We start from the raw sequence: 56,152 nt of genomic DNA, 5'->3' as shown, positions 1-56,152 counted from the left end.
GGTACACGCGGTTGGTACAGCACCCGCGTCTACCAACTCGCGCCGCGTCTACCAACTCGCGCCGCGTCTACCAACTCGCCCCGTTGACGTCGGAACGGGCCGTCGGCTACATCCCGGCCGGCGGATGGCCCAGGCTGATCGCCGCGCCAAACGGATCGACGATCGTTGCCAGCGTTCCGTACGGAGTGTCGGTGGGCGGCATCATCACCGAACCGCCGAGTCTCTCCGCCGTCACTGTGGAAGCCGCGACGTCGTCGACACAGATGTAGACCTGCCAGAACGACGGCATTTCGGCCGGGAACAGGTTGGTGGCATCCATGATGCCGCCGTACGCGGTGTCGCCGAAGAACAGTTGCGAGTAACGCAGCGGATTGCCCGGCTCGACCACCTCGACCGAACTGTTGTCGAAAACCATGTCGGCGCGGGCACCGACCACCTCGGTGTAGAAGGCCACCGACGCCGGGAAGTCCTGGCTCGAACACTCGAACCAATACGGAGCCCCGTGCACGCCCCATTCGGCGAATCCCTTGTGCTTGTCCGACTTCCAGAACCCGACGACGGCCCCCGCGCTGTCGAAGGCGACCATCATCGTGCCCTCCTCTCCGACGTCCATCGGCGGCACCATGATCGATCCGCCCGCCGCCTCGACCGCCTTGACGGTGGCGTCGGGATCGTCGGTGCGCAGATAGATCGTCCACACGTCGGAGGCGCCCTCCGGCGACATCACCGGACCCATTCCCGCGACGCGGTTGCCGTTCAGCCGGAAGTTGCGATAGCCGCCGAAGTCCGGGTTGGGTGCCTCGGCCTCCCAGCCGAACAATTCGCCATAGAAATCCTGTGCCTTGTCGGGGTCGCTGCTCATCAGGTCGAACCAGATGGGCGCGCCCAGCGGGGCGGAGTACTCGGTCATGTGAAGTCCTTTCGGAGCCTGGGCTCTGGGGTGCCGGATGCTGACACGGGTGAGACCTCGATTCTCGCCGAAACTCATCGGTCTGATGCGCGACCGGCCAATGTCGCGACGTGGGTGAGGAAGTCGCGGGCCGCGCCCGCGCGGGGCTCGCGTCCGCCGATCCACACCGCGCGCAGTGCACGACGCAGGTCGATACCGGAGACGGGCACCTCGACGAGCCGGCGGCCGAGATCGTCGCGCACCGACAGATCCGACAGCACCGCGGGTCCGGCGCCGGCGATCACGGCCGAGCGCACCGCCGCGGTTGTCGACAGTTCGAGCACCGGCTGCGCTCGGGGGACGTCCGTGTCGACGGCCCCGCTCAGCACGCGGTCGAGGAACCGGCGTGTTCCGGAACCGGATTCGCGGGTCACCAGCGATGTGCGCGCCAGTTCGTCCGCGTCGACCGCGCTGCGTCGACGGGCCCAGGGATGCTCGGGTGGGACGACGAGCACCAGGGTGTCGTGGGCGACGACGCGGCTGTGCACGCCGGGAACGACCTCGGGGCCCTCCACGAATCCGAGTTCGACGTCGCCGGCCCGGACCAGCTCGCAGGCATGTTCGGAGTTCGTTGCGGTGAACGACACCGTGGGTGCCTGTTCGAGGCTGCGTCCGAACGACACCAACCATTGCGGCAGGAGGTGTTCGGCCACCGTCAGGCTTGCGGCCAGGCGCAACTCGTCGCGTCGTTCCCCGCGCAGCGCGGCGAGTCCGGCGTCGAACTCCGATGCCAGGCCCAGGAGTCGATCGGCCCACTCCGACACCAGGATTCCGGCTTCGGTGGGTGTGGTGCCGGTGGGTGATCGGGTGAGCAACGAGATCCCGAGCGTCGCCTCCAGCGTGCGCATCCGCGCCGACGCGGCCTGCTGTGTGATGCCCAGTTCGCGCGCGGCGGCGTTGAGGCTGCCGGTGGTGACCACGGCGAGCAACGTCTCCAATGACGGCAGGTCGGGCATGCGCGGGCTCAACACCACGCCAGGTTACAACCTCTGGTTGTGACCCCTACAGAGAATCGGCCTCTACCTGCCGTAGCGCTGTTCGGCGACCGTTGACGTATGACCGACCGTGGACCTACGACTCTGCGCGAACCACTCGCCCCGAGTGGCATACCGCGACCCGAACGGTCGGGCCGCGACCATTTCGCCCACATTCCGCCCAACTGGTTCGCGGCGGTCATGGGTACCGGGATCGTCGCGATCGCGGCACACGCGCTCGGACACAGCCGTCTGCTGGAGGCGGTGTCGATCCTGTTCTGGCTGCTCGCGTGCGCCGTGTACGCCGCGGTGATCTCCGCGACGGTGATGCACTGGCGCCGCCATCCCGACGCCGCGCGAGCCCACCTGCGCCATCCGGTGGTGGCGCACTTCTACGGCGCCGTGCCGATGGCGACGCTGACCGTCGGCACCTCGACCCTGGTCGCGGGCACCCACGTGGTGGGGCCGCGCATCGCGCTCGCCGTCGACCTGGTGTGCTTCACGGCCGGCACCATCGGCGCGGTGGGTACCGCGGTGATGATTCCGGCCCGTCACCTGCTCGGTCACGCCCACCGGCGCGGTGAGCCGTTCGGCGGGTGGCTGATGTCGGTGGTGGCGCCGATGGTGTCGGCGTCGGCGGCCGCGGTTCTCGCCGGGGCGCTGGACTCGGTCGACGCGCGCCGCGCGATGCTGCTGATCGGGTCGGCGGCCTTCGTGCTCTCGCTGGTCCTCGCCGCACCCATCCTGGTCGTGGTGCTGCGGGCGCTGGTGACGACGGGAAAGGGCCCCGCCGGTCTGGCACCCACGTGGTGGATCGTGCTCGGGCCGCTCGGACAGTCGGCCACCGCTGCGTGTCTGCTCGCCCATCTCGCCACCGAGGTGACCGGACCGTCGTCGACCGCGATCATCGTCGGCCTCGCCCACGTTTACGCCCTCACGGTATGGGGTGCCGCGGTGATCTGGATCGTCGTCGCCACCACCATCACCGTGCGATCGGTGCGCCGCGGCCTACCGTTCGGGCTGACGTGGTGGTCGTTCACCTTTCCGCCGGGAACCTTCGTCACCGGCTCGGCGGCACTGGCCGCCACCACGGGCGGGCCGGCGTTCGCCGCGGCTGCGGCCGCGGGCTTCACCTGCCTGCTCCTGGCCTGGGTGATGGTCGCGATCCGCACAGTCGCCGGGATCGTCGACGGCCGGTTGCTCACCGCACCCGCGCCGGCGCCGGCCCGTGGCACGCTGGGACGGTGAGCACCAGCGTCCCAGAAGAGTCCAGGTCCGACGGACTGCTCGATGCGATTCGCCCCTACCTGTGGCCGGCGATCGCGGTCGCCGGGCTGGCGATCGTCGTCTGCAGCCAGGCGACCTGGGGATACTCGGACGAGGGAGTGCGATTACACGTCACGGGCCTTGGTGGGGTGAGCGCCGACGCGGCGGCGAGCGACGACGTGCGGGCCTTCTTCGGCCAGTACACGCGGCGACCCGGTCTGGTCACGCTCGCACTCGGTGTGGTGGCGATGCTCGCCGGACTGCTCGGGTGGTGGCGCCCGGTCCGCGGCCACCGGAAAGTGGCGGCGCTGCTGGGCGTCGTGGGCGCGGCGTCGGGGGTGGCCGTGATCGTTCTCGCCGTCCGGGTGATCTCCGATCCGTTCGGAAAGCTGTTCGCACCCAACGTGATCGACGCGGTCGGGAGCGACGTGACGTCGTTTCACACCGGGTGGGGGGTGATCGCCACGCTGGTGTTCGGGGTGCTTGCGACGATCGCCGGGATCACAGCTGCGGCAACGACCGTCATGGGAGTGGCGGATTCGCCCGACCTCACCAGTAGCCGTCCGGATCGACCTCGGGTGACTCGATTGGAATGATGCCCTCGGCGACACCGTGATCGATGCTCGCCGACAATCGCGGGCAGGTCGGCATCATCGCCGGATTGCCGCCGCTGCGGCGTAGCGTCTCGAGCGCGTCACACCGGTTCTGCGCCGCGGTGTTCCACTGCACGCTGGTGTGATGCGGTCCGGTCTTCTTGACCAGCACACACGCGTGGCAGGAGCGGCATTCGATCTCGGTCATGCCGCCGCGCAGGTAGTGGTCGCGGTCGCGGGCGGTGGCCGCGTGGACCCGGGCCGCTCGCTGCGGATCGTCGTGGAAGTCGGGGGCCTTGGCCCAGCCGGGGTCGTGAAGGTGGGACGGTGATGCCCGGTCGGTGGCCCGCGTCATGTGCTCACACTCCCGAGTCGGCGGTCTGGGCGGCCGCCTCGTCCTGTTCTTTGCGCCGGCGCAGGTTCTCCTGGACCTCGATGTTCCAGTTCTCCACGGCCTTGGTGGTGTCGATCTCGTACTCGAAGCGCTGTGTCATCTCGTCGGTGACGTCGGACTTGTCGACGTAGAACTGCTCGTACCAGCGGCGCAGCTGGTACACCGGGCCGTCCTCCTCGACGAGGAGGGGATTGTCGATGCGCGTCTTGTTCTTCCAGATCTCCACGTCCTGCAGGAATCCCACCTCGATTCCCGCCGAGATCTTCTTCGCCATCTTCTGCGCCTGCTCGGCGGTGAGTCCCTCGGGGACCTTCGCCATCACCCCGTACATCAACACGAACGAATTCGCGTCGATCGGATAGTGACAGTTCGTCAGCACGGTCTCGATGGTGAACTCGCCGTAGTACTGCACGATCGGGTTGAGCATGTAGGACGGACCGTAATAGGCAGCCATCGACTCGAGCCGCGAATTGGCGTAGTTGGAGCCGAACTCGATGTCGGGGCGCCCGTGGGAGTTCATGTACTGCGCCGCGGTCTCGCCCTCGAACACGTTCTTGAAGTAGTCGGGGAGCGCGTAATGCACGTAGAAGAAGTGCGCCATGTCGACGACGTTGTCGATGATCTCGCGACAGTTGGAACCCTCGATCACCATCCGATTCCAGGTCCAGCCCGTCCATTCGTCGGTGCCGAATTCGGCCAGCTCGGGGATCACGCAGTCCTCGGGGGGAGGATTTCCCTCGGGATCGTTGTAGACGAAGACCTGCCCGTTGCGGATCATCGCCGGCCAGGTGCGCGTCTTGGCCAGTTTCGGGTTGCGTTTGGCGTACGGCACGCCCGCGCACCTGCCGTTGCCCTTCCACAGCCATCCGTGGAACGGGCAGGCCACATTGCCGTCGCGCAGCGTTCCCTGGCTCAGGTCGCCCCCCATGTGGCGGCAGTAGGCGTCGATCGCGTTGACCGTCGGGCCGCCGTCGGTGCCGTCGTGGGTGATCCAGACCGCGAGTTTGGTACCGAACACCGTGATCGAGTGGGGCGCACCGTCGTCGAACTCCTCGACGAGGCCCAGGCAGTGCCAGCCGCGTGCGAATCGTGACGGCGGGGTTCCGGTGTCGATCTCCCGAACGTCGTCCGAACCCGGTGCCGGACGGCCTCCGGGTGCCGCCGTGGGCTGTGGCGTGACGGTCATCAGTGGCTCTCCTTGCTGCTCGGTCCGGACCGATCTGCGGCCGGTACTCGTGGCGGCGTGGGCGGGATACACACATCCCGAATACTAGAACATGTTACAAAAACTGTGCTCCGGTTGAACCCCGTCGGCTCGATCGGGGCAGTACATGGGGCCAAAGTCCCGGTCCTCGACAGAAACGAGAACGTGTTCTAATCTCGGTTCACGGGACAACCCCCGAACATCGGACCACCAGGCAGGAGCGGGCGAAATGCCAGCACAACAACTGATCGAGCAGGAGGAGACGTCGGCAGCCGATCGCGCGCAGGCCGCGGCGCAGGTTCTCGAGCAGATCAACACTCTGCTCCCGGAGATCGAGCAACGCGCCCAGTACACCGAGGATCTTCGGAGGATCCCGGACGAGAATGTCGAGTTGCTACGCGATGCCGGGTTCTTCAAGCTCATGCAGCCCGCCCAGTGGGGTGGTTACCAGACCGATCCGGTCACCTTCTATGAAGCGGTGCGCAGGATCGCCACCGCGTGCGGGTCGACGGGCTGGGTGGCCGGCATCATCGGCATCCACAACTGGCATCTGGCGTTGTTCGATCAGCAGGCACAGGAGGATGTGTGGGGTTCGGATGCCTCGGTCCGGGTCTCGTCGTCCTACGCGCCGATGGGGATGGGCCAGGTGGTCGACGGGGGTTACCTGGTCAACGGTTCATGGGCGTGGTCGTCGGGGTGTGACATCGCCGACTGGACATTCGTCGGCGGACCGGTCATCAAGGACGGCAAGCCGGTGGACTTCGTGAGCTTCCTGATCCCACGGTCGGACTACACCATCAAGGACGTGTGGAACGTGGTGGGGCTGCGCGGCACCGGGTCGAACACCCTCGAGGTCAAGGACGTGTTCGTACCCACCCACCGGATGCTGAGCTATCGCACCATGGGAATGGGCCAGGCGCCCGGGCTCGAACGCAACACCGCGCCCGTGTACAAGATGCCCTGGGGCACCATCCATCCCACCACGATCTCCACCCCGATTGTCGGGATGGCCTACGGCGCCTACGCCGCCCACGTGGAGCATCAGGGCAAGCGGGTGCGTGCGGCCTACGCGGGCGAGAAGGCCAAGGACGATCCCTATGCCAAGGTGCGAATCGCCCACGCGGCCAGTGACATCGACGCGGCGTGGCGACAACTCTCGGGCAATCTTCAGTCCGAATACGATCTGATCGTCGCGGGGGAGGAGATCCCGATGGAGCTGCGTCTGGCCGCCCGCCGCGACCAGGTACGCGCCACCGGGCGTGCCATCGAGGCCATCGACCTGCTCTTCGAGAACTCCGGCGCCACCGCACTGGAGAACGGCACACCGATCCAGCGGTTCTGGCGCGACGCGCACGCCGGCCGGGTACATGCTGCCAACGATCCCGAACGGGCCTACGTCGCCTTCGGCAACGGCGAATTCGGCCTGCCCATCGGGGACACGATGGTCTGAGTGGCCGCCAGTCAGGAGAGAAACACCATGGATACCAGTCCGATCCGGACGCTCGGCTACATGCGTATCGAGGCCACCGACGTCGATGCCTGGCGCGAGTACGGTCTCAAGGTGCTCGGCATGGTGGAGGGCAAGGGACTCGTCGACGGCGCACTCTATCTACGGATGGACGACTTTCCCGCCCGGCTCGTCATCGAACCGTCCGACCGCGACCACCTCGGTAGCTCCGGCTGGGAATGCGCGAATGCGCAAGCGCTGCAGGAGGTACGGGACAGGCTCTCGGCGGCCGGGGTGATCTATCGGGAAGGCAAGGACGAGGAGCGCGCCGACCGCCGGGTGGACGAGATGATCGTGTTCACCGACCCGGCGGGCAACACCCTGGAGGCCTTCCACGGTGCGGCCCTGGAACATCGCCGCGTGGTGAGTCCCTACGGCCACCAATTCGTCACCGGCGAGCAGGGACTCGGGCATGTGGTGCTCACCTGCGACGACGACAAGGCGGCGCTGGCGTTCTACCGGGACGTGCTCGGCTTCAAACTGCGGGATTCGATGCGGCTGCCACCGCAGGTGGTGGGGCGTGAAGAAGGCGACGAGGTGCCGTGGCTGCGGTTCCTCGGCTGCAATCCGCGACACCATTCGCTGGCCTTCCTGCCCATCCCGAACGCGACGGGTATCGTCCACCTCATGGTGGAGGTGCGCAATTCCGACGACGTCGGACTCTGCCTGGACCGTGCGTTACGGCGCAAGGTCCCGATGTCGGCGACACTGGGCAGGCACGTCAACGACCTGATGCTCTCGTTCTACATGAAGACGCCGGGCGGATTCGACGTCGAATACGGTTGTGAGGGACGCCAAGTGGACGACGGCGACTGGATTGCCAGGGAGAGCACCGCGGTGAGTCTGTGGGGACACGACTTCACCGTCGGATTCAAGAATCAGTGACCGGGAGGCAGTGGCGTATCGATGTCCCAGACACCGTACGGGTCAAGTGAATTCGATACCCGCCAGTTCCGCACCGCGATGGGGCAGTTCTGTACCGGCGTCACCGTCATCACCACCATCAACGCCGACGGCGACCCGGTCGGTTTCGCCTGCCAGTCGTTCGCGGCGCTCTCCCTCGACCCGCCGCTGGTGTTGTTCTGTCCGCAGAAGACCTCCCGCACCTGGCGGGTGATCGAGGACAAGGGGATGTTCTGCGTCAACGTGCTGTCCAACCGGCAGCAGAACGTGAGCGCATCCTTCGGCGCACCCGGTGAGGACAAGTTCGCGGGAATTACCTGGGACCCGTCGCCGGGCGGGTTGCCGGTGATCCGTCATGCGCTGACGTGGGTGGAGTGTTCGGTGGACCGTGTGGAGGACGGCGGCGATCACCACATCGTCATCGGCCGGGCGCGCACGCTCGGGGAGGTGCTGCAGGACAAACCACTGCTCTTCTACCGCGGCGGCTATCTGTCCACCGAGCATCCGCGGGTCACTCCGGCCCAGGCCGAGTTGGAGAACTTCCTCACCTGGACCGGAGGCGACACCTGGCTATGACCCGCTCGCTGCCCGTCGACGACGACGGCACGGGGACCGATGCCTCCGGGCCCGCGGTGACCGATCCGTTCACCGATGCGATCACCGAGGCCGGAAAACTGATCGCCTCGTGCGGGATCGCGCGCACCGAGCAGGATCTGGCCGAAGGCTACGACTACCTCGCCGGAAGCATCGCCGCGGTCGGGCAACTGGTCCGGGCCAGGGAACTCTCCCATCCCCACTTCGTCACCTCGACCGGCCCGTACACCAAGATGGGCCTCGACAACCCGGACACGCTCTACTACCACGCCGACGTGGAACCGACCGGCACCTACCGGGTCTGGGGCCGGCGAGGCACCACGGTCGATCTGAGTTTCCAAGTACTGCGTGGCGATTACAGCCCGACCGAAGTGCCCGGCGGCGACGACGCCTTCGACGACCGTCGGATCCCGATCGCCGCCGACGGCTCGTTCTCGATCAGCTTCGGTCCGCCCCGCGACGACCCACCGTCCGGCTACTTCGTGCTCGGTGAGGGTGCCTCGATGCTCGCGGTGCGCGAGGTCTATTCGGCGTGGTCGGAGGTCAAGGGCATGATCGCGATCGAACGCACCGACACGGTGGGCACGGCCCCGGCCGAACCCGACCTCGCGCGGGTGACCCGCCGTTACGCCACCGCCGGGAAGATGTTGCTGGCCCGGATGCACACCTGGTTGAACTTTCCGAAGTGGTTCTACCTCGACGAACCCGTCAACACCTTCACACCGCCGCGGCGCACACCGGGCGGGCTGGCCACGCAGTACTCCTCGGTGGGCCACTACCGGCTCGACGAGAACGAGGCGATGATCATCACCGTGCCGAAATCGGCTGCGCCCTATCAGGGATTCCAACTCGGCAGCATGTGGTACATCTCGCTGGACTACGTCAACCACCAGACCAGTCTCAACACCGCGCAGGCGCAGGTGGACCCGGACGGAATGATCCGCATGGTGGTGTCGCATCGCAACCCCGGGGTGGCCAATTGGATCGAGACCACCGGCCGCGAGACCGGGATCATGCAGGTCAGGGGCAGCGGCTCGGCGGGAGCGACACCGAAAGCCCGTCGATCCCAGCGGACTCGGGCCCCACGGCGCAAGTGGTCGACGTCGGCGACGTCGATGTTCATCTGCCGTACCTGGCGCACAATCGCATCGATGCGTCCGCATGGTTGCAGCGAATCACCGTGCGACAACGGTCTTTTGCCGAACGGATGCTGGGATGACGGGGATACTGGGATGACGGGGATGCTGGGATGACGGGGATGCTGGCCGGCAAGGTGGTGGTGGTCTCCGGTGTCGGGCCGGGGCTGGGCCGGTCGATCTGCTTGCGGGCCGCGACCGCCGGAGCCACGGTGGTGCTGGCCGCGCGCACCGAGGCCCGCCTGCGCGAGATCGCCGCCGAGGTCGAACAGGCCGGCGCAACCGCACTCGTGGTGCCCACCGACATCACCGACGATGCCGCCGTCGCCGGCCTGGTGGCCACCACGGTGGGCACCTACGGGCGGGCGGATGTACTGGTGAACAACGCCTTCGCGCTGCCGTCGATGAAACCGCTGGCGCGCACCGACTTCGAGCAGGTCACCGCAAGCCTCGACCTCACCGTGCTGGGGACACTGCGCGTGATCCGGGCATTCACCGAAACGTTGGAAGCCGCGGCCGCCGCACCGGGCCGCGAAGCGAGCGCGACGAGTGCGATCGTCAACATCAACTCGATGGTCATCCGGCACTCGGAACCACGGTACGGCAGCTACAAAATCGCCAAGTCGGCGTTGCTCGCGATGTCACAGACCCTGGCGACCGAACTCGGTGACAAACGAATCCGGGTGAACTCCGTTGCCCCCGGATACATCTGGGACGATCAGCTCAAGTGGTACTTCGGTGAGGTCGCGCAGAAGTACGGCATCACCGTCGACGACGTGTACGCGCAGACTGCGGCCCGGTCCGATCTCAAACGGCTACCCGAACCCGGCGAGATCGCCGACGCGGTGGTGTTTCTCGCGTCGGATCTCGCGAGCGCGATCACCGGCCACACACTCGACGTGAATTGCGGGGAATACCATGACTAGTTCGACGGGCCCGCGGGTCGACGTCGGCACCGTCGACGACCTCCACGAATCGGCAACGCGTGCCACAGGTCTCGACGACTTCGGCGATGACGCCTACCTCGAGCCGCTGCGGGTGCTGCTGGCGTCCTATGCCGACGACGCGAACCTGACCGAACTCGGCAGCAAGATGTTCCGGTACTTCCTCAAGGGGGCACTGGTCGCTCGGCTGGTGAGCGAGGCGTCGTGGCGGGCGAACCCCGACCACGCGTCGGTGCCGATCACCCGGCCGATCTTCGTGACCGGACTGCCCCGGACCGGCACCACCGCACTGCACCGGCTGCTGGCGGCCGACCCCGCCCATCAGGGACTGGAGATGTGGCTGACCGAGTTCCCGCAACCGCGCCCGCCGCGCGACTCGTGGCCGCAGAACCCGATCTACCAGCAGATCGACGCCGGGCTCGCCCGCCACCATGTGGAGAACCCCGAGTTCATGGGCCTGCACTACATGGATGCCGGCGAGGTGGAGGAGTGCTGGCAGTTGCTGCGGCAGAGCATCATGTCGATCTCCTACGAGTCGCTGGCGTATCTGCCGACCTACTCGCGGTGGCTGGCACAACAGGACTGGACGCCGGCCTACCAACGGCATCGACGCAACCTGGCGCTCATCGGCTCCAACGATCGCGACAAGCGCTGGGTGCTCAAGAACCCGAGTCACCTGTTCGCCCTCGACGCGCTGATGGCGGTCTACCCCGATGCGCTGGTGGTGCAGACCCATCGGCCGCCGGAGACGATCGTGGCGTCGATGTGCAGTCTCGCCGAACACGCCACCCGCGGATGGTCGACGACCTTCGTCGGCGACGTGATCGGTACGACCCAGATGGAACTGTGGTCGCGCGGGCTCCGTGAATTCTCCACGGCCCGGGCGCGTTACGACCCGGCACAGTTCGTCGACGTCGAGTTCGCCGATCTGCGCGCGGACCCCATCGGAACCGTCGAACGGGTGTACGCAGCACTCGGCGCGGAGCTGTCGGGGCCCGCGCGGGCGGCGATGCAGGCGCTCGATGCCCAGAGCCGCTCGGGTGCGCGGGCGCCGCGGCACACCTATCGGCTCGAGGATTACGGCCTGTCGGCGGCACAGATCGCTGCCGCGTTCTAAGGTCGGTGCATGGCCCCACCGGCAGGTCGACGGACCGAAGAGGGATTCCGACGACTGATCGCGTTCTCCGACGCCGTGGTGGCCATCGCATTGACCCTGCTCGTATTGCCGTTGACGGAGATCGGTGGCGATCTTGCCGGCGAGTCGTCCGTTTTCCACGTGCTCAGCGACAACGCGGACACGATCACCGGTTTCCTCATCAGCTTTGCCGTCATCTGGGTGCTGTGGCGCAATCACCACCGCGTGATGGAGAATTTCTGCGGATACGACCGGATCCTGTTCGACCTGCATCTCGTCTGGTTGTTCACGATCGTCGTCCTACCGTTTGCCACCGCCCTGATCAGCGGTCCTCGAATCCGTTGGGCCACAGCGTTCTACATTCTGGTGCTGATGGTGTCGATCGCCTGTCTGGTGGCCATGGCCGCGTGGGGCAAACGTCACCGGCAGTTGCTCGACACCGGACCCGAGGTGGACGCCTGGATCGATCGCCCGCCCGATCTCGGCACCGTGATCATGCTCGCGATCGCGTTCGTGGTGGCACTCGTGTTTCCGCAGCTGGGCAGTTGGTCGCTGCTGCTGCTCTTCGGCGCGGGCCCGGTGGACGCGGCGATCGGGCGGGCGTTGTCGAGGCGCGCGCACCAGAGCTGAACACCTCCGGAAAAGGCGATCCGACCTGCATCGATACGTTCTGTGGGTAGTCGCATGTATGTTCGATTCATGTCCAGTGAGGAGTTCCTCGGCGACCCGCTCGACGAGTCGCGGTACGACGTCGACGTCGAGGAGGAGAACGAGTTGCCGCCCGCTCCGGCGGTGGCGGCGATGGATCGAATCAGCGATCAATTGGCGGCCGACCAGGATCTCGCCGCCGAGGATCTGGTGGTGATGATTGCGCATTGTCAGGCCACGGTGGCCGCCGCCCAGTTCCGGCTGCTGCAGGCGGTGAGCCTGCTCCACGACGTGCGCGCCGAGGAGTACGCCGAGCGGGTGGGGGAGGCCACCACCGGTCAGGTCGCGTCGCTGGAGGCGATGGCCCAGGTCGTGATGGCGGGGCTGTCGGGAGCCGATCGGCGCGCCGAATTCGGTCCGGACGGACTCGAACAGGCGATGGCCGAGGTGGGTGCGGTGTTGTCGATGCCGCCCGCGCAGGCGCGTGCGATGATCGTCGCCGGCCAGGCGATGCGATACCGGTTACCCTTCACGTCGGTTGCGCTGTCGTGCGGGCGGATTGACCTGCGGCGCTTCCAGATCGCGGTCGCCCGCACCGAACTGGTGGACCCCGAACTCCTGGAGAAGGTCGATTGCCGGTTGTCACTGGCGATCATGGAGCGCGATCAACTCTCGGTCACTCGGTTCACCGCCCTGGTGGACACGATCGTGGCCGAGGTGGACCCGGCGGCGATGAAACGGCGCCGCGCACGTGCGCAGCGGGATCGCGACGTGCAGGTTCGGGAAGACAGGTTCGCGCCCGGCCAGTCGCGAGTCACCGCACAGGTGCCGACGATCGACGGCGCCCGCTTGAACTCACGGCTCTCGGAGCTGGCCGACGGAGTCCACGACGCCGACCCGCGAACTCGTGCGCAACGGCGCGCCGACGGCTTGATCGCCCTGGCCCGCGGACGCGGTCGACTCGATTGCCAGTGTCCAGCCTGCGTTTCTCCGGACAACAGGAACGCCGATCCCGAGAACGCCGAGCCCGAGAACGCCGAGCCCGAGAACGCCGAGCCCGAGGCTCGGGTCGGTGACTCCGATCTCGATGCTTCCGCGCGCGGCGTCGCCGACGGTTGCACCACGCCGCCACCCGGTCCACGCGCGGTGATCCACGTGGTGGTCAATCGGTCGACGCTTGACGGTGCCGACGACGCGCCCGCCTACATCGACGGGCACGGTGTGGTCGATGCGCAATCCGTACGTGAATTGGCGGCGGAGCAGGATGCGGTCTGCGTGGAGGTGTCCTCAGGCGGAGACAGTCCCGTCGATGGGCCGTCGCCGATGCGGTACCGACCGAGCAGGAAGTTGCAGACCTTGGTGCGCACGGGTGAGTTGTGTTGCACTTTTCCGGGATGCATCAATCCCGTGTGGACCGCCGACCTCGATCACACCCGACCGTTCGATCACGAGGACCCCGAATCCGGAGGTGCTACAACACGACGGAACCTCAAGCCGCTCTGCCGTTTTCACCACCGCGTCAAAACCTTCACCCCGTGGCGCGACCACCAGGATCCACTCGGGGTGGTGGTGTTCGAGTCGCCAACCGGACATATGTTCTACGGCAACGCCTTTCGAGGTATGGATCTATTCCCTGCACTCAAGCCGAGACCACCGGACCATCCCGCGCGGTCCGATATCGACGGCGGCTACGAGAATGCACGTGCCGTCGCGGAGCGTGCGCAGCAACGCTGGGATGATGCACACCCACCGCCATTCTGACCGTCAGCGACGCAGTGCGGCCGCCATGTCGGCCACCACCTCGTGTGGCTGACCGAACAGTTGCGCGCTGCCGTGCGCACGTTTGAAGTAGAGCCCGATGTCGTGTTCCCAGGTGATCCCGATGCCGCCGTGGATCTGGATGGCCTCACCCGCGACAGTGGCGAATGCTTCCGAACAGTACACGTGGGCGGCTGCGGCAAGGTCGCCCGCCGACGGGTCGTCGGTGACGACGGCGTCGACCGCGGCCTGTGCCAGCGACCGCGCGGACTCCACCAGGGTGTACATGTCGGCCATCCGATGCTTGAGGGCCTGGAACGAACCGATCACGCGGCCGAACTGCGTGCGTGCGGAGGCGTAATCGACCGTCAGGCGCAGCGCCCGCTCGGCCCCGCCGACCTGCTCGGCGGCCAGCAGTGCCCACGCCGCCGTGCGCACCCGTGCGCGCAGATCGCCCGGCGCGGTCACGGCGGCGGCCGCGACGTCGTCGAACCGCACTCGTGCCAGCGGACGGGTGGGGTCGACGGTGGGCAGCGGTGTGACCGTCACCCCCGCAGCGTCGGCGGCCACCTCGTGCAGGGTGACGCCCGAGGGGGTGTCGCCGAGCACGAGCAGCAGGTCGGCGGACTCCCCGTCGATCACGAATTCGGCCGTGCCGGTGAGCAATCCGGCTTCGGCGAAGACGCCGATGGTGTTCCAGCCGGTGGCGCCGGCCCAGCACACCGATGCGATGCGCTCCCCGGACGCGATGGCGGGCAGCAGACGAGCGCAGGCATCATCGTCGCCGCTGTACCGCAGGGTGGCCACCGCCAGCGCCGACGAGTACAGGGGCACCGGACTCAGGGTGGCACCCAGCTCTTGGAGAATCACGGCGGTTTCCGCGAACGACGCGCCGACCCCGCCGAAGCGTTCGGGCACCGGCAGCGCCGCGACGCCGATCTCGGTGCACAGCGTCTGCCAGAGGTCGCGATCGATGCGCGGTGTGCCCGCCATCGCGCGCCGCACGGCCGCCGAATCCGACCGTTTGCGAAGGAGGTCGGCGACGGATTCGCGCAGTGCGGCCCGGTCGTCGGCCGAGATGGCGCCGACCTCGGCGGGGGCGGTCACAGTGACTCCAGGATTCTCGCGCGATGCTGCGCGGGCGTTCCCCACGCCGACATCAGTGCTCGCGTCTTGGTGAGGTAGAGGCAGAGGTCGTGCTCGGCGGTGTAGCCGATGGCGCCGAACACCTGCAGCGCCCGGCGCGCGGCGAGGTGCGCGGCGTCCGCCGCGGCCACCTTGGCCGCGCAGATGTCGCGGGCCACGTCGGTCCCGTCCGGCACCGCGCCGTCGACCCCGACCGCTGCTCCCAGAACCAGTGGCCGCGCCATCTCGAGTGCGATGGCGACGTCGGCCAGATGGTGTTTGACCGCCTGGAACGATCCGATCTGACGTCCGAACTGCCGACGCGCCACCGCGTACTCGGCGGCCATCGCGAGCATCCCCTGACAGAGACCGAGAAGCTGTGCGGCGGTGGCCAGCGCGCCGAGCAGGGCCGCTCGATCGGCGTCGACCGTCTCGGCGATCACCTCGGCGGCCCGCACGCTCGATACCGAGCGGGTGGGGTCGACCGACGGGCTTGCGCCGACGACCTCTCCGACCGCCAGCGCGCCACCCTCGACCACGTAGATGTGTTCTGCGGCAACCGCATCCGCTGCACCCGCTGTCCACGGATCAATGGCCACACTGACGAGGCAGCCCGCGGCGATCTCCGCGAGGCGGCTGGCGGCGGGAGTTCCGACCAGCAGGTCCGGGGCCACCGCGATGGTCTCGGCGAGCGGGCCGGGCATCGCGTGTCGGCCGAGTTGTTCGGCGGCGACCACCATCTCGACGGCGCCCGCGCCCGCGCCGTCATGCTCCTCGTCGATCATCAGACCGAACACACCGGTCTCGGCGAGTTGGGTGAACACCCTTGTTGAGGGTGTGCGATCACCGGTGGCCCAGGCTCGCGCAACGGCGGGGACGTCGGCCTTGGTCAGCAGGGCATCGATACTCGACGCCAGGTCGTCGTGGATGTCGGAGAGTAGAAAATCCATCGTGTCACCGATCCCCGCGCGGCAGGCCGAGTAGACGCTCCGCGATCACATTGCGTTGAATCTCGTTGGTACCCGCGTAGATCGGGCCCGACAGGGAGAACAGATAGCCGTCCATCCACGGATCGTCGACCTCGGCGTCGGTGCCGTGCAGGTCCAGTGCGGTCTCGTGGGCGGCGATGTCCCACTCCGACCAGAACACCTTGTTGATCGACGACTCCATGCCCAGTTGCCCGCCGGATGCGAGTCGGCTCACGGTGGCATAGGTCGACAATTCGTAGGCGCGCGACCCGATCCACGCGTCCGCAACCCGCGCGTCGGTACCTGCGGTCGAGGGGATCTGGTCGCGGCGTGATTTCCACAGCGACACAAGACGATCGGTGGTGGCCAGGAATCGTCCCGGCGAGCGCAGCGACAGGCCGCGTTCATTGGCGGCGGTGCTCATCGCAACCCGCCAGCCGTTGTCCACCGCGCCGATCACCCCGGATTCACCAGGCGCTCGCGGGTCGTCGGGCACGAAGACGTCCTCGAGGAAGAGTTCGGCGAATCCCGGTTCGCCGTCGAGTTGGGGGATCGGCCGCACCGTGACACCGGGCGCCCGCAGGTCGAACATGAAGTAGGTCAACCCGCGATGACGCGCGGCGTCCTTGTCGGAGCGGAAGAGGCCGAACGCGCCGTCGGCAAAACTCGACCGCGAACTCCACGTCTTCTGGCCGTTGAGCAGCCAGCCGCCGTCGGTGCGGGTGGCCGTCGACCGCAACGACGCGAGGTCGCTGCCGGCTTCCGGCTCACTCCATGCCTGGCCCCAGATGTCGTCGGCGCGGGCCATCCGCGGCATGATGCGCGCCAGCTGTTCGGGATGGGCGTGCTCGAACAGGGTGGGGGCCAGCAGAAAGATGCCGTTCTGGCTGACCCGTCCGGGAGCTCCGGCGCGGTAGTACTCCTCCTCGAAGATCACCCAGTGCAGCAGCGGGGCGTCACGACCCCCGAACTCGGTGGGCCAGCTCACCACCGACATCGCGTCGGCGGCCATGGTGCGTTCCCACTCACGGTGGGCCTCGAAACCCTCGGCGGTGTCCATCGACGGAAGAGGCTGTGCCGGAACGTGATCGGCGAGCCATGCGCGGACCTCCGCGCGAAATTCGGCCGCGGCGTCGTCGAATGTGAGATCCATTCGTCAGCTCCGGGTGGCTGTTGATGTGGCTGTTGTCGGTGTGGCTCCCGTTGGTGTGGCGGCGGACTTCATCGACTCCGCGTTCATGCCGCCCAACGAATCCCCGCCCGATGCCTCGGCATTGGCCGAGTGGGCGAAATGGTGCCAGCCGAACACCGAATCCATCGCGTTGCGCAGACCCATCTGGTCCTCGCAGATGTTCACTGCCTTCTTCGACAGGAACAATCCCTGCATCGGCATCGCCACCATCTGTTCGGCGATGGCATCGACCTTGGCTGCCAGCCCCTCTCGTTCCACCACATGATTGACCATGCCCCAGTCGGCCGCCTGGGCGGCGCTGAAGCGTTGGCCGGTGAACAGGATCTCCTTGGCCCGGCGCGGCCCGAGCACAAAGGCGTGCGCAAAGTACTCGACCCCCGGAATGCCCATGCGGGCAACGGGATCGGAGAAGAAGGCGTCGTCGGACGCGACGATGAAGTCACACGACCACGCCAGCATCAGGCCGCCGGCGATGCAGGCGCCGTGGACCTGCGCGATCATCGGTTTCGGGATGTCGCGCCACCTCCGGCACATACCCAGATAGACCTCGGTCTCGCGGGCCAGACGCTGATCGCCACCGCTCTTGTCGGTGTGATCCCAATGCAGTGCGGCCACGTTCTCGTAGAAGGTGTCCACATCGCGTTCGGGGGTGCCGATGTCGTGTCCGGCGGAGAAGTGCTTGCCGTTCGCGCGCAGCACGATCACCTTCACCGCCGCGTCGTCCACCGCCCTGCGGAATGCGGCGTCGAGCGAATAGGTCATCACCGAGTTCTGGGCGTTGCGGTACTCGGGCCGATTGAGGGTCACATACGCCACGGCGTCGCCGGGTCCGCCGACCTCGTAGGCCACGGGTGAGGTGTCCGGGCCCAGATCGTCGGGGCGCAGCGGTGCGGGGATGGCGGCGGAACTCATGGCACGAGCCTAACCTAGCAAGTGCTTGGTTGGTAGTCGTCGTCCAGCCGCTGGTGCGGGCGCGGCGCGCGGTCGCGCGGGTCAGCCGACCCGCAGTGTCCCGCTGCAGGACGTGGTCGGGATGGCCCACAGTGCGTTGCGATTCACCGCGCTGAGGGTGACGCGGACGTTCCCCCGGCCGGTGTTCAGGTCGAACTTCGGTCCGCCGACGTAGAGTCCGATGCCGGCCCGGTCGACTGCGGTGCCGCGTCGTCCGTTGTCCAGGTTGTGCCAGTCGAGCCGTCCGACGGACTCGTATCCGCCGGTGGCCGTCCAGAACGTGGAGATGTCGTTGACCTCGGCGCGGACCCGGCCCGGTCCGGTGGGGTAGACGAACAGACGCGCGGTGCTGAAGGGTTGATCGACGATGTTGGGGCTGATACCCCAGCATCGCTCCAACGGTGCGACGGTCATCGCCGACGCGGGTCCGGGGTTCACTGTGACACCGATGACGGTGAGGGCGGCAACACCGGCGACCGCGGCGGGGATTCTGGCGATGGACGGGCGACAGATCATCTGAGACTCCGAATGCGTTGTGGGTGGACGAGCGCGAACGTGGGCGGACACTCTACGTGCCGATTCGTATATAGCGGACAAGTCGTTAGCCGCCACGAATGTTGTGACTGTTCCGTGACCGCCACGTTCGGCGTCCATCGTGGTGCCGCGCCGCGGGAAGGGTGGTGGCGCGCCACGGGCCGCGGTAGGCGGACAATGTCGCCCGGGGCCCGCGGGCCCGCGGTAGCGTTGACTTCACCGATCGGCACCCGATGCCGAGTGTCAAGGAGGGTCTGGTTGGTTTCGTCCGCATCGGACACCTCGCATAGCGGCCGACTGCCATCCGGTCCAGTCCACCCCGATGTTGTGTGGCAGACGACCAAGGTGACCCGCGATCAGCGCCCCCACACCGGTGCCACGGTCTGGTTCACCGGGCTGTCGGCGTCGGGCAAGTCCTCCCTGGCAATCGAGCTCGAACGACTGCTGGTGGCTGCGGGACGCCCGGCATATCTGATGGACGGCGACAATCTGCGCCACGGATTGAACTCCGACCTCGGGTTCTCCGACGACGATCGACGCGAGAACATCAGGCGGACGGCCGAGGTGGCCGCGTTGTTTGCCGACTCGGGATCGGTCGCCATCGTCTCGCTCATCTCGCCGTTCGCCGAGGAACGCCGCCGCGCACGTGAGATCCACGCCGAGCGGCGTATCGCCTTCTATGAGGTCTTCGTCGACACACCGCTCGACGAGTGCGAGCGCCGCGACCCGAAGGGGCTCTACGCCCGCGCCCGCCGCGGCGAGATTCGCCACTTCACCGGGATCGACTCGCCCTACGAACGCCCCGAACACGCCGACCTGGTGATCACCCCGGCCGACGGCGCGCCCGCCGCCGCGGCCGAGACGGTACTTCGTAACCTGGGTCTGTAGTAGGCAGCACGGACCGCGAGACGCTGAGAAGACGACGCTGAGAAGAAGACGCCGAGAAGAAGACGCTGAGGAGACCACGAGTGGACGACCGCACCCTGGCCGGAGAACTCGCGACCGCAGCAGGAACCCTGCTGCTCGACATCCGGGCGCACAGTGGACTGATCGGACGCGAACTCGGCGACGAGGGCGACCGCCGGTCCAACGACTTTCTCCTCGCCCGACTCGCTTCCGAGCGGCCGGACGACGCGGTGCTGTCGGAGGAGTCGGCCGACGACAAATCGCGTCTCACCGCGGCGAGGGTGTGGATCGTCGACCCGGTCGACGGCACCCGTGAATACGGCAGCGTCGATGCCGACGGTCGCGGTCGCAGCGACTGGGCCGTGCACGTGGCGCTGTGGTCGGCCGAGGGGGGCGGCACACTCATCGCCGGGGCGGTGGCGCTGCCCGCGCTCGGGGTCACCTACCTCGACGATGCGACGCCCGTGGCACCCACGGCCGGCCTCGCGGCCACTCCGCGCGGCGACCGTCCACGCGTGGTGGTCAGCGGCTCGCGTCCGCCCGCGTTCTCCCAGGATGTGGCCGACGCGATCGGCGGAGAAGTGCTCCAGATGGGATCGGCGGGAGCCAAGGCGATGGCGGTGGTGCGCGGCGAGGCCGACGCTTATGTGCACGCAGGCGGGCAGTACGAATGGGATTCGGCCGCCCCGGTGGCCGTCGCAGCGGCAAAAGGCTTGTGGTGCGGGCGAATCGACGGGTCACCGCTCGTCTACAACCAGGACGACACGTATCTTCCCGATCTCGTGATCTGCCGACCCGAGTTGCGGGAGCGGGTCGTTGCGGTGACCGCCTCCTGCTAGACCGTCTTCGCGCCGATCGGCGTCCAGCTCCTTCGCGCAGGAGTACTTCAGTGGTGGCCCCGTCGAGAAGCGATCGGACGGGTGACGCTCAGCGGGACAACGCGGACATCACATTGGCGACGGCGGCGCGCATGTCCTGTTCCTCGATCCGCATCAGGTCGTCCTGCGAGAGCGAATCCAGATCATCGGCGGCCAGCCGGTATTCGCGCTCCTCCTCGGCCGCTTCGATGATGTTGCGGACGAACCGTCCGTTTCCGGCCAGGTCGATGCCGCGGCGTACCGAGACGCCGTCGTCGCGTACGTCGTGATACAGCGGGGTGCAGGCGCGTTCGAGTTCGGCCACCGCCTGCGGGGTCAGCGTCGAATCACGTTGCGCCGCAATGTATTCACCGATTCGAGCCAACTCGTCGGGGGTGTACGACACGAAGCGTACCCGTCGCGCGAAGCGTGACGACAGCCCTTCGTTGGCCGCCAGGAACCGGTCGATCTCCGTGTCGTAACCGGCGATGATCACCACCAGGCGGTCGCGGTTGTCCTCCATGCGTGCCAGCAGTGTGTCGACGGCCTCGCGGCCGAAGGCGTCGCCACCGGAGAGTCCCTGCTGGATGAGGGTGTAGGCCTCGTCGATGAACAGCACGCCGTCCATGGCGGAGTCGATCAGCGCGGAGGTCTTGATCGCGGTGCTGCCCAGGTGCTCGCCGACCATGTCCCGTCGCGTGGCCTCGATCACCTTGTCGGACTTGATGAATCCAAGGCCGCAGTACATCTTGGCGATCACGCGTGCGACGGTGGTCTTGCCGGTACCGGGTGGCCCGGTGAACGCGAGGTGCAGGCTGCGCGCCGACGTCGACAGGCCCCGGTCGGCGCGCACCCTCGCCAGCGTGGCCGCCGACTGCAGCTTGGCGACCTGCTGTTTGACCGAGGTGAGGCCGACCTGCGCGTCGAGTTCGTGTTGCGCCTCGGCCACCATGTCGCCGGCGCCCCCGGCGTCGGCCCCACCACCGATGGCGCCGCCGGTGACCAGTACCGATGGCTGGTCGGGTACGGACTGGGGATCCCAGGGGTCGGTGCGTGCCGCGATCTGTTCTGCGGTGGTCACCGAGAGGCGCAGCGATGGGGAACGCAGCGCCTCGGCCGCCGCGGTGAGGCCGGGGTCACGGGCGTAGGCCTGCTCCAGGAACGATTTCGCCTTCTCTTCGTGGCCTTGGCCGCGCAGGGCGAGTCCGTAGGTGTACATCGCCCGGCCGGCACATGCGGGGATGGGGCTGTCGAGGGCCCTCTCCAGGCGTCGGAGGGCTTCGGCGGTCAGGTCCAGTTGCGCGCAGGCGGTGCCGGTGAGGTAGTCGGCGACCGAGGTCATGTACGGGTCGTGCCACGACTCGGACCGCGCCAGCGCGGAGAGCACATCGGGCCAGCGCTGCGTGCGGAACTGCAGCACCGCCTCGATGAACTCGACGATCGGTCGGCGGGCGGTGATGCCGTCGAGCACCTCGCGGGCCCCGGCGTGGTCGGCGCCGTTGATCAGGGTCGCCGCGTAGGCGGCCGCGGCCTCGGTCGCGTCGGTCAGCGGATAGTCGATGAACATGCCGGTGTACCAGCGTCCCACCAGGGTTCGCTCGGGCAGACCGAGCCGGCGCTGTTCGTGGCCGATGCCGTTGCGGTGGCGATAGAGGGAGAGCAGCACCTCGTTCTCGGTGTCGCCGGTGGCGAGCCGGCCGAGCCAGGCGTCGGCCATCGTCGGATCCCATTCGCTGGCGCGGGTGAATGCCTTGGCCGCCTGCCCGGGATTGTTCACCGGCTCCATGCCCTCCACGGGTATCCCCGAAGACAGGATGCCCAGCTCGAAGAGCTGCCGGGCCTTGCGGACGTCGGCCATCATTTCCCCCACGTGTCCGGAACCGGCGAGTGAACGCGTAGGGACAGGGTAGACGGTGCCGATGGGACCCTCCCTCTTGGTCTGACCCGACCTTCCTCCGCTGCAGAAGCCGCCCCCCGGCCGAATGCGCTGCGGCCGGTAGAATCGCACGGGTGAGTGCCCCTGTGGATACCGTGTCGGCCGCGGCCGCGAGCCCCGATCTACCCCAGCCCTTCCGCGAACTCGGACTCAAGGACGACGAGTACGAACGGATTCGCGCGATCCTCGGCCGGCGGCCCACCGACGCCGAGCTCGCCATGTATTCGGTGATGTGGTCCGAACACTGCAGCTACAAGTCGTCGAAGGTGCACCTGCGCTATTTCGGCGAGACCACCACCGACGAGATGCGGGCCGGGATGCTCGCGGGTATCGGCGAAAACGCGGGCGTGGTCGATGTCGGCGACGGATGGGCGGTGACGTTCAAGGTCGAGTCGCACAATCACCCGAGTTACGTCGAGCCGTATCAGGGTGCGGCCACCGGGGTCGGCGGCATCGTGCGCGACATCATGGCGATGGGTGCCCGGCCGATCGCGGTGATGGACCAGCTGCGCTTCGGCCCGGCCGATGCGCCCGACACCCGCCGGGTGCTCGACGGCGTGGTCCGCGGTGTCGGTGGCTACGGCAACTCTCTCGGGCTGCCCAACATTGGCGGGGAAACCGTCTTCGACGCCAGCTACGCGGGCAATCCGCTCGTCAACGCGCTGTGCGCGGGTGTGCTGCGCACCGAGGACCTGCAACTGGCGTTCGCGTCGGGCACCGGCAACAAGATCATCCTGTTCGGCGCGCGCACGGGCCTCGACGGCATCGGCGGTGTGTCGGTGCTCGCGTCGGAGACCTTCGACGACACCGGTGAGGACTCGGGACCCAACCGCAAGAAGCTGCCCAGCGTCCAGGTGGGTGACCCGTTCACCGAGAAGGTGCTCATCGAATGCTGCCTGGAGCTCTATCACGCGGGACTGGTGGTTGGCATCCAGGATCTCGGCGGCGCCGGACTATCTTGCGCGACAAGCGAACTCGCCTCGGCGGGCGATGGTGGCATGCATATCGACCTGGAGAAGGTACCGATGCGCGCCACCGGCATGACCCCGGCGGAGGTTCTCTCCAGCGAGTCGCAGGAACGTATGTGTGCGGTGGTCACCCCGGAGAACGTCGACGCGTTCCTCGCGGTGTGCGCCAAGTGGGACGTACTCGCCACGGTGATCGGTGAGGTCACCGACGGCGACAACCTGGTGATCACATGGCACGGGGAGACCGTTGTGGACGTGCCGCCGCGCACCGTCGCCCACGAGGGCCCAGTGTACGAGCGCCCGGTGGCCCGACCGGACTGGCAGGACGGCGTGGTGGCGTCGACGACCGAACCACTCGGGCGTCCCGACACTCCCGACAGGCTCCGCGAGACCGTGCTGACCATGCTCGCCTCGCCGGCGCTGTGCAGCCGAAAGTTCATCGTCGAGCAGTACGACCGCTACGTGCGTGGCAACACCGTGCTCGCCGAGAACGCCGATTCCGGGGTGATCCGCATCGACGAGCGCACCGGCCGGGGTATCGCACTGGCCACCGACGCGTCGGGCCGCTACACCTTCCTCGACCCGTACCGGGGCGCTCAGCTCGCCCTGGCGGAGGCCTACCGCAACGTGGCCGCCTCCGGCGCCACCCCGAAGGCCGTCACCAACTGTCTCAACTTCGGCTCGCCCGAGGACCCGGCGGTGATGTGGCAGTTCCAGCAGGCCGTCCGCGGTCTGGCCGACGGGTGCGCGCAACTGGGCATCCCGGTCACCGGCGGCAACGTGAGTTTCTACAACCAGACCGGTGCCACCGCCATCCTGCCCACGCCGGTGGTCGGGGTGCTCGGTGTGATCGATGATGTGCACCGTCGTATCCCCACCGGGTTCGGTACCGAACCGGGTGAGACGCTGATCCTGCTCGGGGAGACCCGCGACGAATTCGACGGCTCGATCTGGGCTCAGGTCACCCATGACCATCTCGGCGGTGTGGCACCGGCGGTCGACCTGGCCCACGAGAAACTGTTGTCGCAGATCCTGACCGCGGCGTCACGCGACGGGTTGGTCTCTGCCGCACACGACCTCAGTGAGGGCGGGCTGATCCAGGCGGTGGTGGAGTCGGCTCTGGCCGGTGAGACCGGTGCCCGGATTCTGCTTCCGGAGGACGCCGACCCGTTCGTGTGGCTGTTCTCGGAGTCGACGGGACGAGTGCTGGTGGCGGTGCCGCGAACCGAGGAGTCGCGTTTCGTCGCGATGCTCGACGCCCGCGGAATGCCGTGGACCCGCATCGGAGTGGTCGATCAGGGCAGCGATTCGGTGACGGTGCAGGATCAGTTCGAGATCGCACTGAATGAACTGCAGGCCGTGTACGAGGGAACCCTCCCGCGCCTGTTCGGCTGACGTCCCCTCGTCGAATGAAGATCCCGGTATCCCCCGAGACGTCGTGACGGCAACTCGGCTAGGCTCCACACGATCCATTCGAGAGGAAGCAGATGTCGAACCCCTACGACAACCAGGGCGACCCGAATCAGGGCGGCTATGGCCAGCAACCCTATGGCCAACAGCCCTACGGTCAGCAGCCCTACGGGCAACAGCCCTACGGCCAGCAGCCGTATGGGCAACAGCCGTACGGTCAGCCCTATGGTGGTCAGCCCTACGGCGGTGCGCCGCAGTACGGCTACGGTGCTCCCGGACCGTCGCCGGACAACAATCTGGTCTGGGCAATCCTGTGCACCGTCCTGTGTTGCCTGCCGCTGGGCATCGTGGCGATCGTGAAGGCCACGTCCGTGGACAAGCTCTGGGCCGCCGGCGATTATCAGGGCGCCCAGCAGGCTGCTGACGACGCCAAGCGCTGGTCCATTTGGGGTGCGGTCGCCGGGGTTGTATTCAGTGTCGTCTCGGTGATCATCTATGTCATCATCATCGCCGCCGCGGTCAACAGCGGCACCGGCACCACGTACTGACCCCGAGCCGGGTCAGCCGCGCGACGCCCGCACCGTCGGACGCGCCGCGCGGTTCGAGCGCGCCCTCGGCAGCGGCCTGGCCCGGGTGTCACACCACCCGGTCCTGGGTCCGGTGGCCGTGGTCGCCTCCGCCGGATTGTGTTGTACCGCAATCTGGTTGGGTGATCCCACCACCCCGGGCGGGCCTTTGCCGGTGTGCCCCACCAAGCTGCTGCTCGGAATCGACTGTCCGGGTTGTGGATCGCTACGCGCGATCTATGCGCTGCTGCACGGTGACGTGTCGGATGCCTTGCGCTACAACGCGGTCGGTGTTGCCGCCATCGCCCTGCTGGGGTGGGCATTCGTCGCCTACTGCGTCGGGCTGTGGCGTGGACGCCGGGTGCGCAGCTGGCAACACCTGCGGTTCGCACCCGCGGTCACCCTCGTCGTGGTGCTGATCTGGTTCGTGATCCGCAACATTCCGATCGCCCCCTTCGACGCGCTACGCGTCTGACCGCTCCGGGTCACCAGGAGGCGGCGATCGCCGCGATGGTCTCCGCATCGTCGGTGGTGATCTGGTGGGCACCGAGGTCGACGAGCCTGCGCAGCACCGGAACGGTGGACGAATCGATCCGGGTGAGCGTGTAGGCGTCGACCTGGCGGTCCATTCGGGCGAAGGCGGCGATGAGATCGGCGCCGCGGTCGGCGGCAGCCAGAACGAGACCGTGATCGAGGTAGATCATCTCCGCGCGCGGTGCCGCCTGCACCGCATCGAGCACGAATCGCGCGAAGTCCCCCGAGTCCAGAACGCGCCCGATAGCGCCGTGATGGCAGGGGTCGTAGCCGACATGCAGGTCGGGCACCGCGTCGCACAGGATGCGCACGGCGCGCGCGTCGCCGCACGACAGGATCGCATGGGATGCGATCGGCGCAACCGCTCCGACGAAGACGTCGATCGCGCGTGCGTCGAGGGCCGCGGCATCCTCCTTGAAATCCAGTTGCAGCATCGCCTCGGAGGCGACGTCCACACCGTCGAGCAGCCCGGCGAGATCTTCGAGCAACAGCACTCGTTGGTCGGTCGGTCGCCCTGTGTTGTCCCGGAGAGTCAGCGTCCGCAGATAGGCGGCCGACAGCGCCGACACCTCGCCGTGCCCCGTGGTCGCGTGGTCGATGTGGCGATCGTGGAGGATGGCACAGCCGCGGTCGGCGTGGATCACCAGGTCGACCTCCACGCTCGCGCCGACCCGCATCGCCTCGACGATCCGGGCCGGGGTGAAGGCAGGATCGTCGGCGCGGCGACGTGCGCGGTGCCACTTGAGACGGGTGGTGTGCCCGTCGTGGGTGATCGCCAGCGGGGGATCGCTGGAGGTGGGCGGTGCGGCGCTCGGCATCGACGTCGAGACTATCCGAATGCCTTCGCGAAGCGGCAGCGCGCGGGGAATCCCGCAAAGGCCTCCGGCAATGTGGAACGTGTTCTAGTTTGGGGGTATGACGCTGCGGGTGGTCGAGTGGTCGACGGGCACAGTGGGACGCCGTGCGATCGCCGGGATAGATGCGCATCCCGATCTGGACCTGGTCGGCGTGTGGGTATCCGACCCGGCGAAGGTTGGCCGTGACGCAGGTCGGCTCGCCGGGCTGGGACGAGATCTCGGCGTGTACGCCACCGACGACGCCGACGCGTTGCTCGCACTGGCGCCGGATTGCATCGTCCACACCGCGATGACCGACGATCGGGTGGTGGAGGCGATCGGCGACCTGACGCGTTTCGTGGCCGCCGGGATCAACGTGGTGTCGAGTGGCCCGGTGGTCCTGCAGTTCCCGTACGGCATCCTGCCCGAGGCGATGATCACTCAGATCGACGAGGCCGCCCGTGCCGGCGGGGCAACCCTGCACGTCAACGGAATCGATCCGGGGTTCGCCAATGATGTTCTCCCGCTGTCGATGACGAGTCTGTCCCAGCGGATCGACGAGGTGCGGTGCCTAGAGATCGCCGACTACTCGACCTACTACCAGCCGGTGGTGATGCGAGATCTGTTCGGCTTCGGACGGCCGATGGACCACCGTCCGGTGCTGCTCAACCCGGGGGTACTGGCCATGGCCTGGGGGAGCGTGGTGCGCCAGCTCGCGGCGGGTCTCGGCATCACGCTCGACGAACCCCTGGTGGAGCGCGTGGAACGCGTTGCCGCCGAACGTGATTACACCACCGTGTCGGTGGATGTCCCGTCGGGGTCGATGGCTGCCCTGCATTTCGAGGTCGCCGGGCAGGTGGACGGCGTGGACCGGATCGTGGTGGAGCACTTCACCCGCACTCACCCCGACCAGTGCCCGGACTGGCCGACACCGGACTCAGGCGATGGCTGCTACCGCATCGTCGTCAGCGGTGAGCCGCAGATGCAGGTCGAGTTCGCCCACCACGGGGAGCACGGCGACCACAACGTGTCCGGGATGATCGTGACCGCCATGCGGCTGGTGAACGCTGTCGCCGCAGTGGTGAACGCGGAGCCGGGATTGAGTACGGCACTGGACCTTCCGCTGATCACCGGCCGCGGTCTGGTGGCTACGCAGGGTTGAGTGGTTCGGTCAGTGCGTGCCGGGTGCGGTAGTCGGTCGGATTCATTCCGTAGCGCCGCTTGAAGTTTCGTGTGAGCTGATCGGCTCCGCGGAAACCGTTGGACCGTGCGATCGCGGCGATCGTGCGATCGCGCGGTCCCAGTGCGAGTTCTGCTGCCGCTCCCTCGAGCCGTTGATTCACGATCAGGCCGCTGACGGTGGCTCCGGTGCCCTCGAACGCGCGATGAATCGTGCGCGTACTCGCGTGCAGTCCGGCGGCGATCGCCTCGCATGTGAGATTCGGGTCCGACGCCCGGGATTCGATGATGTCGAGGACACTCTTGCGGATGTCGACGACCCGCGTCGGCGGATGACTGAAGCCCTCGCGGCAGGACACGACGAGGAGCGCCATCCGCAGCAAGATGTCGTCGAGACCGGACATGTCGACAGCAGCGTCGCTCGACTCGTCCACGCACACAGCCGCGATGAAGTCGCGGGCGCGGGTGGCGGCGGTAGACAGCTGCCACGGTTTGGCCACGAGGTGCGACACGTCCACGTCCCAGATGCGCAATCGTTCCGCGGGGATCGCGATGTTCACGGCATCGATGGGCCGCGACATGGCATGCAGTTCGTACGGCCGGTCATTGCGCAGCGCAACGGCTTCGCCCGGGTGGAGGCGGAAACTGCGCCCGGCATGAACCCCGGAGGCGCTTCCGCTGAGCGGCATCGCGAGATAGACGAAGTTCCGGTAGGCGTCGGCGGCCTGATCCGGAGTGCGTATCGACGTCCTGATGTCGCCGCTGAGTCGGAGACACCAGACCGATCCGGTACGGCGGAACGACGCGGTGGCCTGCGAGCCGGGGAACGCTTCGGTGTGTGCGGCAGGCGTCAGATGCTGGTTGCGCGTGATGGTGTACCTGTGCGTGCCGGTGTCGGTGACACGCGAGGCATCGCCGGAGAGGACCGCGCTTCCGGATGTGCTGGAGGGGCGGTGCTTGTCGATATGGTTGCGGTAGGTCATTGCCCATCCTGGCGTCAAAAGCTGCTGATGTGTCGTTGATAGTCCCATCTCTACACCCGAATCGGGCCACGCCGCATGGGGTTCGGTGGTAGGCATTCGCTCTGGCGGGGCGGGTGGCGCAGATGAGCGGCACCATGTCGCGATCTGAAGTGCGCGCCCGCTCAAAGGATCTGGAAGTCGCGATCCGACACGTCGAAGATCAAACGCGGGATCGTCGTCGATAGCTGTTCAGTCGCCCGAGGGTTCCGGTTCTCGTCCCCGGCGTCACCACAGAACGGATCAATACGATGAAAGTCCTTGGATTCACCCGTCCACGTCGGCGTGGGTTGTCCCGCGTCGCACCAGTGCTCCTCGCCGCGGGAATCGTGGCCGGCGCGGGCGCTGGTGCGTTGCTGGCCCCGCCCGCCTCGGCAGATCCCCAGAGTGAGGCCCAAACGGCGATCAATGGTCTTCTGCAGAAGATCGACGCCGGTCACGCCGATCGTGGCTTCAACAGTTCCGGTCTTGGCGCCAGTACTTCCGGAGTGGAGGCGGTGGGCGACGGTTTCCGGCAGAACTTCTCCGGGGGCTCCATCTTCTGGTCGGAAGCGACGGGCGCGCATGTGATCTACGGCGCGGTGAACGCCAAGTACGCCGAGGAGGGAGGTCCTACCGGATCATTGGGCTTCCCGACCGGTGACGAGACCGCCGGACCGTTCAAACCGACGAGCCGGATGGCGCCCTTCGCGGCGGCCGACAAGCCGGTGATCTACTGGACGCCGAGTGACGGAGCGTGGGTGGTGCGTGGCCCGTTCAGCGCCGCTGTCGGCAAGCTGGGCGCCGAACTCGGTGCTCCGACAGCCGATCTCACCACCGACGGGAACGTGCTGACCCAGCGCTTCGCGGACGCGACGCTGAGTTACGACAAGTCCACCGGTGCATGGACGTCCACACCTGATGCCTCGCTGGCGGCGAAGCTGTCGGGCATCGCCGTTCCGGGAATGACCGCGCCGACCGTCGGCGCCCCGACGATGACCGCGCCGACGATGACCGCGCCGACGGTGGCGGCTCCGAGTGTGAACACCGGCTCGTCCGGGATCTCGCCGTGGTGGTGGCTGCTGCTCCCGTTGGCGCTGCTGCTGCTCGGTCTGTTGTGGTGGCTGGGTTCGCGGCGCCGCCGCACCACCCTGCCGACCGGACGAAGACTACACTCTGACGATGCCCGTACGCCAGAAGTCCGCGATAACCGAGGCGCAGAGAACGCCACTGATCAGCAGTGAAGGTGTGAATGCCGTGAGTACTCTCGGTCATTCGCCCACGTCTGAAGATTCCTGCGACAGTGATGGTCGCACGAGAAACGAAACCGTCGAGGCGTTGGAAGTCGATTCATCCGACAAAACGGTCTCGGAACGGGAACAATCGCTTCCTGCGGTCGGTGAGTCAGCCGAACCGGAAACGGAGTCGATAGGTGATGCCCGCGACGACGAGATCCCCCTACCCGAAGCCCGACGCCAGGGTTTCTGGACAGCGGGAGGTATAGCGCTGCACGAGGTCGCGGGCCGCTTGCACGGGACCGTCTCACTCGGCGTCGCACAAGCGGCTCCGGATGTCCCTGCCTCGAGCGCGGCCATCTCGGTGTTGATCGACGACTTGCTGGGTGCGGCCGCGTCGGCGGTGGCGATTCCGACGGCCGCGCTGCGTCTCGAGGTCGACTTCATGGCGCCCGTCGCCCGAGGTGAGTCGTTGAGCCTGACCACCTGGATCACGCACTGCGACGAGCGTCGCGTGTACGCCGCCGCTGTGGTGAGCGCGCGGCAGAGGGTCGTCGCGCAGGGCCACGGGGTCTTCTACGGCCACGGAGGCAACGAATGACGGTTACTGCCGAACGGCAGATGGGTGTCCGGGAACCGATCACGACACCCGCCGCGATCGACTACCGAATCCCGAACGGCATTGCGATGGAGCGTATCCACGATCGCCTCTACGGCACGGTGGTGTTCAGTCGGCAACACGAAGGCCGACCGGGATGGACGAACGCCACGGCGGTCGCGGCGCTCCTGACCGAACTGGTACAGGGTGCGGTGCTGCCGCGTCACCTCGACGCCCGTGAAACTCGGCTGGCGGTTGACTATTTTTCCCCGGTGCCCGTGCTCGAACGAATTGCGCTGCGCACGTGGATAACACACCGAGCGGGCCGCGAGATCTCTGCGATTGCCACCATGCACATGGGACCGCGGATCTTGGCACATTGTCAGGGATCGTTTTGCATCGACGACGTTGCGGAGCCAGATGTCGTGTCTCGGTGAGATCGAAGAACTGGAATCGTCCCCGCCCGAACCGCCGGTGAATGGTACGACCTCGGAGACCACCTCGGCGGCCTTCCGCACCACGCCGACCGGCGTTGCCGCAGGGCGCTACTACGGTACTGCTCACGTGGAATGCGATGTCGCCGAAGCTGAGTCGCCGGCGCGAGATGGCGTCGTCTGCGACTTGCTGCTCGAAACGCTCCGCACACCGTTGTCCGCCGAAGGGCTGACGGCGACCGTGGTGGCCATGCAGGTTGAGTTCCTCCAACCCGTACCGTCCGGGGTGCGGCTGGACTACGTTGCGTGGCAGACGCAGCGCCTTGGTCTGCGCGTGACCTCGGCGACGACACTCTACGGCGGCGACTCGGTCTACGCGCAGGGCACCGCCGAATTCCTCATTGACCAAGCCATCTGAAGCGCGATGCCGCCGATCAGACCTCCCAGCTATGGACGGGCTCGCCCTCGTGCATCAGCGCCACGTAGTCGGACAGCATGCCGCGCAGTGCATCTGGGCGTGACTCGCCGGCCTTCTCGCGCGCCAGTACGGAGCGACGCTGCCACACCGACCCGCTCTGCCGTGTCAGGCACCGGCCCTCGATCACCGACATGTACCGCGCCCGCGCTCTGTCGGAGACGCCGTAGGACCGTAAACCCTTGTCGGCCAACGGCAACAGTCGGCGCAGCGTGAGTTCGTCGGGGCGTACCCAGCCGACGTCGGGCCAGTAGAGCTGACTCTCGAAGCCCGCCCGTGCGCCCGAGTGCAGATTCTCGGCGGCGGCGTTGAACGACATCTGCGACCACAACGGCAGGTCGGATTCGACGAGGCCGCGCACCGCGCCGTAGTAGAAGGCCGCGTTGGCCATCGTGTCGACGACGGTGGGTCCCGCGGGCAACACCCGGTTCTCTACGCGCAAGTGTGCGTGGCCGTCGACGACGTCGTAGACGGGTCGATTCCACCGGTACACCGTGCCGTTGTGCAGCCGCAGTTCGTCCAGGGTGGGGATCTCGCCCGCGTCGAGTTGGGCGAGGGGATCGTCGTCGGTCGACACCGGCAGCAGCGCCGGAAAGTACCGGGTGTTCTCCTCGAAGAGATCGAAGATCGTGTTGATCCACCGTTCGCCGAACCACACCCGGGGCCGCACCCCCTGATTCTTCAACTCCAATGGCCGGGTATCGGTGGCCTGTTCGAACACCGGGATGCGACTTTCGTGCCACAGCGCGGTGCCGGCCAGGAAGGGGGAGTTGCCCGCGATGGCCACCTGTAACCCGGCGATCGCCTGTGCGGCATTCCAGTGTGCCGCGAAGTCCTCGGGCGCCACCCGCAGATGCAATTGCAGCGAGGTACAGGCGGCCTCGGGCAGGATCGAATCGGTTGACGTGTGCAGTCGTTCGGTGCCGTGGTCGTCGCCGAGTGGCACCCCGGTGATGTCGAGCTCGATGTCCTCGCCGCGGGCGGCGAAGATCTGCTGATTGAGCAGGTCGTACCGCGGGTTTGTCGAGATCCATTGGTGCGCAAAGTGTTCGGTCCGCAGTGTGGGGAGCATCCCGATCATCACCAGGTGGTTGTCGGTCTGCGCGGCGCGTTTCTCGGCGCGATTGAGTGATGTGCGCAACGCCTGCTCCAGCGAGATGGTGTCGTCAGTGACGAAAGGCCTTGGGGAGACGTTGATCTCGATGTTGAATTGGCCGAGTTCGGTCTGGTAGTCGGGATCGGCGATGGCATCGAGGACCGTCGCGTTGGCCATGGCCGGGTTCATCGCGGCGTCGATGAGGTTGAGTTCGACCTCCATCCCCAACAACGGTTCGGGGGGTCGGCCGTGATCGGTGAACAGGCCGTCGGCCAGCATCCGCGCGATGGCCTCGGTGCCTCGGGACACCTGCCGCCGGAATCGGACCCGGTCGGCGCCGGTGAACTGCTGCTCTGCCACTTCGGCTCCCATGAATCCATGGTGCATGATGGCGAGCATGCCGGCGCGTAAACCCATCGATCCCGCGGAGGTTCGTGCCGCGGTGCTCGATGTGGCGCCGTGGTTGCGCGACGACTCGTTGCCGGTCCCCCCGCGGCCGGCGCTCGCGGCGGCGGTGCGCCTGACCGCGCGCACGTTGGAGGATCTGGCGCCGGGCAACGCGGTCGAGGTGCGGGTGCCGCCCTTCGTCGCGGTGCAGTGCATCGAAGGCCCGCGGCACACCCGGGGTACGCCACCGAATGTGGTGGAGGCGTCGCCGCGTGACTGGCTGCTGATCGCCACCGGGTTGCGCGAGTTCGACGAGGCCGTCGCACACGGCTCGGTCAGCGCGTCTGGTCAGCGTGCGGGCGAGATCGCCTCGGCGTTGCCCATCGTGCGGGTCGGACCGTTGAATGACCCCCGGTAGGACGACGCACCGGACACGTGTCAGTGTGGGCACTCGTCAGGACGGCCAGTCGGCGATCCGATAGCACAACCACAGGGGGAACGGGCTTGCGATGACGTATCAGCACGGGCAGTCGCGGCAGGACAACCTCCGCCGGGCAAGTCGATCCGACGGCCTGGCGAGGCTGGGCTTGTTCGTCGGCATGTTCTTCGGCCTGGCGGCGGTGATCGCCGCGGGCTTTGTGATCGACGACCCGGCGGCGGTGCCCGCGTGGATCGCGTTGCTGATCCTCGGTTCGATCAGTGCCGGGGGAATCGTCGTGGCGCGCACACAGTTCGCCAAGTCCCGCTACCGGGTCACCGTCGCCTATTCGCCGCTGATTCTGACTGGCGCGTTAGTCGGTTTCGCGGTGGTGTTCGGCGGAATCATCGCAGCCTTGCAGGCGAGCGACGCCGAGGCGTCCCGGCCCCTGGGCATGGTGCTGCGTGGAGTGCTCATCTTCGGAGTGCTCGTGATCATCCGTGTGCACGGGGCCAAGGCGACGCTGCTCATGGCGGGCGCGCACGCCATTCGGTTACGCGGGACCACTGCGGTGTGGCCGCAGGTGGCCGGCGTGGTGGTGGTGTCGGGCAGTACACCCGGAACGGTGGAGGTGGGCGTTGCACCCCGGCCCGGTGCGACCCTGCCGTCGATGCCGGTCCGTGCCGGCGAGACCCTGACCGACCTACCGATGCGCGTGGTGATACCCGACTCGCGCCTGGACATGGAGCGCCTTCGCGCCGCCGTTGCCGAATCCGGGCTCGGCGTCGTCGTTCACGACCGGCGGACTCATGCTCCGGCTGTCGCGACCCAGCAGGTCGGGCAGGCACCGCAGTTCGGGCAGGCACCGCAGTACGGGCAGGCACCCCAGCAGTTCGGGCAGGCACCGCAGTTCGGGCAGGCACCGCAGTTCGGGCAGGCACCGCAGCAGCCGCAGTACGGCCGGTCGCCCGCCTACGGTCAGCCGCCCGCGGGGTATCCGCGCCGACCGGATCAAGGGTGGTGAGCGGGCGCCGGCACGCCTGCGGGTGGCACGGGTCACAGCCCGGAATATCCGCGGACGCCGCGCCGCTGCACGAATGGAAATCGGAAGCTACCGGCACGTAAACTCAAGGGCGTAGCCGTAGGCCGCCGATGCGTTGACCCGCCCAGTCTCCAGGGAGCTTGCCGAATGACCGATCTGTCGATCACCAGTCGCAATCTGTTGGCCCCTACCCAGAGCGGCTGCCCGGGAGCGCCGGCGATCGATGAACCCGAGAACGAACCCCGCGAGGAGTGCGGCGTCTTCGGCGTCTGGGCGCCCGGCGAGGACGTCGCGAAACTGAGCTACTACGGTCTCTACGCCCTGCAGCACCGCGGTCAGGAGGCGGCGGGTATCGCCGTCGGCGACGGTTCGCAGGTCCTCGTCTTCAAGGATCTCGGACTCGTCAGCCAGGTGTTCGACGAGCAGACCCTCGGCGCCATGGTGGGCCACGTGGCGATCGGCCACTGCCGTTACTCCACCACCGGATCCACCACTTGGGAGAACTCCCAGCCGATCTTCCGTACCACCGCTGCGGGCACCGGGGTTGCGTTGGGGCACAACGGCAATCTGGTGAACACCGCGGATCTGGCGAGCCGGGCACGCGAACTCAGGGTGCAGAGCACCGCGGCCACCTCCGACTCCGATCTGGTGGGTGCGCTGCTGGCTCACGGAGCCGCCGATTCCACCATCGAACAGGCCGCGATGGAACTGCTGCCCACGTTGCGCGGTGCGTTCTGTCTGACCTTCATGGACGAGCACACCCTGTACGCGGCCCGCGACCCGCACGGAGTGCGCCCGCTGTCGCTCGGCCGCCTCGACCGCGGTTGGGTGGTCGCCTCGGAGACCGCCGCCCTCGACATCGTCGGTGCCTCTTTTGTGCGCGACATCGAGCCCGGCGAGTTGCTGGCCATCGACGCCGACGGTGTGCGCAGCAAGCGTTTCGCCGAGGCCACCCCCCGCGGTTGTGTGTTCGAGTACGTCTATCTGGCCCGGCCCGACAGCGTGATCCATGGGCGGTCGGTGCACTCGACCCGGGTGGAAATCGGGCGGCGGCTGGCGCGCGAACATCCCGCCGAGGGCGATCTGGTGATCCCGGTGCCCGAGTCGGGTACGCCCGCGGCCGTGGGCTTCGCCCAGGAGTCCGGCATTCCCTACGGCCAGGGCCTGATGAAGAACGCGTACGTCGGTCGCACGTTCATCCAGCCGTCGCAGACGATCCGTCAGCTCGGTATCCGGCTCAAGCTCAATCCGCTCAAAGAGGTGATCCGGGGCAAGCGCCTGGTGGTGGTCGACGACTCGATCGTGCGCGGTAACACCCAGCGCGCCCTGATCCGGATGCTGCGCGAGGCCGGCGCCGCCGAGATCCACGTGCGCATCGCGTCGAGCCCGGTGCGCTGGCCGTGTTTCTATGGCATCGACTTCGCCTCACCCGCCGAGCTCATCGCCAACGGCATGGATTCCGAGGAACACATGGTGGAGGGTGTGCGCCAAGCGATCGGTGCCGACTCGCTCGGGTACATCAGCATCGACGAGATGGTGGCGGCCACCGAGCAGCCCGCGTCGGCGCTGTGCGCGGCCTGCTTCGACGGCGACTACCCGATCGAGCTCCCCGAGGAGACGTCGATGGGCAAGGCGGTGCTCGAGCAGATGCTGGCCAACACCGCGGTGAGCACGGGAGTGGACCCGCTGACCGTGCCCAACGACAACGTGAGCCCGGTGATGCGGCCCTAGCGTCGCCGGACGTCTCCGGTAGCGTGTGATCCGACCATGGGTCGGGGTCCTGGCCGGACCGCGCCCGCCCAGAATGTGACGAAGGGTGCACCGCCAGATGCCCGAGCAGGATTCGGCTGCCGACGATCGTGACCCCACGCCTGGTGGGGCCTCATACGCGGCCGCGGGAGTCGATATCGACGCCGGTGAACGCGCGGTGGAACTGTTCGCCCCACACGCCAAGCGGGCATCTCGACCGGAGGTGATGGGCGGGCTTGGCGGATTCTCCGGGCTGTTCGCGCTCAAGGGCAACTATCGTGAACCCCTCCTGGCTGCGGCCAGCGACGGTGTGGGTACGAAACTCGCTGTCGCGCAGGCGATGGGAAAGCATGACACCGTCGGACAGGATCTGGTCGCGATGTGCGTCGACGACCTCGTGGTGTGCGGCGCCGAACCGCTGTTCCTGCAGGACTACATCGCCATCGGCAAGGTGATTCCCGAGGTCGTCGCGGAGATCGTGTCCGGGATCGCCGACGGCTGCGTGGCCGCCGGATGCGCGCTGCTCGGCGGAGAGACGGCCGAGCATCCCGGCCTCATGCAGGCAGATCACTACGATCTGTCCGCGACCGCGGTGGGCGTGGTGGAAGCCGATCGGGTGCTCTCACCGGAGAAGGTCCGTGCCGGTGACGTCGTCGTCGCGATGGGATCGTCGGGTCTGCACTCCAACGGGTATTCGCTGGCGCGCAAGGTGCTCCTCGAGTGGGGTCACATGGACCTGTCCGGCCATGTGGAGGAGTTCGGCCGCACCCTTGGTGAGGAACTGCTCGAGCCGACGCGGATCTACGCGCGGGACTGTCTGGCGCTGGCCGCCGAGGCCGATGTGCGCACCTTCGCCCACGTCACCGGCGGTGGGTTGGCGGAGAACCTGGCCCGGGTGATCCCGGACGGGCTGGTGGCCGAACTCGAACGCAACACGTGGACGCCCGCGCCGATCTTCGCGATGATCGCGCAGCGGGGTCGTGTGCCGCAGGCGGAGATGGAACGCACCTTCAACATGGGTGTCGGCATGGTGGCGGTGGTGGCACCCGAGGACACCGACCGCACACAGGCCGTGCTCACCGCCCGCCACGTCGACAACTGGGTGCTGGGAACCGTCAAACGCTCACCGGAACCCAAGAATCACAGCTTGCCGCGCGTGACTCTCACCGGAGAACATCCGCGCTTCTGAGCGACCGATGGTGGCCATGCTGCCCGGGAGCACCGGGGGGCATGGCCACCATCGAGCAAGAATCAGACTGCTCGTGTGAGTGTCGACACCTGGAATGGTGTGCGAGTCACCGCAGAGACGTGGACGCGCGCGTCAGGCGCGTCGCCACTCCTCGTCATCGGTCCACTCGTCCGCCGGATCCGGGCGGTCAGCCGAATCGTCTACTCCGGACAGCTCGCGCTGGAGGCTGTCGAAGTCGGTATGGGGAGTGGAGTACTTGAGTTGACGAGCAACTTTCGTCTGCTTTGCTTTCGCCCGGCCGCGGCCCATATGGGACCCCCTCGCACAATGACGGGGCGGCCAATCGAGTGGCGGCCCCGTTCTCTAGGTAGTGAATCTGTCGTGGGGACCAGTTTAGCGCGCTCTTCCAAATTCTGTGGATTGCGGTGCTCGCGCCGCGCCGGGAGCGAAGCGAGCGGGCGGAATTGTTACCGCGCCGGGAGCGAAGCGAGCGGGCGGAATTGAGTACCGCGCCGCGCCGGGAGCGAAGCGAGCGGGCGGAATTGAGTACCGCGCCGGGAGCGAGGTTCACCGCTGAGCGGTGCGCAGCTTCTTGGACGCCTCGCGGCGCACCTTGGGGGCGAGATCGGTGCCGGCGAGAAGCAGTTGCAGCGCGTCGGCGTCGGTCCCGGTGATGAGGTGACGCACCCGGACCCCGTGCCCGGGCCGGTGCATCACCCGGATGGTGTCGCCGGCGCCCACCGTGCCGCTGTGCAGAACCCGCAGATAGGCGCCGACGTCGGCGCGGTCCATGAACCGTTTGATCCACCGGGGTTCCCCGGCCCATGCGGCGAACGTGGTGCACGGGATGCGGGGGATCGTGGTCTCCACCACCAGCCCGTCGTCGCCGATCTCCCAGCGTTCGCCCACCAGGGCGTCGGTCACCGGCAGTCCGCTGACGCGCAGGTTCTCGCCGAACCATCCGTAGGGCAGGTCCCGGCCGAGTTCTTCGGCCCAGCGCCGCGCCTCGGCATCGTCGTAGGCGTAGACGGCCTGGTCGAGGCCGCCGTGGTGTTTGGTGTCGCAGACGTGATCGGTGCTCAATCCCTCCGGCCCCACCGGCACGCGCCCGTCGTGCGCCCGTTTGTCGATGGCGCTGATGCCGACCCGTCCGCCCAGGTCGACGTCGTGTTCGGTGGCGCAGACGGCGAGTACGCGGCCTGTCTGTGCGCCGGTCATACGGTGCGGCTCGGCTCGTCGGGGTTGCGGAGGCGGTCGATCGCGGCCCGGCCGGCCTGCACCCGGTCGTCGTCTCGTACCGAGTCGGGATCGATGCGCGCGGCGATCGGGTTGGGGCTGCCGACCAGCAGGTCGACGTCGGCGCCGATCCCGCGTTTGACGAGTGCGAGTGCGATGGGGCCGAGGTCGAAATGGTCGACGACGGTGCCGACGCGGCCGGCGGTGCGTCCGCCCGCGACGACCGGATCCCCCGGGGTGGGGCGGTCGTCGGCGCTGCCGTCGAGGTGCAGCAGCACCAGCCGACGCGGCGCTTTGCCTAGGTTGTGGACTCGGGCGACGGTCTCCTGACCGCGATAGCACCCCTTGTCGAGGTGTACGGCACCGAAGACGTCGGGTCCGCCGATCCAATAGACCTCGTGCGGGATGGTGCGTTCGTCGGTGTCGATGCCGAGCCGCGGGCGCAGTGCGGCGACCCGCAGCGCATCGAACGCCCACGTCCCGGCGGGCTGGGCGCCCGCTTCATGCAGTGCGTCCCACCAGCTCGTCAGCAGGAAGTCGGGGACCACGAGGTCGACCACCGGCAGCGGGTCCCCGCCGTGCGGACCCTGCGGCAGCGGCGGCATCATCCGCCAGAAGCCGAGTGGCTCGTCCTCGTGATGGGATTCGGGCAGATCACCGGCGGTGTACGGCAGCGCGTTCGGGTCGAGTTCGATGAGTTCGGCGATCGGTCCAGGCACCACGTCGGACCCGATCAGGGTGAGCACCGCCATGTCGTGACGCGCGGCCGGCGACACGTCGGACCAGAACACCATCTTGGTGAGGAAGTCGAGGAGCGTCTCACCTCGTTCGCCGTGGGTGTCGATCCAGGTGACCTCGTCGACGTCGGTGAGCACGAAGTGTTCCTCGACGCGGCCGTTCGCGTCGAGTGACAGACTCTCGGCGCCGGTGCGGTCCGGCAGTTCACTGACGTGCTGACTGCAGATGGTGTGCAGCCAGGAGAGGCGGTCGCGTCCGGGGACCTCGATGACGGCACGGTCGGAGCGGTCGATGATCACGGCACCCGTGGTGGCTGCGCGTTGTTCGCCGAGCGGATCGCCGTAGTGCCAGGCGACCGTGGTGCGGGCCGCCGTGCGGGTATCGGGCACCGCGCCCGCGCCGGAATGGCTGGTCAGAATGGGTGATGCGGCCACGGTCCGATTCTACGCACCCGACTCCGATAGCCTCGTCGGCATGTCGGACTCGATTGTGGTGACCCTCGACGGCGACGTCCTCGACCCGGATGCGCCGTTGCTGTTCGCCGACGACCTGGCCGCGGTGCGCGGCGACGGGATCTTCGAGACGCTGCTGGTGCGCGGTGGCCGCGCGCGCTGCGTCGAATACCACCTCGAGCGTCTGGCCCGCAGCGCCGCCATGCTCGACCTGCCCGAGCCCGATCCCGCCCGGTGGCGTGCGGCGATCGAGATCGCGGCCAAACAATGGACCGCCTCCGCGCCGCACGGCGCCGAGGCCGCGCTCCGGCTGGTGTGTTCGCGCGGCCGGGAGAGCGCGGGAGCCAACGCGGTACCGACCGGCTATCTCACCGTGTCGCCGGTGTCCGACCGGGTTGCGTCCGCCCGCGCCGACGGTGTTTCGGTGGTGACCCTCGACCGCGGGTACTCGATCGACCTCGCAGCCGCCGCGCCGTGGCAGCTCCTGGGTGCCAAGACCCTGAGTTACGCAACCAACATGGCCGCCCTGCGGCATGCCGCCGCCGAGGGATTCGACGACGTCATCTACCTCAGCAGCGAGGGTGCGGTACTCGAGGGGCCCCGCTCGACGGTGATCGCCGTCTTCGACAAGACACTGGTGACGCCTCCGACGGAGATCGGCATCCTGCCAGGCACCACGCAACGGGCCACCTTCGCACTCGCCGAGAAAGAGGGATGGCAAACCCGGACACGGGTGCTCCGTCCCGCCGACCTGATCGCGGCCGACTCGTTCTGGCTGGTCAGCAGCGTCACCCTGGCGGCTCGGGTCACCGCGCTCAACAGATACGTGACGCCGGTCCCACAACATGCTGACGAATTTGCCGATCTCGTCGACCGGGCGATTTGCGGTGATTCAGAATAGGCTGGTCCGGGGTTTTCGTTATGCGAACTTCCCGAACGACGTGAGATGCAGCCCACAGTGGCACCGCCGGTGGCGGGACCAAGGTCGCTTGTCCTAGAGCAACGGCCGCGCGTAGCGTCCCCGGTAGCGGTTACGACGTCACGTAGTACGGCGTGGTGACCTTCCGTACTGGTACGCGGCTCCCAGCCCGGAGTCGCGGCTACGCGATTCGAGGCGCGATGAACGCACTGGATGTCTCCCGGTGGCAGTTCGGTATCACCACCGTCTACCACTTCATATTGGTTCCGCTGACGATCGGGCTCGCCCCGATGATCGCGGTGATGCAGTCGGTGTGGCATGTCACCGGCAACGAGCAGTGGCTGCGGGCCACCAAGTTCTTCGGGAAGCTGTTCCTCATCAACTTCGCGCTCGGTGTCGCCACCGGCATCGTGCAGGAGTTCCAGTTCGGCATGAACTGGAGCGAATACAGCCGTTTCGTCGCCGACGTGTTCGGCGCGCCGCTGGCCCTCGAGGGTCTCATCGCATTCTTCCTCGAATCGACGTTCATCGGGCTGTGGATCTTCGGTTGGGACCGCCTGCCACGACGCGTGCACCTGGCCACCATCTGGCTGGCGGCGATCGGCGTGAACGCGTCGGCGTATTTCATCATCGCGGCGAACTCGTTCATGCAGCATCCGGTCGGTGTCGCCTGGGACGACACCCGCAACCGCCCGGCGATGAACAACTTCTGGGCCGTGATCACCAACAACACCACCCTGGCCGCCTTCCCACACGTCGTGGCGGGTGCCTTCCTCACCGCGGGCACGTTTGTCGCCGCGATCGGATGCTGGTGGATGGCACGCAACATGTACCGCGCCAAGAAGCTGCGGGAGGCCATCGAGACCGGTGACGCCTCGGGCATGCCCAAGACCAGCTCGCCGAGTCACATCGACGCCACGCCCGAAGATCTCGAACGCGACGCCCGCCAGTTGTGGCGCCCGGTGACCCGGTTCGCACTGTGGGTGACCATCGTCGCGGGTATCGCGGTGATCATCACCGGCGACCTGCAGGCCCAGATCATGTTCAAGCAGCAGCCGATGAAGATGGCCGCCGCGGAGTCGCTGTGCAACACCGCGGACAATCCGGGCTTCTCGATATTGTCGGTCGGCCGGCAGAACAACTGCGAGAACATCGATCACGTGGTCGAGGTTCCCGGCATGCTGTCGTTCCTGGCCACCCACCGCTTCGGTGAGACGCTGCAAGGCGTCAACCAACTGCAACAGCAGTACCAGGAAGCGCTGAACATGCCGAACCAGAACTTCGCGCCCAACCTGTTCGTGACCTACTGGGGCTTCCGCGCCATGATCACCTGGGCGCTGGGTTCGGTCATCGTCGCCCTCGGCGGGCTGTGGCTGACCCGGAAGAAGAAGGTGGTGGAATCGAGGCGCTTCGGCACTTTCGCGCTGTGGATGATCCCGACGCCGTTCCTGGCGAACTCGTCGGGCTGGATCTTCACCGAGATGGGCCGCCAGCCGTGGGTGGTGGCACCCAACTGGCAGGACAACCTCGATCCGCTCCGGATTCACATGCTGGTGCAGGACGGCGTCTCCAATCACACCGCCCCGGTGGTGTGGGTGACCCTGATCGGCTTCACCGTGCTCTACGGCGCACTCGGCGTCGTCTGGTTCCTGCTGCAGCGCCGCTACGTGATCGAGGGGCCGAGCGCCTACGACGCAACACCCCCATCGGAGCCGACGGATTCCGATGAGCCCAAGCAACTTTCGTTCGCTTACTGAGGAGTGGACCGATGGGACTTCAAGAATTCTGGTTTCTGATCATCGCGGTTCTCTTCGTCGGGTACTTCGTGCTCGAGGGATTCGACTTCGGGGTGGGCATGCTGATGCCGTTCCTCGGGTCGAGCCACACCGGCGGCGACGAGAAGGTGGGCAAGCACGAGGACGCCGCCGACCCCGACAAGCGACGTCGCGTGCTGCTCAACACGATCGGCCCGGTGTGGGACGGCAACGAGGTATGGCTGCTCACCGCCGGCGGTGCGTTGTTCGCCGCGTTCGGCGGGTGGTACGCCACGATGTTCACCGCCTTCTACCTGCCGCTGTTCCTGATCCTGGTCGGACTGATCACCCGTGTCGTGTCGATCGAGTGGCGCGGCAAGATCAACGACCCGAAATGGCGCACCTGGTGTGACATCGGCATCGGACTGGGGTCGTGGATTCCCGCGATCCTGTGGGGTGTGGCGTTCGCCAACGTGATCCGCGGCATCCCCATCGACGCCAATGCGCAGTACACGGGCGGCTTCTTCAACCTGCTGAACCCCTACGCGCTACTCGGCGGGCTGACCACGCTGCTGGTCTTCCTCACCCATGGTGCGGTGTTCCTCGCGCTCAAGACCGGTGGGGTGCTGCAGCAGGACGCGATGGTCTACGCCAAGCGTCTGGCGATCCCGACCCTGGTGGTGGCCGCGGCGTTCCTGCTGTGGACGCAATTCGCCTACGGCAACGGATGGACCTGGATTCCGGTGCTGATCGCCGCAGTGGCCGCCGTGGGAATGGCGGCCGCCACCCAGGTGGGCCGCGAGGGTATCGCGTTCCTGTGCACGTCGATCGCCATCGCCGGCACGGTCGCGACGCTGTTCGCGGTGCTGTACCCGAACGTGCTGCCGTCGAGCACCAACCCCGCCTACAACCTCACCATCGACAACACGTCGTCGAGCCACTACACGCTCACGGTGATGACCTGGGCCGCGGTGCTCGTCACGCCGGTGGTGATCTGCTATCAGGCGTGGAGCTACTGGGTGTTCCGCAAGCGCATCAGCGTCGATGACATCCCCGCCCCGAGCGGCCTGTCGTCGCTGAAGGTCGACGCGGAGTGACGGACACGGCGCCGACCGACCGGGCCGACCGGGCGGTCGGCGCCGTCGCGTCCGGATCAGGTCCGGGCGACGCCCCGGCCCAGCGCCGTGGGCGACCACCGCTGGACCCGCGGCTGCTGCGTTATTCGCCGACCACCCGCATCTACGTGGTGGTCACGGCGCTGCTCGCCGCGGTCACCGTCGGCGCGGTGATCGTCGCCGCCGCGATGACCGCGTCGATCCTCTCCGAATTGATCACCGACCCGTCCCGGCGCTCCGTCGCGGCGCAGGCCACCCACCTGTGGGTGCTCGGCGCGGCGCTGCTGGTGCGGGTGGCCACGAGCTTCGCGCACGACCGCTACGCGCATCGTGCGTCGGCGGCGACGATCGCCGAGTTGCGGTCGCGGGCGCTGGCGGTGCTCACCGACCCGGAACGTACACCGCCCCGAGACCTGTTGCGGCGCCGCGAACATGCCACCACGGTGCTGTTGCGCGGCCTCGACGCGCTGCGACCCTATCTGTCCGGGTATGTGCCCGCGCTCATCGTCACGGTGCTGGTGACGCCGACGGTGGTGCTGGTCATCGGACTGACCGACTGGCCGTCGGCGGTGATCATCCTGGTGACCCTGCCGCTGATCCCGCTGTTCATGATCCTGATCGGGCTGATGACCCGCGACCGCACCACCCGCAAGCTGGAAACGATGAGCAGGCTCACCGCGCAGCTGCTCGACCTCGTCACCGGCCTGCCCACGCTGCGCGCACTCAACCGCGCCAAGGCGCCCGCCGCGCGGGTGGCCGAACTCGGTGCCGCCCACAAACGCAGCACCATGTCGGCGCTACGGGTGGCGTTCCTGTCCGGTGGGGTGCTCGAACTGCTCTCGACGCTGTGCGTGGCGCTCGTCGCGGTCGGCATCGGTCTGCGTCTGGTGTACGGCGAGATGAGTTTGTACGCAGGCGTTCTCGCGCTCATCCTGGCCCCCGAGGCCTACCTGCCGTTACGGCAGGTAGGCGCGCAGTTCCACAACTCCAGCGACGGGGTGACCGCCTCGGAGCAGGTGCTCGACCTCATCGAGTCCGGTGACGCACCGGTCGCATCCACCGCGGGCCGCACCCGCACCTGTTCGGTGGCCGGTGAGCCGATCGGCCTCCTCGACGTCGGGGTGCACGGACGCGACGGCTGGGCGCCCTATGCGCTCACCGCGACGGCGCGGCCCGGCGAACTGACCGTCTTCACCGGACCTAACGGCTCGGGCAAGTCGACCACGCTGGCCGCGATCCTCGGTCTGCTCACCCCCGACGACGGCTCGGTGCTCGTGGGTTCGATCCCGGTGACCGAACTCGAACCCACCGCCTACTTCGAGCAGGTGGCATGGCTGCCGCAGCAGCCGGTGGTGGTGCCCGGCACCGTGGCCGACAATCTGTCGCTGTTCGGAGTGCTCGGCGAGGACGCACTGCGACGTGCCGCTGCCGCAACGGGTTTCGACGACGTGCTGGCCACGCTGCCGGATGGGCGCGAGACCGTGCTGGGGGCAGGCGGGGTGGGGCTCTCGGCCGGGCAGCGTCAGCGACTGGCGCTCACCCGGGTGCTGGCCTCGCCGGCGCCGCTGCTGCTACTCGACGAGCCCACCGCCCACCTCGACGCGGGGTCGGAGACGGCGCTGCTGGCCGCTCTCGCTGACCGTGCCCGGGCGGGTGACACCGTGATCGTGGTGGCCCACCGCGACATCGCCCGCGACTTCGCCGACGCGGTGATCGAGTTCCCGGAGGTGATCGGTGTCGGCTGAACCGAAGGCCCCCAAGTCCCTGGAGGACCCGCTGCTCCGCGCGCTGCGCTTCCTCGGTCTGCGCGGATGGCCGGTGGCCAAGTCGCTGTTGCTCGGTGTGGCGGGCGCATTGTCGGCGCTCGGGCTGGCCGCATTGTCGGCGTGGCTGATCACCCGGGCCTGGCAGATGCCGCCGGTGCTCTTCCTGTCGGTGGCCATCACCGCGGTGCGCGCGCTGGGTATCTCCCGCGGGTTGTTCCGCTACCTGGAACGACTCGCCACGCACGACCTCGCGCTCGGTGCGATGGCCACCGCGCGCGAAAAGCTCTATCTCGCACTGGCATCCGGTTCGCCTGCATATTCGGTGACGCTGCGTCGAGGCGATCTGCTCACCCGCACCGGCGACGACATCGACGAGATCGGCAACGCGCTGATCCGCGGACTGATCCCCATCGGGGTGGGACTGACCACGTCGGCGGCCGCCGTTGCGATCATGGCGCTCGTCTCCGGCTGGGCGGCGATCGTGCTGGCCGTCGCATTGATCGTCAGCGGTGTCATCGCACCCTGGCTGGCCGCCCGCGGATCGGCCCGCGCCATCGCCGACGGCGCGCAGGCGTCGGCACGCTCGGCCGAGGCCACGTCGACGGCGCTGTGGCACGCTTCCGAACTCGTCGTGGCGCGTCGACGCACGTCGGTCCTCGATGAGGCGCGCCGGGCCGACCGCGACGCCATCGCCGCCGCCGACCGTGGCGTGCGCACCGAATCGCTGGCCGCCGCGGCCACCCCGCTCTCATTGGGCGCCTCGCTGATCGCGGCCTGCCTCATCGGAATTCATCTGGCGTCGGCGGTACCCGGGTCGCTGGCGTCGGTGGCCAGCGGTGAAGGACTCACCCCGATGATTCTCGGCGTGCTGATCCTGCTGCCGCTGTCGGCGTTCGAATCGACCGCACCGCTCACCGAGGCGGGCATCCAACTCGAGCGCAGCAGGCAGAGTGCCGCCCGGGTGATGGCGCTCGTCGACGGCGCGCACGATGGGGCCGACGAGCCGGGGACGGACACCACGATCGACGTACCCGTGCACGACGGCCCGGTGCAGATGCGGCTCGACGCACTGCGCTGGGGCTGGCCCGCCGACGGCACTGTGGTCCCACCGGTGCTCGGTCCCGAGGGCGGGGTGTCGGCCATCCTCGAACCGGGCGCCCGGATCGGGGTGATCGGGCCGAGCGGGATCGGGAAGTCGACACTGCTGCTCACCCTCGCCGGACTGCTGGCGCCCCGCGCGGGCGCGGTCGAGTGCGTCGACACCGATGCGGCGCCGGTCGAACTGCGTTCGGCAGCATGCTATTTCGCTGAGGAAGCCCACATCTTCTCCACCTCGGTGGGGGAGAACCTGCGAGTGGCCCGCGGCGATGTCACCGACGCGGAGATGCGCGCTGCACTCGCCGACGTGGGTCTCGCGGACTGGCTCGACGCGCTGCCCGACGGCCTCGACACGGTGCTGACCGGCGGCGCCGAGGCCATCAGCGGTGGGCAGCGCCGTCGGTTGCTGCTGGCGCGAGCGTTGCTGCACCGCGCGCCGGTGGTGCTGCTCGACGAACCCACCGAACACCTCGACGTCGCCGACGCGGAAGCCCTGATGCGACGCATGCTGACCACCGACGGCGGCATGTTCGGCCGCGACCGCATCGTGGTGGTGGTGACTCATCAACTGCCGCAGGAGCTTCGCCGGAGTCCCCGAGGTGTCACCGTCATCGACCTCGAACCCGCCCCCGCCGCCGGTTGAGCGTCCCCGCTCGCTGGTTGTGCGTGCCCGCCGCTGGTTGAGCGTCCCGACCGCTGGTTGAGCCTGTCGAAACCACCCTCGCCCGCTGGTTGTGCGCCCCCGCCCGCTGGTTGAGCCTGTCGAAACCCCCCGCCGGCATAAATGCGTTGCCGGGTCCCGACAGCGGGCGTACGTTCGTCGGTACACGAGAGAGGAGGTGGTCTGAAGTTGTATGACATACGGACACGTGAGGTGACCATCCGCTGACGCGGACCGCCTGAAAGCACTCGGCCCGTTCGCCTCGGTGAATACCAGGTGGCCACCCGACCCCCGCATCCGACCGTCCGGTCGACGCGCCCGACGCACTCGGGTGATGCGGGGGTCGTTCCGTGTCCGGGGCGCCGGGTGAGTATGCGCGTCCACCCGGGCGCCGTCACCGCCTCAGATGGGGTAGTGCACTACGCATGCCCTTGTCGTCCCTAAGTAATGGAATGGGAACACAGGAATCCAACAGGAGGTTCGGTGATGAGGACCATGACAATGGTGACCCAACGCAGTCGACGGCTGGGGGCCGGCCAGGCCGCGGTGATCCGATCGCGCTTCCTGGCCCCGGGTGATCGGGAATGGACCAACGACGGTGCGGCGAACTGGGTGATCGGTCATGTCTGTGGACTCGCCTACAGTCGCCTCGGCGCACATGACGGTGACACCGGACATCTGGTGCTGCACAACGACAGTGACAGCGACCTCGCGGTGCTGTCGGTGCCGGGCACGGCGGGCACCGAGGGCACCAGGTTCACCTACGTCCCGCGCGGGAGCGCCCGGATTCTCCCGGAGACCGAGTTGCATATCGTCCAGGCCGAACGCCTCAACGGCCACCCGGTCCTGATCGGCGAGATCATCGACGACGACCCGCTGCCCGTGCAATTCCTCTTCGACGGACCCGCGCCAACCCTGCGATGCCGAGACGTGCGCGCGTGCTGACCGGGTGCGCTTATCCGACGTGGCGACGCAGCTTTGCCGAAAGTCGGGGGATGAGGTCGCCGTCGGGGTCCACACGCTCCTCGACGTAGGCGAGGTCGCCGTCGGGCACGATGCCGTAGAGGCGCTTGGCGTTACCCGCATGCCGCGCGGTCTCCGACCGCACCACGGCATCGGTGGTGAGGTTCCACGACGTCTGGTTCAGCGGGCGTCCGTAGAACAACTCCACCCAGCCCTCGGCGTGGGCGAGCAGAAGTTCGATGGAATCGTCCTCGGTGATGCGCCAGTAGCCGGTCTCCCGCAGGTCGGGCCGGACGAACTTGGCGTCCTCGTCGATCACCCACGACCGCGATTCCCAGTTCAGGAAGTCCTGGCCGTCGTGGCTGACCACGATCTGCTGGGCGAAGTGATAGTCCTCGCCGGTCTCCGGATTGTTGGCCTCGCCCTCGCCGCGCCATACCCCCACCAGGGGTAGCAGCGCCAGCAGGCCGGGGTGCAGGTCGGCACCACGACGGAGGTTGGCGGTGTCGGCAGGCAGCGGGAGGTCGTCCCACGAAGGGACGTTGCGCTCGCGGCTGCCGCTCTCGGCGGCGCGTGCCTCGGCCTGACTGATCGCCTCGTCACCAGAACGGCGCGGCTGACCTCCGGGGAAGGCGTCGTCGGACACGTTCTCCTCGGGGGAGGTCACGACTCGTCGGTCACCAGTCGATAGAGCACGTACACGGCGAACCAGGTGATCAGGATCGCCGCCAGGACCAGCAGGATTTCGAAGAAGAGGACCACACCCGGATTCTACAACCAGCACGTCCGGGTTCTCCGGGTGAGGTGGAGATGCACGACGCCGCGACGGGGATCAGATCTTGATTGTTGTCACGACAACCATTAATGTTGTCTCGACAACAACCCGAGGAGCTCGTCATGTACCGATTTCTTGCCGACGCCATCATCGAGGCCCCCCGCGACGCGGTATGGAAGGTGTGGACCGACGTCGATGCGTTTCCCGAGTGGGGCCCCAGAGAGCAACGTGCGGCGCTGACCGGCGCGTTCGCGGTGGGCAGCACGATCGATTCGAAGCAGAAGGGCAACCCTGGCGGAACCGCCACCATCACCGAGGTGAGCGCGCCGGCGCGGTGGGTGGCATCGAGTCCGCTGCCCGGCGGCGAACTACGGATCGAGCACGATCTCGAGGAACGCGGAGACGCGACCTTCGTGCGTAAGACCTACACGGTCACCGGACCCCTGCAAGTGCTGTTCCGGCTGTGGTGGGGGCCCCGGGTGATTGCGGCGATGCCCGCCACCTTCGACGCCCTCGAGCGGCGCGCCCACGACGTGTCGGGCACGCGATGAGCCAAACCCCGGTCGGGCCGTCGCCTTCCGGTCCGCGTGGACCGCGGGCGAGTGCGGGTTTCTGGTTGCACCACGCCGCGCTGGCGTGGCGGGCGGCCGTCGATGCCGCGCTGCGCGACGCCGGCCTCACCATGACCCAGTTCACGATCCTCGCATCGGCCAATTTCCTTGCGGCGCAGAGTGAATCGCCAACCCAGCAGGACGTCGCCGACATGGCGGGCGCGGATCGGATGATGACGTCGAAGGTGTTGCGCACGCTCGAGGGGCGGCACCTGGTGCGCCGCGAACCCGCCCCGGGTGATGCGCGGTCGAACCGGATCGTCGTCACCCCGGCCGGATCCGAACTGGTGCACCGCTCGGTGCGAACGGTCGCCGAGGTGGACGCACGCTTCTTCGGGTCCGATCGCGACGACATGCGGGGGCGGCTACGTGAACTCACCGAACGAGCCCGCGTCCCCGACGACCGAGGCCCGGTCACCCACACGGGGTGACCGGGCCTCGGGGACTCGGTGAGTCGGCGTTATCGCGCGCGGCTCACTTCGCGACGGCGATGTCCTGATCGTGCACGCCGGGGCCTTCCGGGCTGACGGTCTGCTCGCCGTTGCCGACTGAGCTGAGCGCGCGCAGCGTCCAGGTGCCCGGTGCGGCGAAGAAGCGGAAATCGCCGGTGGGGCTGGCAACGACCTCGGCGGTGAACTCGCCGGTCGAATCGAGCAGACGCACGAAGGCGCCGGCCACGGGGTTACCGGAGCCGTCAGTGACCTGTCCGGTCAGGACGGTCTCCTTCTCCACGTCGACGCCCGCGGGCAGTTTCTGTCCCTGTTTGGGTGCAGCACACATGATTACTTTCCTTCTCCCAGCTCGACCGGCACGCCGACCAGCGAACCGTATTCGGTCCAGCTGCCGTCGTAGTTCTTGACGTTCTTGTGGCCCAGCAGCTCCTGGAGCACGAACCAGGTGTGGCTCGAACGCTCACCGATGCGGCAGTAGGCGATGGTCTCCTTCTCGCCGTCGAGACCGGCGTCGGCGTAGATCGCGGTGAGCTCGTCGTCGGAGCGGAAGGTGCCGTCCTCGTTGGCGGCCTTGCTCCACGGCACGTTGATGGCGCCGGGGATGTGGCCGGGACGCTGGCTCTGCTCCTGGGGCAGGTGGGCGGGGGCCAGGATCTTGCCGGAGAATTCGTCGGGGCTGCGCACGTCCACCAGGTTCTTCACGCCGATGGCGTCGACCACCTCGTCGCGGAATGCGCGGATCGAGACGTCGGGGTCGGCGGCCTTGTACTCGGTGGCCGGGCGGGTGACGGCGTCGGTCGACAGCGGGCGACCGTCGAGCTCCCACTTCTTGCGTCCGCCGTCGAGCAGCTTGACGTCCTGGTGGCCGTAGAGCTTGAAGTACCAGTACGCGTAGGCGGCGAACCAGTTGTTGTTGCCGCCGTAGAGGACGACGGTGTCGTCGTTGGCGATGCCGCGCTCGGAGAGCAGCTTGGAGAACTGCTCGCGGTCGACGAAGTCGCGGCGGACCGGATCCTGCAGGTCGGTCTTCCAGTCGAGCTTGACGGCGCCTTCGATGTGGCCGCCGTCATAAGCGCTGGTGTCCTCGTCGACCTCGACGAACACCACCTTGTCGGTGTGCAGATTCTGCTCAGCCCAATCGGCGCTGACCAGGACGTCGGAACGTGCCATTTTTCTCGGATTCCTTCCGGAGATTTTCTCGGTGGGGGATGGATGAAGTGCCGACACGGCATGGCCGAACACTTCGGCAGGTGATGGCGGCAGGGGCATCATCGTGCGAGATCTCGCAGGCAGCGTCCGTGGACGCACAATCCGCACCGGCCGTCATCGAGGTGAACGTGCCGGTACCGGCGACACTCACCCCTCTAGAGACAGCAACAGTCGACGACGCGACAGAAGTCGATCGCCCGTCGGCGGGTGAGCATGAACTCACGGCGCGGTTGCATGACCCGAGGGTACAACAGGGCCACCCACACCCCAATCGGGGTGCCGGGTTGCGGTCAGAACGAGTCGGGACGCAGTGTGCGCGGTCCGGTGTCGGCGACCAGCAGCACATCACTGCCCTCGCTGTGCGCTCCGGTCGGCGTCACACCCCAGGGCAGCGGGATCGGCGGCAGGGTGATCGAGAAACGACGCAGCACCGCGGTGCGCAGCGCGTCGTCGCCGCCGGAGACCGCGGGGTCGGTCACGTGCTCCTCCGGGCCGGTGTAGAAGCCGGTGGCCTCCAGATGTAGCCGTCCGTCGCGTACCGACAGGTCGACGTCGACGCTGACCTTGGCGGTGGCGCCGGGATATGCCGCCGCCGACGGGGTGTCGGCGGGAGTCGGGTAACCGGTCACCGGAGGGGCCGGCGTCGGCGGCAGGGGGACGGTACCGGTGAGCAGCACCCCGGACGAGCGCCGCAGCAGGCCGTCCTGCGGCCCTCCTGCCCCCGCCTTCCCGGTGGGTGCCGGGGTGTTCACGGTGAGATCGAGGATGCCCAGGAAACGTCCGAGGTTGACCGAATCGAGGCGGGTGTAGGCCTGCAGCGACGCGGTGCGCAGTTCATCGGTGGCGCCGATCGACCAGCCGTCGGCAACCTCGAACGGTCCGAGCGTCGCCCCCAGTTCGGCGGTGCAGCCGCCGTGGATGTCGCAGCCGGCCACCGAGACGCCGCGTGCGGTGATCACCGCGCCGGGGAAGCTGCCGTCGGCGGCGTGCCGGACATAGGGGAAACCGCGTAGCGTGACCTCCGGATCGAATCTCACCCGCGGCGAGGATTGCAGCGAGCGCGAGAAGCGGTACTCGCCGCCGGCCGCGGCGGCGAAGTCGGCGACGACCGCGGTGACGACGATCACGAGGACCCCCGCGACGGCGACGATGAGACCGCGCCGAACCCGGCGGGAGGGGCGGGCGTCGGCGTCCGCATTCGCCTCTACGCCCTCGGGCGCTGCCTTGTTAACAGCAGAACGCGACATTGGCGCTATTCTGTCATCTATCGCGCACACAACGGTAAGCCGACGTAAACAAAGACGTTCGTCGTCGAGCGCGATGACGACCGGGCGCGGAGGGCGAGTGTCCCGGCGGTACGAGTTCGGGGTGGGACAACGAGATCGGAGTGGTACGTGGATCTCTTACTATTGACAGCCGATCCCAATCCGGAGTCGGTGTTGCCGTCCCTGTCGCTGCTCGCGCACACGGTCCGGGTGGCACCGACGGAGGTGTCGTCGCTGATGGAGGCCGGAAACGCCGACGTCGCGCTCGTCGACGCACGAACCGATCTGGCCGCCGCCCGCGGGCTGTGCCGACTGCTGGGGAGCACCGGATCGTCGGTGCCGGTGGCCGCGGTGCTGACCGAGGGGGGCCTGGTCGCGGTGAACGCGGACTGGGGATTGGACGAGTTCCTCCTACCTGCCACGGGGCCCGCGGAACTCGACGCGAGGTTGCGTCTGCTGGTGGTGCGCACCCGCGGGGTGACCGCCGAGGAGTCCTCGGGCAAGGTGACGCTCGGTGAGCTGATCATCGACGAGGGCACCTACACAGCGCGTCTGCGGGGGCGGCCGCTCGACCTCACCTATAAGGAATTCGAGCTGCTCAAGTACCTGGCGCAGAACGCCGGCCGGGTGTTCACCCGCGCCCAGTTGCTCCAGGAGGTGTGGGGCTACGACTTCTTCGGTGGCACGCGCACGGTGGACGTGCATGTTCGTCGGCTGCGGGCCAAACTCGGCAGTGAGCACGAATCCCTGATCGGTACGGTTCGCAACGTCGGCTACAAGGCGGTCCGTCCCACCCGAGGGCGTGGCGGCGGCGCCGACAGCGGGCTCGACGAGCTGCCGGCCACCGATGCCGTAGACGTCGTGGGGGGACCGTCCGGCGACGCGTTCGACGACGCCGACGTGGTCGAGGAGATCCGTGCCGGCGGAAGCTGACGCCGCCCCCGACTCCCCGTCGGTGGTGACGCGGCTCGATGCCGACACGAGACGCCTCGCACATCGCCTGGTGGAGCAGGCGACGATTGCCGACGGGGTGTCGCCGCTGTCCGAACAGGCATTGCTGGCCATCGACTCCGATGACACCGACGTCCGTCATGTCGCCTCCGCGGTCGGCTACGCCAACATCACGGCCGGGCGCGACGGTGAACCGGCGATGATCGAGGCGGTCGTCGACCCTGCGCACCGCCGCCGCGGACACGGACGCCGACTTCTCGATACCGCCTTCGCCGCCGCGCACGATCTCGGGGGTGCCCAGCAACTCCCGCCGCGCGCCTGGGCCCACGGCGATCTGCCGGGTGCAGCGGCACTGGCTGCGGCGATGGGATTGAGTCCGGTGCGTGAGCTGCTGCAGTTGCGCCGCCCGCTCTCGCCCGGCACATCGGTCCCGCTCGAGCCGCTCGTCACCGACCCGTCGATCCGGTTGCGCACGTACTCCGGTCCGGCCGACGACGCGGAGATCCTGCGGGTGAACAACGCCGCGTTCGCCTGGCACCCCGAGCAGGGCGGCTGGACCGACGCACAGATCCGGGAGCGTGTCGAGAGCGACTGGTTCGATCCCGCGGGCCTGTTCCTGGCGTTCGACGCCGCCGAGGGGTCGAGGTTGCTCGGATTCCACTGGACCAAACGACAGGATGCCGATCTCGGTGAGGTCTACATCGTCGGTGTCGACCCGCAGGCCCAAGGCCGTGGACTCGGTCGCATGCTGACCCTGGCCGGACTGCATTATCTGGCCGAGCAGGGCATCGGCACGGTGATGCTGTACGTCGAAGGGGACAACGCCGCGGCGCTGCACACCTACGAAAGGCTGGGATTCACCCGGTACGCGGTCGACGTCGCCTACGGCTGAGCCACCGTCGACATGACGACGATGTCCAATTCATCTTCCGTTCACCTTTGATGCCCGAGGCGTCCACCAGCGAACTTTAGGGTCGGATCGACCGGGCGTCACCCGAGGGGGGAACGCCGTGTTCTGATGCTGTGGAGGAACTTGAAGTGAAATTGAGTCGTACAGGTGCTGTTCTCGCCACCATGGCGGCCAGCTCCGCCCTCGTTCTCGGCGCTTGTAGTAGCAACGCGGACAAGGGAACCACCAGCGCTGCACCGGCGTCGGCCGTCACCGACATCAAGTGCGAGGGCAAGCAGTCGCTCAAGGCCAGCGGTTCCACCGCGCAGGCCAACGCGATGAAGATCTTCTCCACCTCGTTCGCCAAGACCTGCCCCGGCTTCGAATTGGCCTATGGTGGCGGCGGTTCGGGCCAGGGTGTGTCCGACTTCATCCAGGGCCTCACCGATTTCGGCGGGTCCGACTCGCCGCTGAAGGGTGACGAGATCTCCAGAGCCGCGCAGCGGTGTGGCTCCGAAGCCTGGCAGCTGCCGCTCGTGTTCGGCCCGATCGCGGTGGCCTACAACGTCGACGGCGTGAGCAACCTGGCGCTGTCGGGTGCCACGCTGTCCAAGATCTTCAGCGGCGAGGCCAAGACCTGGAACGATCCGGCGATCGCCGCGGACAACCCCGGTGTCACCCTCCCGTCGACTCCGATCAACGTGATCTACCGCGCCGACCAGTCCGGCACCACCGACAACTTCCAGAAGTACCTGACGGCAGCCGGCGGATGGACCAAGGGTGCAGGCAAGACCTTCAACGGCGGTGTCGGTGAGGGCAAGCAGGGCAACCCGGGCGTTGGGTCGGCGGTCAAGCCGACGCCGGGTTCGATCGCGTACGTCGAGTGGGCTTACGCACAGTCCAACGGGCTGTCGATGGTGAAGATCATCACCGATCAGGACAAGCAGGGTGTGGAGCTGACCGCCGAGTCCGGCGGCAAGACCATCGAGTCGGCCACACTCAAGAACGGCCCCGACAACCACAACATGGTCATCGACACCGAGTCGTTCTACAAGCCCGCCGAATCGGGCGCGTACCCCATCATGCTGGCAACATATTCCATCGTGTGCTCCAAGTATTCGGACACCGCGACCGGTCAGGGCGTCAAGACGTTCCTGTCGGTGGCCGCGGCCCCGCAGAACCAGGGCCAGGATCTGATCAATGCCGGCTACATTCCGCTGCCCAGCCAGTTCCAGCAGAAGCTGCAGGGTTCGATCGACGCAATCCAGTAGCGGGAACCACATCAACCCCGAGGCGAGATAAGAGATATGTCTGTGGATGACACCACCGGTGTCGGCCGGAACTCGGCGGAGACCCCGTCGGGTTCCGGTCCCCTGCCGGACGAACCCGACCAGCTGCCACCCGAGCAAGAGCGGGAAATCGACGAACAGATCCATCCCGGCCTGCGCAGTCACCGGGGTGCGACAGGCGACCGCGTCTTCTCCTATCTCGCCCGGGGTACCGGGTTCTTCGTGATCGTGCTGATCGCGGGGATCGGCGTCTCGCTGGTCGTCGACGCCATCCCGTCGATCGCGGCCAACAACGCCAATTTCCTCTTCTCCTCGGAGTGGAATGTCGGCCGGAGCAACTTCGACGACGGCACGGTCCGATTCGGCGTGTGGGAACTGTTCCGCGCCACCGTGCTCACCTCGTTCTTCGCGCTGGTCATCG

The 56,152-nt window shown here is 67.6% G+C and carries 54 protein-coding genes and 2 pseudogenes (1 of these 56 cut by a window edge); 36 read left to right on the top strand and 20 right to left on the bottom strand.

From position 1 onward, the window contains the following. Positions 1–106: 106 nt before the first annotated feature. Complete coding sequence (locus ACWDTD_RS04390; protein ID WP_449745825.1) at positions 107–910, bottom strand: VOC family protein; 804 nt, start codon at positions 908–910, stop codon at positions 107–109. A 74-nt stretch (positions 911–984) separates the two neighbouring features. Then, positions 985–1,905, bottom strand: coding sequence for a LysR family transcriptional regulator (locus tag ACWDTD_RS04385; protein WP_449745940.1), 921 nt, complete (start codon positions 1,903–1,905; stop codon positions 985–987). A 99-nt stretch (positions 1,906–2,004) separates the two neighbouring features. On the opposite strand from ACWDTD_RS04385, the gene ACWDTD_RS04380 reads away from it, so the two are divergent. Both ACWDTD_RS04380 and ACWDTD_RS04375 read left to right on the top strand, forming a co-directional pair. Beyond that, a complete protein-coding gene (locus ACWDTD_RS04380) occupies positions 2,005–3,171 on the top strand; it encodes a TDT family transporter (protein WP_449745824.1) in 1,167 nt (388 codons plus the stop codon). After that, positions 3,168–3,785, top strand: coding sequence for a hypothetical protein (locus tag ACWDTD_RS04375; protein ID WP_449745823.1), 618 nt, complete (start codon positions 3,168–3,170; stop codon positions 3,783–3,785). Before ACWDTD_RS04380 ends, ACWDTD_RS04375 begins: the two co-directional genes overlap by 4 nt. Here ACWDTD_RS04375 and ACWDTD_RS04370 read toward each other — a convergent pair. After that, positions 3,739–4,137, bottom strand: a complete 399-nt coding sequence (locus ACWDTD_RS04370; RefSeq protein ID WP_449745822.1) for a hypothetical protein — start codon at positions 4,135–4,137, stop codon at positions 3,739–3,741. The two genes, ACWDTD_RS04375 and ACWDTD_RS04370, sit on opposite strands and share 47 nt — an antisense overlap. A 4-nt stretch (positions 4,138–4,141) precedes the next feature. Then, positions 4,142–5,362 (bottom strand): Rieske 2Fe-2S domain-containing protein, encoded by a 1,221-nt coding sequence (locus ACWDTD_RS04365; RefSeq protein ID WP_449745821.1) that lies wholly within the window; start codon positions 5,360–5,362, stop codon positions 4,142–4,144. Between the two features lie 247 nt (positions 5,363–5,609). Here ACWDTD_RS04365 and hsaA point away from each other — a divergent pair, with 247 nt between their 5' ends. From hsaA to ACWDTD_RS04325, 8 genes and pseudogenes are all read left to right on the top strand, one after another. Further along, positions 5,610–6,830: a 3-hydroxy-9,10-secoandrosta-1,3,5(10)-triene-9,17-dione monooxygenase oxygenase subunit gene (gene hsaA / locus ACWDTD_RS04360; RefSeq protein ID WP_449745820.1), complete on the top strand. Its 1,221-nt coding sequence runs from the start codon at positions 5,610–5,612 to the stop codon at positions 6,828–6,830. A gap of 27 nt (positions 6,831–6,857) precedes the next feature. Further along, positions 6,858–7,772, top strand: coding sequence for an iron-dependent extradiol dioxygenase HsaC (hsaC, locus tag ACWDTD_RS04355; protein WP_449745819.1), 915 nt, complete (start codon positions 6,858–6,860; stop codon positions 7,770–7,772). A 21-nt stretch (positions 7,773–7,793) separates the two neighbouring features. After that, positions 7,794–8,366, top strand: coding sequence for a 3-hydroxy-9,10-secoandrosta-1,3,5(10)-triene-9,17-dione monooxygenase reductase subunit (gene hsaB, locus ACWDTD_RS04350; RefSeq protein WP_449745818.1), 573 nt, complete (start codon positions 7,794–7,796; stop codon positions 8,364–8,366). Next, positions 8,363–9,603, top strand: a pseudogene (locus ACWDTD_RS04345) (hypothetical protein). The gene hsaB and the pseudogene ACWDTD_RS04345 overlap by 4 nt, the downstream one beginning before the upstream one ends. A 30-nt stretch (positions 9,604–9,633) precedes the next feature. After that, a complete protein-coding gene (locus ACWDTD_RS04340; RefSeq protein ID WP_449745817.1) occupies positions 9,634–10,446 on the top strand; it encodes an SDR family oxidoreductase in 813 nt (270 codons plus the stop codon). Next, on the top strand, positions 10,439–11,581 hold the full coding sequence (locus ACWDTD_RS04335; protein ID WP_449745816.1) for a sulfotransferase family protein: 1,143 nt from the start codon (positions 10,439–10,441) through the stop codon (positions 11,579–11,581). Before ACWDTD_RS04340 ends, ACWDTD_RS04335 begins: the two co-directional genes overlap by 8 nt. A gap of 9 nt (positions 11,582–11,590) precedes the next feature. Continuing rightward, positions 11,591–12,229 (top strand): TMEM175 family protein, encoded by a 639-nt coding sequence (locus ACWDTD_RS04330; protein WP_449745815.1) that lies wholly within the window; start codon positions 11,591–11,593, stop codon positions 12,227–12,229. A 69-nt stretch (positions 12,230–12,298) separates the two neighbouring features. Continuing rightward, the gene (locus ACWDTD_RS04325) at positions 12,299–14,008 is read left to right on the top strand and encodes a DUF222 domain-containing protein (protein WP_449745814.1); all 1,710 of its coding nucleotides are present in this window, start codon (positions 12,299–12,301) and stop codon (positions 14,006–14,008) included. A 3-nt stretch (positions 14,009–14,011) separates the two neighbouring features. On the opposite strand, the gene ACWDTD_RS04320 is transcribed toward ACWDTD_RS04325, so the two are convergent. The 5 genes from ACWDTD_RS04320 to ACWDTD_RS04300 all read right to left on the bottom strand — a co-directional run bounded on the left by ACWDTD_RS04320 (position 14,012) and on the right by ACWDTD_RS04300 (position 18,757). Then, positions 14,012–15,112 carry an acyl-CoA dehydrogenase family protein gene (locus ACWDTD_RS04320; protein WP_449745813.1) on the bottom strand — a complete coding sequence of 367 codons (1,101 nt, stop codon included), beginning with the start codon at positions 15,110–15,112 and terminating at the stop codon, positions 14,012–14,014. Then, on the bottom strand, positions 15,109–16,080 hold the full coding sequence (locus ACWDTD_RS04315) for an acyl-CoA dehydrogenase family protein (RefSeq protein ID WP_449745812.1): 972 nt from the start codon (positions 16,078–16,080) through the stop codon (positions 15,109–15,111). The genes ACWDTD_RS04320 and ACWDTD_RS04315 overlap by 4 nt, the downstream gene beginning before the upstream one ends. Before the next feature lie 4 nt (positions 16,081–16,084). Continuing rightward, on the bottom strand, positions 16,085–17,251 hold the full coding sequence (locus tag ACWDTD_RS04310) for an acyl-CoA dehydrogenase family protein (protein WP_449745811.1): 1,167 nt from the start codon (positions 17,249–17,251) through the stop codon (positions 16,085–16,087). A gap of 3 nt (positions 17,252–17,254) precedes the next feature. Further along, positions 17,255–18,202: an enoyl-CoA hydratase gene (locus tag ACWDTD_RS04305; RefSeq protein WP_449745810.1), complete on the bottom strand. Its 948-nt coding sequence runs from the start codon at positions 18,200–18,202 to the stop codon at positions 17,255–17,257. 81 nt (positions 18,203–18,283) lie between these two features. Then, positions 18,284–18,757, bottom strand: coding sequence for a hypothetical protein (locus ACWDTD_RS04300; protein ID WP_449745809.1), 474 nt, complete (start codon positions 18,755–18,757; stop codon positions 18,284–18,286). Positions 18,758–19,084: 327 nt separating this feature from the next. Here ACWDTD_RS04300 and cysC point away from each other — a divergent pair. Together cysC and ACWDTD_RS04290 are read left to right on the top strand one after the other, a co-directional pair. Next, positions 19,085–19,663, top strand: a pseudogene (gene cysC / locus ACWDTD_RS04295) (adenylyl-sulfate kinase); the annotation flags it as partial. An 80-nt stretch (positions 19,664–19,743) separates the two neighbouring features. Then, positions 19,744–20,520, top strand: coding sequence for a 3'(2'),5'-bisphosphate nucleotidase CysQ (locus ACWDTD_RS04290; protein WP_449745808.1), 777 nt, complete (start codon positions 19,744–19,746; stop codon positions 20,518–20,520). Between the two features lie 88 nt (positions 20,521–20,608). Here ACWDTD_RS04290 and eccA read toward each other — a convergent pair whose 3' ends face one another. Next, complete coding sequence (eccA, locus tag ACWDTD_RS04285) at positions 20,609–22,396, bottom strand: type VII secretion AAA-ATPase EccA (protein WP_449745939.1); 1,788 nt, start codon at positions 22,394–22,396, stop codon at positions 20,609–20,611. Positions 22,397–22,548: 152 nt separating this feature from the next. On the opposite strand from eccA, the gene purL reads away from it, so the two are divergent. The 3 genes from purL to ACWDTD_RS04270 all read left to right on the top strand — a co-directional run bounded on the left by purL (position 22,549) and on the right by ACWDTD_RS04270 (position 25,893). Further along, entirely contained in the window at positions 22,549–24,837 is a 2,289-nt protein-coding gene (purL, locus tag ACWDTD_RS04280; RefSeq protein ID WP_449745807.1) for a phosphoribosylformylglycinamidine synthase subunit PurL, read from the top strand. Positions 24,838–24,929: 92 nt separating this feature from the next. Continuing rightward, positions 24,930–25,400, top strand: coding sequence for a CD225/dispanin family protein (locus ACWDTD_RS04275; RefSeq protein WP_449745806.1), 471 nt, complete (start codon positions 24,930–24,932; stop codon positions 25,398–25,400). Beyond that, positions 25,348–25,893, top strand: a complete 546-nt coding sequence (locus ACWDTD_RS04270) for a DUF2752 domain-containing protein (RefSeq protein ID WP_449745805.1) — start codon at positions 25,348–25,350, stop codon at positions 25,891–25,893. Before ACWDTD_RS04275 ends, ACWDTD_RS04270 begins: the two co-directional genes overlap by 53 nt. A gap of 10 nt (positions 25,894–25,903) precedes the next feature. Here ACWDTD_RS04270 and ACWDTD_RS04265 read toward each other — a convergent pair whose 3' ends face one another. Further along, positions 25,904–26,770 carry a glycerophosphodiester phosphodiesterase gene (locus tag ACWDTD_RS04265; protein ID WP_449745804.1) on the bottom strand — a complete coding sequence of 289 codons (867 nt, stop codon included), beginning with the start codon at positions 26,768–26,770 and terminating at the stop codon, positions 25,904–25,906. A 97-nt stretch (positions 26,771–26,867) separates the two neighbouring features. On the opposite strand from ACWDTD_RS04265, the gene ACWDTD_RS04260 reads away from it, so the two are divergent. Continuing rightward, positions 26,868–27,950 carry an NAD(P)H-dependent amine dehydrogenase family protein gene (locus tag ACWDTD_RS04260; protein ID WP_449745803.1) on the top strand — a complete coding sequence of 361 codons (1,083 nt, stop codon included), beginning with the start codon at positions 26,868–26,870 and terminating at the stop codon, positions 27,948–27,950. Here ACWDTD_RS04260 and ACWDTD_RS04255 read toward each other — a convergent pair. Beyond that, positions 27,937–28,950: a helix-turn-helix domain-containing protein gene (locus ACWDTD_RS04255; protein WP_449745802.1), complete on the bottom strand. Its 1,014-nt coding sequence runs from the start codon at positions 28,948–28,950 to the stop codon at positions 27,937–27,939. The two genes, ACWDTD_RS04260 and ACWDTD_RS04255, sit on opposite strands and share 14 nt — an antisense overlap. Before the next feature lie 287 nt (positions 28,951–29,237). Between ACWDTD_RS04255 and ACWDTD_RS04250 the strand changes: the two genes are divergently transcribed. The 4 genes from ACWDTD_RS04250 (at position 29,238) to ACWDTD_RS04235 (ending at position 31,650) form a co-directional block, all read left to right on the top strand. Continuing rightward, positions 29,238–30,209, top strand: a complete 972-nt coding sequence (locus ACWDTD_RS04250; RefSeq protein WP_449745801.1) for an LGFP repeat-containing protein — start codon at positions 29,238–29,240, stop codon at positions 30,207–30,209. A gap of 355 nt (positions 30,210–30,564) precedes the next feature. Further along, a complete protein-coding gene (locus ACWDTD_RS04245) occupies positions 30,565–30,801 on the top strand; it encodes a hotdog domain-containing protein (protein WP_449745800.1) in 237 nt (78 codons plus the stop codon). Further along, positions 30,798–31,235 (top strand): hypothetical protein, encoded by a 438-nt coding sequence (locus ACWDTD_RS04240; RefSeq protein WP_449745799.1) that lies wholly within the window; start codon positions 30,798–30,800, stop codon positions 31,233–31,235. Before ACWDTD_RS04245 ends, ACWDTD_RS04240 begins: the two co-directional genes overlap by 4 nt. Next, positions 31,219–31,650 (top strand): hypothetical protein, encoded by a 432-nt coding sequence (locus ACWDTD_RS04235; protein WP_449745798.1) that lies wholly within the window; start codon positions 31,219–31,221, stop codon positions 31,648–31,650. Before ACWDTD_RS04240 ends, ACWDTD_RS04235 begins: the two co-directional genes overlap by 17 nt. 16 nt (positions 31,651–31,666) lie before the next feature. Here ACWDTD_RS04235 and ACWDTD_RS04230 read toward each other — a convergent pair whose 3' ends face one another. After that, positions 31,667–33,175 (bottom strand): glutamate--cysteine ligase, encoded by a 1,509-nt coding sequence (locus tag ACWDTD_RS04230; RefSeq protein WP_449745797.1) that lies wholly within the window; start codon positions 33,173–33,175, stop codon positions 31,667–31,669. Between the two features lie 25 nt (positions 33,176–33,200). On the opposite strand from ACWDTD_RS04230, the gene ACWDTD_RS04225 reads away from it, so the two are divergent. The 4 genes from ACWDTD_RS04225 to purM all read left to right on the top strand — a co-directional run bounded on the left by ACWDTD_RS04225 (position 33,201) and on the right by purM (position 37,588). After that, positions 33,201–33,608: a sterol carrier family protein gene (locus ACWDTD_RS04225; RefSeq protein ID WP_449745938.1), complete on the top strand. Its 408-nt coding sequence runs from the start codon at positions 33,201–33,203 to the stop codon at positions 33,606–33,608. Positions 33,609–33,699: 91 nt separating this feature from the next. After that, positions 33,700–34,632 carry a hypothetical protein gene (locus ACWDTD_RS04220; RefSeq protein WP_449745796.1) on the top strand — a complete coding sequence of 311 codons (933 nt, stop codon included), beginning with the start codon at positions 33,700–33,702 and terminating at the stop codon, positions 34,630–34,632. Positions 34,633–34,797: 165 nt separating this feature from the next. Then, positions 34,798–36,381 (top strand): amidophosphoribosyltransferase, encoded by a 1,584-nt coding sequence (gene purF / locus ACWDTD_RS04215; RefSeq protein WP_449745795.1) that lies wholly within the window; start codon positions 34,798–34,800, stop codon positions 36,379–36,381. A 97-nt stretch (positions 36,382–36,478) separates the two neighbouring features. Then, on the top strand, positions 36,479–37,588 hold the full coding sequence (gene purM / locus ACWDTD_RS04210; protein WP_449745794.1) for a phosphoribosylformylglycinamidine cyclo-ligase: 1,110 nt from the start codon (positions 36,479–36,481) through the stop codon (positions 37,586–37,588). A 132-nt stretch (positions 37,589–37,720) separates the two neighbouring features. Here purM and ACWDTD_RS04205 read toward each other — a convergent pair whose 3' ends face one another. From ACWDTD_RS04205 to ygfZ, 3 genes are all read right to left on the bottom strand, one after another. Then, the gene (locus tag ACWDTD_RS04205) at positions 37,721–37,897 is read right to left on the bottom strand and encodes a DUF3073 domain-containing protein (protein ID WP_449745793.1); all 177 of its coding nucleotides are present in this window, start codon (positions 37,895–37,897) and stop codon (positions 37,721–37,723) included. 258 nt (positions 37,898–38,155) lie between these two features. After that, positions 38,156–38,806, bottom strand: coding sequence for an MOSC domain-containing protein (locus ACWDTD_RS04200; protein WP_449745792.1), 651 nt, complete (start codon positions 38,804–38,806; stop codon positions 38,156–38,158). Then, complete coding sequence (ygfZ, locus tag ACWDTD_RS04195; protein ID WP_449745791.1) at positions 38,803–39,996, bottom strand: CAF17-like 4Fe-4S cluster assembly/insertion protein YgfZ; 1,194 nt, start codon at positions 39,994–39,996, stop codon at positions 38,803–38,805. The genes ACWDTD_RS04200 and ygfZ overlap by 4 nt, the downstream gene beginning before the upstream one ends. Before the next feature lie 40 nt (positions 39,997–40,036). Between ygfZ and ACWDTD_RS04190 the strand changes: the two genes are divergently transcribed. The 6 genes from ACWDTD_RS04190 (at position 40,037) to ACWDTD_RS04165 (ending at position 48,272) form a co-directional block, all read left to right on the top strand. Then, positions 40,037–40,915, top strand: a complete 879-nt coding sequence (locus ACWDTD_RS04190; RefSeq protein WP_449745790.1) for an aminodeoxychorismate lyase — start codon at positions 40,037–40,039, stop codon at positions 40,913–40,915. 218 nt (positions 40,916–41,133) lie between these two features. Beyond that, the gene (locus ACWDTD_RS04185; RefSeq protein ID WP_449745789.1) at positions 41,134–42,690 is read left to right on the top strand and encodes a cytochrome ubiquinol oxidase subunit I; all 1,557 of its coding nucleotides are present in this window, start codon (positions 41,134–41,136) and stop codon (positions 42,688–42,690) included. 11 nt (positions 42,691–42,701) lie between these two features. Then, positions 42,702–43,784, top strand: coding sequence for a cytochrome d ubiquinol oxidase subunit II (cydB, locus tag ACWDTD_RS04180; RefSeq protein ID WP_449745788.1), 1,083 nt, complete (start codon positions 42,702–42,704; stop codon positions 43,782–43,784). Between the two features lie 101 nt (positions 43,785–43,885). Continuing rightward, positions 43,886–45,547: a thiol reductant ABC exporter subunit CydD gene (cydD, locus tag ACWDTD_RS04175; protein ID WP_449745937.1), complete on the top strand. Its 1,662-nt coding sequence runs from the start codon at positions 43,886–43,888 to the stop codon at positions 45,545–45,547. Between the two features lie 31 nt (positions 45,548–45,578). Next, complete coding sequence (cydC, locus tag ACWDTD_RS04170) at positions 45,579–47,309, top strand: thiol reductant ABC exporter subunit CydC (protein WP_449745936.1); 1,731 nt, start codon at positions 45,579–45,581, stop codon at positions 47,307–47,309. Positions 47,310–47,813: 504 nt separating this feature from the next. Next, a complete protein-coding gene (locus ACWDTD_RS04165; protein ID WP_449745787.1) occupies positions 47,814–48,272 on the top strand; it encodes a hypothetical protein in 459 nt (152 codons plus the stop codon). Between the two features lie 10 nt (positions 48,273–48,282). Here the strand turns inward: ACWDTD_RS04165 and ACWDTD_RS04160 are convergent, their stop codons facing one another. After that, entirely contained in the window at positions 48,283–48,957 is a 675-nt protein-coding gene (locus ACWDTD_RS04160; RefSeq protein WP_449745786.1) for an FABP family protein, read from the bottom strand. A 230-nt stretch (positions 48,958–49,187) separates the two neighbouring features. On the opposite strand from ACWDTD_RS04160, the gene ACWDTD_RS04155 reads away from it, so the two are divergent. Both ACWDTD_RS04155 and ACWDTD_RS04150 read left to right on the top strand, forming a co-directional pair. Then, positions 49,188–49,616: an SRPBCC domain-containing protein gene (locus ACWDTD_RS04155; RefSeq protein WP_449745785.1), complete on the top strand. Its 429-nt coding sequence runs from the start codon at positions 49,188–49,190 to the stop codon at positions 49,614–49,616. Further along, positions 49,613–50,107, top strand: coding sequence for a MarR family winged helix-turn-helix transcriptional regulator (locus ACWDTD_RS04150; RefSeq protein ID WP_449745784.1), 495 nt, complete (start codon positions 49,613–49,615; stop codon positions 50,105–50,107). Before ACWDTD_RS04155 ends, ACWDTD_RS04150 begins: the two co-directional genes overlap by 4 nt. Positions 50,108–50,150: 43 nt before the next feature. Here ACWDTD_RS04150 and ACWDTD_RS04145 read toward each other — a convergent pair whose 3' ends face one another. The 3 genes from ACWDTD_RS04145 to ACWDTD_RS04135 form a co-directional block, all read right to left on the bottom strand. After that, a complete protein-coding gene (locus ACWDTD_RS04145; RefSeq protein ID WP_449745783.1) occupies positions 50,151–50,456 on the bottom strand; it encodes a DUF1416 domain-containing protein in 306 nt (101 codons plus the stop codon). A 2-nt stretch (positions 50,457–50,458) separates the two neighbouring features. Further along, complete coding sequence (locus ACWDTD_RS04140; protein ID WP_449745782.1) at positions 50,459–51,298, bottom strand: sulfurtransferase; 840 nt, start codon at positions 51,296–51,298, stop codon at positions 50,459–50,461. A gap of 329 nt (positions 51,299–51,627) precedes the next feature. Next, positions 51,628–52,584, bottom strand: a complete 957-nt coding sequence (locus ACWDTD_RS04135) for an LmeA family phospholipid-binding protein (RefSeq protein ID WP_449745781.1) — start codon at positions 52,582–52,584, stop codon at positions 51,628–51,630. Positions 52,585–52,731: 147 nt separating this feature from the next. On the opposite strand from ACWDTD_RS04135, the gene ACWDTD_RS04130 reads away from it, so the two are divergent. From ACWDTD_RS04130 to pstC, 4 genes are all read left to right on the top strand, one after another. Next, positions 52,732–53,535 carry a winged helix-turn-helix transcriptional regulator gene (locus ACWDTD_RS04130; protein ID WP_449745780.1) on the top strand — a complete coding sequence of 268 codons (804 nt, stop codon included), beginning with the start codon at positions 52,732–52,734 and terminating at the stop codon, positions 53,533–53,535. 22 nt (positions 53,536–53,557) lie between these two features. Then, positions 53,558–54,445 (top strand): mycothiol synthase, encoded by an 888-nt coding sequence (gene mshD / locus ACWDTD_RS04125; RefSeq protein WP_449745935.1) that lies wholly within the window; start codon positions 53,558–53,560, stop codon positions 54,443–54,445. Positions 54,446–54,591: 146 nt separating this feature from the next. After that, positions 54,592–55,713, top strand: a complete 1,122-nt coding sequence (gene pstS, locus ACWDTD_RS04120) for a phosphate ABC transporter substrate-binding protein PstS (RefSeq protein ID WP_449745779.1) — start codon at positions 54,592–54,594, stop codon at positions 55,711–55,713. Between the two features lie 36 nt (positions 55,714–55,749). Continuing rightward, on the top strand, positions 55,750–56,152 hold the start of the coding sequence (gene pstC, locus ACWDTD_RS04115) for a phosphate ABC transporter permease subunit PstC (protein ID WP_449745778.1). Its footprint extends 683 nt past the window's final position; 403 of the gene's 1,086 nt are visible here — the first part of the coding sequence; it begins with the start codon at positions 55,750–55,752; the stop codon falls past the right edge of the window.

Source organism: Gordonia sp. NPDC003425, from assembly GCF_053588635.1.
This window is presented reverse-complemented; position numbering and strand designations above follow the sequence as displayed.

Coding starts and splice junctions, on each gene's coding strand:
- ACWDTD_RS04330 (WP_449745815.1), top strand. CDS start 11,591: ATGGCCCCACCGGCAGGTCGACGGACCGAAGAGGGATTCCGACGACTG.
- ACWDTD_RS04335 (WP_449745816.1), top strand. CDS start 10,439: ATGACTAGTTCGACGGGCCCGCGGGTCGACGTCGGCACCGTCGACGAC.
- ACWDTD_RS04235 (WP_449745798.1), top strand. CDS start 31,219: ATGTCGTGTCTCGGTGAGATCGAAGAACTGGAATCGTCCCCGCCCGAA.
- hsaB (WP_449745818.1), top strand. CDS start 7,794: ATGTCCCAGACACCGTACGGGTCAAGTGAATTCGATACCCGCCAGTTC.
- ACWDTD_RS04305 (WP_449745810.1), bottom strand. CDS start 18,202: ATGAGTTCCGCCGCCATCCCCGCACCGCTGCGCCCCGACGATCTGGGC.
- ACWDTD_RS04275 (WP_449745806.1), top strand. CDS start 24,930: ATGTCGAACCCCTACGACAACCAGGGCGACCCGAATCAGGGCGGCTAT.
- ACWDTD_RS04260 (WP_449745803.1), top strand. CDS start 26,868: ATGACGCTGCGGGTGGTCGAGTGGTCGACGGGCACAGTGGGACGCCGT.
- ACWDTD_RS04255 (WP_449745802.1), bottom strand. CDS start 28,950: ATGACCTACCGCAACCATATCGACAAGCACCGCCCCTCCAGCACATCC.
- ACWDTD_RS04365 (WP_449745821.1), bottom strand. CDS start 5,362: ATGACCGTCACGCCACAGCCCACGGCGGCACCCGGAGGCCGTCCGGCA.
- eccA (WP_449745939.1), bottom strand. CDS start 22,396: ATGGCCGACGTCCGCAAGGCCCGGCAGCTCTTCGAGCTGGGCATCCTG.
- ACWDTD_RS04380 (WP_449745824.1), top strand. CDS start 2,005: ATGACCGACCGTGGACCTACGACTCTGCGCGAACCACTCGCCCCGAGT.
- hsaC (WP_449745819.1), top strand. CDS start 6,858: ATGGATACCAGTCCGATCCGGACGCTCGGCTACATGCGTATCGAGGCC.
- ACWDTD_RS04220 (WP_449745796.1), top strand. CDS start 33,700: ATGACGTATCAGCACGGGCAGTCGCGGCAGGACAACCTCCGCCGGGCA.
- ACWDTD_RS04385 (WP_449745940.1), bottom strand. CDS start 1,905: ATGCCCGACCTGCCGTCATTGGAGACGTTGCTCGCCGTGGTCACCACC.
- ACWDTD_RS04250 (WP_449745801.1), top strand. CDS start 29,238: ATGAAAGTCCTTGGATTCACCCGTCCACGTCGGCGTGGGTTGTCCCGC.
- ACWDTD_RS04200 (WP_449745792.1), bottom strand. CDS start 38,806: ATGACCGGCGCACAGACAGGCCGCGTACTCGCCGTCTGCGCCACCGAA.
- ACWDTD_RS04310 (WP_449745811.1), bottom strand. CDS start 17,251: ATGGATCTCACATTCGACGACGCCGCGGCCGAATTTCGCGCGGAGGTC.
- ACWDTD_RS04165 (WP_449745787.1), top strand. CDS start 47,814: ATGAGGACCATGACAATGGTGACCCAACGCAGTCGACGGCTGGGGGCC.
- cydB (WP_449745788.1), top strand. CDS start 42,702: ATGGGACTTCAAGAATTCTGGTTTCTGATCATCGCGGTTCTCTTCGTC.
- ACWDTD_RS04300 (WP_449745809.1), bottom strand. CDS start 18,757: ATGATCTGTCGCCCGTCCATCGCCAGAATCCCCGCCGCGGTCGCCGGT.
- ACWDTD_RS04225 (WP_449745938.1), top strand. CDS start 33,201: ATGCCGGCGCGTAAACCCATCGATCCCGCGGAGGTTCGTGCCGCGGTG.
- ACWDTD_RS04190 (WP_449745790.1), top strand. CDS start 40,037: ATGTCGGACTCGATTGTGGTGACCCTCGACGGCGACGTCCTCGACCCG.
- purM (WP_449745794.1), top strand. CDS start 36,479: ATGCCCGAGCAGGATTCGGCTGCCGACGATCGTGACCCCACGCCTGGT.
- ACWDTD_RS04390 (WP_449745825.1), bottom strand. CDS start 910: ATGACCGAGTACTCCGCCCCGCTGGGCGCGCCCATCTGGTTCGACCTG.
- ACWDTD_RS04370 (WP_449745822.1), bottom strand. CDS start 4,137: ATGACGCGGGCCACCGACCGGGCATCACCGTCCCACCTTCACGACCCC.
- ACWDTD_RS04230 (WP_449745797.1), bottom strand. CDS start 33,175: ATGGGAGCCGAAGTGGCAGAGCAGCAGTTCACCGGCGCCGACCGGGTC.
- ACWDTD_RS04315 (WP_449745812.1), bottom strand. CDS start 16,080: ATGGATTTTCTACTCTCCGACATCCACGACGACCTGGCGTCGAGTATC.
- ACWDTD_RS04140 (WP_449745782.1), bottom strand. CDS start 51,298: ATGGCACGTTCCGACGTCCTGGTCAGCGCCGATTGGGCTGAGCAGAAT.
- ACWDTD_RS04185 (WP_449745789.1), top strand. CDS start 41,134: ATGAACGCACTGGATGTCTCCCGGTGGCAGTTCGGTATCACCACCGTC.
- ACWDTD_RS04145 (WP_449745783.1), bottom strand. CDS start 50,456: ATGTGTGCTGCACCCAAACAGGGACAGAAACTGCCCGCGGGCGTCGAC.
- ACWDTD_RS04240 (WP_449745799.1), top strand. CDS start 30,798: ATGACGGTTACTGCCGAACGGCAGATGGGTGTCCGGGAACCGATCACG.
- purF (WP_449745795.1), top strand. CDS start 34,798: ATGACCGATCTGTCGATCACCAGTCGCAATCTGTTGGCCCCTACCCAG.
- ACWDTD_RS04150 (WP_449745784.1), top strand. CDS start 49,613: ATGAGCCAAACCCCGGTCGGGCCGTCGCCTTCCGGTCCGCGTGGACCG.
- ACWDTD_RS04205 (WP_449745793.1), bottom strand. CDS start 37,897: ATGGGCCGCGGCCGGGCGAAAGCAAAGCAGACGAAAGTTGCTCGTCAA.
- hsaA (WP_449745820.1), top strand. CDS start 5,610: ATGCCAGCACAACAACTGATCGAGCAGGAGGAGACGTCGGCAGCCGAT.
- ACWDTD_RS04135 (WP_449745781.1), bottom strand. CDS start 52,584: ATGTCGCGTTCTGCTGTTAACAAGGCAGCGCCCGAGGGCGTAGAGGCG.
- ACWDTD_RS04155 (WP_449745785.1), top strand. CDS start 49,188: ATGTACCGATTTCTTGCCGACGCCATCATCGAGGCCCCCCGCGACGCG.
- ACWDTD_RS04270 (WP_449745805.1), top strand. CDS start 25,348: ATGTCATCATCATCGCCGCCGCGGTCAACAGCGGCACCGGCACCACGT.
- ACWDTD_RS04325 (WP_449745814.1), top strand. CDS start 12,299: ATGTCCAGTGAGGAGTTCCTCGGCGACCCGCTCGACGAGTCGCGGTAC.
- ACWDTD_RS04265 (WP_449745804.1), bottom strand. CDS start 26,770: ATGCCGAGCGCCGCACCGCCCACCTCCAGCGATCCCCCGCTGGCGATC.
- ACWDTD_RS04340 (WP_449745817.1), top strand. CDS start 9,634: ATGACGGGGATGCTGGCCGGCAAGGTGGTGGTGGTCTCCGGTGTCGGG.